Below are 57,671 nucleotides of genomic sequence, written 5' to 3' on the forward strand. Positions count from 1 at the left end.
CGGCCCCTCGCTCGGGGCCGGGTGTCCCTCCGCTTCGCTCCGGGCCACCCGGCCCAAGTTCTGCGGCTCCGCCGCTCTCCGCGCTTCGCGCGTCGATCTCCAGGGTCGGCCCGAGTCGTGGGCGCTGACCCGCCTTGGGGGGGAGCGGCGGTGGGTGGGCCGGGGCGTGGGGGTGGTGGGCCGAAGGCCCGGATGCTTCGGGGAGCGGGGCGCGATCATCTGGGGGCGTGGATGGTGGTGCGGCGGGATCGGTCGTTGTGGGCGCCGGTGAGGACCGCGGTGTGGACGGCTCGGGCCAGGCGGGCGCCCCAGGTGGAGCGGGGGCCGGCGAAGGGCTCGACCGGGGTGTTCGGGTGGGGGATCGCGGCGGCTATGCAGATCGCGTCGGATGGGGTGCCGGTGCATTGGTGGCCCGCTTCGAGGAGGGCTTGGACCTTGGCCTCGGTGGCCGTGGCGATCGCGTTGACCAGGGCCGCGTCGGACAGGGGGACCGGGATCGCGGCGATGATGTTGATCGTGCCGGGGGGCGGGGTGCCCGGCCGGCCCGGGCCGGGGGCGGCGGCCCACGTGGGTATGCCGATTCCGGTGGTGGCCAGGGCCTCGACGCCCTCGTCCGCGCCGCGGGTCCACGCGGTGACGTCGGCGGCGGTCATCAGGCCGACACCGGGGCCGGTCAGGCCGAGCGAGGCGGCTACCGCGGCCAGGTGGGCGGCCGGGTCCATGCGGTCGTAGCCCGGGCGGACCTGGAGGTTGAGCACCCACGCGCGTTCGCCGATCCCGCCGCCGAGCAGGGCGGAGGAGATCATCCGGTGCGGACCGGCGCGCCAGAGCAGGGCCGGGCGACGGGTGCCGTCCTCGTCGCGGACGGGCTGCTCCGGGGTGAGCAGGGCGGACGGGGTCCGGCGCGGGCGCGGCGGTGTGGTCACGGGGCCTCCTCGGCGGTGTCTCGGGCCGGCCGGCGGGGGCGGACCGGGTGGACCCGGGGGCGGCCGTCCGGGCCCCGGTCGACGGTGACGGTCGCCTGGTAGTGCTCGGCGATCGTGTCGGGGGTGAGTACGTCGGCGGCCGGGCCGGAGGAGACCGCCCGACCGCCGACCAGCATCAACAGGCGGTCCGCGTACTGGGCGGCCACACCCAGGTCGTGCAGGGTGGTCAGGACGGTCAGGCCGTCGGTGATCCGCAGCGTGTCGACCAGTTCCAGGACCTGCTGCTGGTGGCCCAGGTCGAGGGCGGTGGTCGGCTCGTCCAGGAGCAGCACCGGCGCCTGCTGGGCCAGCGCGCGGGCCAGCACCACCCGCTGCCGTTCGCCGCCGGAGAGCCGGCCCACGTCGCGGTCGGCGAATCGGCCCAGGTCGAGGCGGTCGATCACCTCGCTCGCGATGGCGCGGTCACGGCGGCCCGGGCGGGCCAGGTAGCCCAGGTGGGGGGTGCGGCCGAGGAGGACGTACTCGTGGACGGGCATCTGGTCGGGCACGACCGGGTTCTGGGCCGTGTAGGCGATGGTTCGGGCCAGCTCGCGGGCGGAGAGGCCGCGGACCGGGCGGCCCGCCACGGTGATCTCGCCCATGTGGGGGAGCAGGCCGGCGACCGCTTTCAGGAGGGTGGACTTGCCGGCGCCGTTGGGGCCGATCACCGCCACCCATTCGCCGGGCTCGACGTCGGCGCGCACGTCGCGCAACACCGGGACCCCGTCCCGGTCGACCCCGGCCTCGCGCAGCGACAGGCGCGCGCTCACACGTCCACCTTCCGGGTGCCGCGCAGCACGAGGACGAAGAACGGCGCGCCGACGAACGCGGTGACCACGCCGATCGGCAGTTCGCCGGGCGCGGTCAGGGTGCGGGCGAGCACGTCGGTCAGGACCAGGAACGTGGCCCCGCACAGCAGCGACATCGGCAACACCCGCCGGTAGCTGCCACCGACGAAGCGGCGCACGAGGTGCGGCACGACGATGCCGACGAAGCCGATCAGGCCGCTGATCGCGACGGCCGACGCGGTGGCCAGCGACGCAGCGAGCAGCACCACGAGCCGGACCCGGCCGGCCCGCACGCCCAGGCCCGCGGCCTCCTCGTCGCCCACCGACATCACGTCCAAAAGGCGGCCGTGCAGGATCAGCACCACCGTGCTGAGCAGCGCGTACGGCAGGACCATACGCAGATCGGCCCAGCCGATCCCGGACAACCGGCCGAAGATCCACGAGTAGATCCGGCGCAGCTCGTCGGTGTTGGCGGACTGCACGTAGGTCTGCGCGGCGGCCAGGAACTGGGCGACCGCCACCCCCGCCAGGACCAGGTTCGCGGTGCCGCCGGAGCGGTTCGCAGTGGCGCCGATGGCATACGCGAGCAGCACCCCGCCCATCGCCCCGACGAAGGAGGCCAGCGGCACCACCGGCACGCCGCCCACGCTGTCCCCGTGCGCGTACACGATCACCAGCGTCGCGCCCAGCCCCGCGCCGGAGGCGGCGCCGAGCAGGTACGGGTCGGCCAGCGGATTGCGGAAGACGCCCTGATACCCGGCCCCGGCCAGGGCGAGCAGCCCGCCCACGGTCACCGCGGCCAGCACGCGCGGCAGGCGCAGGTCCATCAGCACGGCGTGCTGCACCGGGGACAGCCCGTGGTCGACGTGCACGAGCGGCAACTCGTCGAGCAGCGCGAGCACCACCCCGCGCGCGGGCAGGTCGGCCGCGCCCACGATCAGACCGAGGACGACCGCGCCGACCAGCGCGGCGCCCGCGCAGAGCAGGGGCAGCAGTGCCGGCCGGCGTCGGGTCGCCGCAAGGTCCCGCATGGGCGGGCCGTCAGCCCTTCGCCGCACCGGCCTTGGTGACCGCGTCCGCCACGGCCCGGACCAGGTCCACCACACGCGGACCCCAGCGCGAGGCGATGTCGTCGTCGAGCGCGACCACACCGCCGTTGCGCACGGCCCCCAGCCGGTCCCAGCCCGGGCGCTTGGCCACCGTCTCGGCGCTTTGGCCGCCGCCCTTGCTGTCGGCGAGGAAGATCAGGTCGGGGTCCGACTGCACCAGGGCCTCGGCGGACAGCTGCGGGTAGCCCGAACCGCTCCTGTCCGCCTCGTCGGCGATGTTCTTCAGACCGAACTGCGCGTACACCTGACCGATGAAGGTCTTGGAGGTCGAGGTGAACAGCGTGTTGTCCAGCTCGTGGAAGTAGGTCAGCGGCTTCGCCGGCTTGGGCGTCGCGGCGACGACGGCCGCGATGTCGGCCTTCATCTTCGTCGCCACCTCGCCCGCCTCGCGGCTGTGGCCGGTGGCCACGCCCAGCGTGTTCAGCTGCGCGTAGGAGTCCTCGAAGGTCTTCGCGGCGGGCGTCAGCACCACCGGGATCTTCAACTTGTTCAGTGCCGCGACCACGCCGTCGGTGTCGTCGGTGGTCACCACCAGGTCGGGCGTGTAGTTGCTGATCGCCTCGACGTTCGGCTTGAAGCCGGACAGCTTGGTCTTGGGCGCGTTCGCCGGGAAGTTCGACTGGTCGTCGACCGCGGTGACCTGGCCGCCCGCGCCGATCGCGTACAACATCTCGGTCGCGGTGGGCGCGAGCGAGACGATCTTCTTCGGCGCGGCGGGGATGGTGACCTTGGCGCCCCCCGAGTCCACCGTCGCGGGGAACGCCTTGGCGTCGGGGCCCGACCCGGTGCCGGCGCCGGACGCCGCGGGCGTGCCCTTGGACTTGTCGTCCTTCGAGTCGTCCGAGTCACCGCACCCGGTGAGGACGAGCGTGCCGAACAACAGCACGGCGGCGGAACGCAGCAGGGGTACGGATCTCAACGGAAACTCCAGGTCCACGGGACGCGGCAGGCGTCGGGACCCGTGGGGACGGATCGCCCCTCCTGCGAGGCCGATGTCGTCGGCGCGGACGAGGCGACCCGGCTCGGCCGCCACCCCGGGAGCGGGATGGGCCATCACGGTTGCGGGACAGCGCCGGGATCACACCGGACTTCGCTGCGTTCGACGCCGTCGGCGACAAACCGGTCGCCGACGCGCGAACGATATCAACGCCCTCGTTCACCCTCGGTGATTGGGGGTGGTTTGCCGCCCTCGCCCACGCGGTCCGGCGCCGCTTCCGACTTGACCGACCCGTGAGACCGGGTGCTTGCTTGGAGTGCGCTCGAACTCCGTAGCGTTCCCGTCATGCCCGTCCCACCGGGGCGGGCCTCCCACCGGAGGCTTCTCGATGTCGGTACAGCAGACCCGGCCGTCCGCGGACTACGAGGTCGGCAAGTACTCGATCGGCGAGGTGGCCGAACGCACCGGTCTGACCGCGCACACGCTGCGCTGGTACGAGCGGATCGGCCTGATGCGGCATGTCAGCCGCCAGCGCCCCCGGACGGGAGGGGACGGTAACGGGCAGGGGAGTCGTCGTCGCTACAGCGACCACGATCTCGACTGGCTGGAGTTCGTCGGCAAGATGCGCCTGACCGGGATGCCGGTGGCGGACATGCTCCGGTACGCGGAGCTGGTCCGCCAGGGCGATCACACCCGGCGCGCGCGCCGAGAGCTGTTGGCGGAGCACCGCGAGGAGGTCCGCAACCGCATCAGCGATCTCCAGAGTTGCCTGCTCGTCATCGACCACAAGATCGAGATGTACGCGGACGCGGAGGCGAGCAACGACGATGAGCACTCTCAAGCTGGGTGAGCACGGACCGGAGATCTTCCCCCAGGGCCTGGGCTGCATGGGCATGAGCGCCTTCTACGCGGGCGCCGAGCACGACGAGTCGGTGGCCACCCTGGAGCGGGCCCTCGACCTGGGAGTCGACCTGTTCGACACCTCCGACGTCTACGGCCCGCACACCAACGAGGAACTGCTCGGGGCCTTCCTGGCGGAGGGCGACCGGCGTGCCCGGGTCACCCTGGCCACCAAGTTCGCGATCAGCTACACCGCCGACGGCGCGCGGGAGATCCGCGGCGACGCGGCCTACGTCAAGCAGGCCGCCGAGGCCAGCCTGCGCCGGCTGCGCACCGATGTGATCGACCTGTACTACATGCACCGCCGCGACGTCCGGGTGCCGATCGAGGAGACGGTCGGCGCGATGGCGGAACTGGTGCGCGAGGGCAAGGTCCGGCACCTGGGCCTGTCCGAGGTGACCGCGAAGGAACTGCACGCGGCGGCGGCCGTGCACCCGATCGCCGCCGTGCAGTCGGAGTGGAGCCTGTTCACCCGCGACATCGAGGAGAGCGTGGTGCCCGCCGTGCGTGAGGTCGGCGCCGCCCTGGTGGCCTACTCGCCGCTCGGCCGGGGCTTCCTCACCGGCGCCTGGGCCAGCGCCGAGACGCTGCCCGAGGGCGACTTCCGCCGGTTCCAGCCGCGCTTCACCGGCGACAACGCCGCGGCGAACGCGGCGATCCTGGCGCCGCTGCGGACCATCGCCGAGGCACACGGAGTCACCCCCGCGCAGGTAGCGCTTGCCTGGGTGCAGTCGCGCACCCGGGCCTGGGGTCTGTCGGTGGTGCCGATCCCCGGGACCACCAAGCGGCACCGCCTGGAGGAGAACGTGGCGGCGGTCGACCTGGTTTTGACCGACGCCGAACTGGCCGCGCTCGAACCGATCGCCGGACAGGTCACCGGTGGGCGCTACCCGGACATGACGGGCACCTTCAACGACCGCGACTGAGCCGTCCCCGAGGCCGCCCCGCACGGGGCGGCCTCAGCGGCGGCCCTCACGCTCCAGGCGCTCCACCACGTGCTGCCGCAGCAGGCCCTCGAATCCGGACTCGCGGATTCGCCGGGCCAGCGCCGACGGCGTGGTGTGCAGGGCGGTCGCCGCCGCGTCCAGGGCCCAGTCGTGCGCGTGCAGCGTGGAGAGCAGGTGGCCCCGACGGACCTGCGCCGCGGACAGCCGAAACGTCTTGCAGTAGGCGAGCCGCCCGTCCCGGTGCACGATCCGCTCGCCGATGTGGTTCTCCTCGTCGAGCCGAAACGAGGGCAGGAAGCGGGACAGCTCGAACGGCCCCAGCCGGTACACCGACTCGCTCGTGTAGGCGCCCTCGCCGGTGAGGCCGGACAACATCAGCTGGTGGAACCGCTCCCAGGCCCCGGCCTGCCCCGCCGCCGCCCGGCGCAGGTCGGCGAGCGAGGACACCCGCGCGGCCTCGATCTCCACCACGAAGTCCGGCACCGCTTCGACGTAGTTCGCGTAGTGGAACAGCACCTCGCCGTACAGGTCTTCGAGCAGCGTCGCGTGCAGGGCCCGGTAGTCGGACGGATGCGGCACCACGAACACGCTCGCGAGCGTGTCCGCGACGTAGAGCGCGACCCCGCACTGGTCCCGATGGATCTCGAACACCTTGAGCGCGTCGGCCAGACCGCGCACCGCGTATCCGCAATACGCCTCCTCCATCCGCGGCGACAAACCCTCGCGGACGGCCCGATCGGTCCACTCCTCCCACACGATCGAGGGCCCGCCGAAGTGCAGCGCGAGATACCCCTCCATGGCCAGGTGCATCGGCAGGAAACGCAGCCGATCGTTGTTCACGCCGCGGGCCATCCGGCGCAGCGCGCGCCGGCCCGGCATCTTCATCCGCGCGTTGCGCGGCGTGATTGGGCGCTCCTGGAGCTGAGTACCGAACGCCGCCGTTCGATCCCCGTCGGGATCCCACGACGCGACGAAGGCGTGCGGAATGAAGGAGTGGTAGTAGGTGCCGTCGCCGACCTCCACGATCGAGGGATCACCGACCTCGTAGACCCGCCGGTCCAGCCGCAGGCCGACCAGCGGCTCCTCGCGCACCAGCGGCACCAGTCGCACCGCGCCCCACACCTGCGCGGGCCGGGCGATCAGCCCGGTGGCCGCGAAACCGCCGTTCACGCCGCCGCCTTCCGGGACCGGAACCGGTCCTGACGATCCGCCAGGTAGCGGCGCAGCTCGGCGAACCCGGCCCGCCCCTCGGCGAACCGGGCCAACTCCACCAGCGCCGGCACGTCCTCGGCGTCGCGCACCCCCACCGTCGGCACACTCGCCGACAACCGCTTCACGTCGAAGCCCTCCGCGTCGTACACCGGGTTCAGATGCACCACCGCGGTCGCCCCCGTCGGATCCAACCGCTCGCGCCACACCCGCAACACCTCGGCGGCCAGCCCCGGCGGGCTGTTGTCCCAGCCGTCCGAGACCACGATCAGCCGGTCCGGGGCCAGTTCCAGTGCGTCGATCAAGCGCTCGCCCAGCGGCGTCGGCCCGCTCGGCCGTACCAGCAGCGGATCGTGCGTGCCCGAGGTCCACAACCCGGTGAACTCCCCGGCCAGCGCCTTGAGCAGGAACCGACACGCGAGCGCCACGGCCAGCGGACGCTGCCGCTTCGCGGTCGAACCGAACGACGAGAAACTGTCGTCGAGCACCGCGACCACCCGCCCCCAGGTGCCCGCCGCGGGGCCCGCCACGCGGCGTGCGGAGACGGTCATTGCGTGCCGCAACTCGTCGTGCCGGGCCGCCCGTTCGGCCTGCGACAAGGACAGTACGTACGACGCGAGCCGGGTCAGCGGCATCGTGGTGAGATCGGCCCGGACCGCCGCCACCCCGGTCCGCTCGGCCGCGTCCTGCAGGCGCAGGCGCTCCAGGCGGGTCAACTGCGGGGCGATCTTCTCCAGGAAGGTGGCCCGCTTGATGCCGTGCATCGAGGCCAGCCCCTCGGCCACGCTGTACGGCAGGTCGTAGAGCGCGCGCTGCGCGTAGTGCGCCTGTCGCCACGTCTCGAACAGCGGCGTGCCGAACACCGACACCTTCCGGGGCGAGCTGAACAGGAACGTCCCGGTCTCGGCGGGCACTTCCAGATGCGCGTGCCGCATCGTCGCCTTCACCCCGGTGCGGTACTTCACCGCGTCGAAGACCGGATCGCGGCGCTGCGCGGTCCAGTCGCGCATGATCGCCCGGGTGCGCCGGTTGTTGACGCCGCGTCGGGCCAGCTCGCGAAACAGCCGCCAGACCCGCTGAGGGGCCATCAGTTCCAGCCGGCGGGCGATCAGTTCGCCCTCGCGGCGGCGCACCTCGGGGGTCAGGTCGCGGCTGCTCACCAGCAGGTTGCGGACGATCAGCGCGGCGTTGAAGTCGTTGATGTCCAAGGCCAGGGACGCGGCGTAGAGCTCGCGATAGTTGCCCAGGATGTATTCGTGCAGGAACTCCACCGACAACCGCTGTGCGGTCGCGTCGTCACGGAACTCGCGCTGCCCGGTGGAGGTCACCGCCGCGTTGACGAACATCACCACGTCCTCGCACGCGACCAGGTCCCGGCGGTCCACCACGCATCCCCTCGGCCCGACGAAAAGTGGATGCCGGCCGGGGAATGGAGGAGCGAACAGCGAAGTGACGCTTAAGAGGCGATTCCGAAAGTCGCAAACCGAAGTCCCGCGGCCGGCCCGGAAAGTCTAGACCGGGGTGATCCCGAAGGAGCGGGAAATAACGGCCGAGGCCCCGATCCGCGCACGGATCGGGGCCTCGGCCGGACTATCGGCAGGTCACCGGCGGGTCAGGCGTCGCCGCCGACCGTGCCCACTCCGGCCGCCTTGACGTCCAGGAGCTGGTACTGCGCGATGGCCTTGGCCACCACGCCCGGGTCGATCTCGCCCCGGCGGGACAGCTCCGACAGCACGCCCACCACGACGGACTCGGTGTCCACGTGGAAGAAGCGCCGGGCCGCGCCGCGGGTGTCGGCGAAGCCGAAACCGTCGGTGCCCAGCGACGCGAAGTCGGCCGGGACCCAGCGCGAGATCTGGTCCGGGACGGCCCGCATCCAGTCGCTGACCGCCACCACCGGGCCGGGCCGGCCGTCGAGTACGCGGGTCACGTACGGGATGTGCGGCTCGGCCTCGGGGTGGAGCAGGTTGTGCTCCTCCGCCGCGACCGCGTCGCGCCGCAGCTCGTTCCAGGACGTGACCGACCAGACGTCGGCGACCACGTTCCAGTCCTGGGCGAGCAGCTTCTGCGCCTCCAGCGCCCACGGCATGCCGACACCGGAGGCGAGGATCTGGGCACGCAGCGCGCCCTCCTTGGCGGGGCCGTCCTGGTAGAGGTACAGGCCCTTGAGGATGCCGTCCACGTCGACGTTCGCGGGCTCCGCCGGCTGCGCGATGGGCTCGTTGTAGACCGTCATGTAGTAGAAGACGTCCTCGGCGTTCTCGCCGTACATCCGCCGCAGACCGTCCTTGACGATGTGCGCGATCTCGTACGAGAAGGCCGGGTCGTACGCCACACAGGCCGGGTTGGTCGAGGCCAGCAGCTGCGAGTGCCCGTCCGCGTGCTGGGTGCCCTCGCCGGTCAGCGTGGTGCGACCGGCGGTGGCGCCGAGCACGAAGCCGCGGCTGAGCTGGTCGGCCATCTGCCAGAACTGGTCGCCGGTGCGCTGGAACCCGAACATCGAGTAGAAGACGTACACGGGGATCATCTGCTCGCCGTGCGTCGAGTACGTCGAGCCCGCGGCGATCAGCGACGCCACACAACCGGCCTCGGAGATGCCGTCGTGCAACATCTGGCCCTGCGCCGACTCCTTGTACGACAGCAGCAGTTCCCGGTCGACCGAGTCGTAGGTCTGCCCGTGCGGGTTGTACACCTTCGCGGTCGGGAACATCGCGTCCATGCCGAAGGTGCGGTACTCGTCCGGCGCGATCGGCACGAAGCGCTTGCCGATCTCCGGGTCGCGCATCAGGTCCTTGAGCAGGCGTACGAACGCCTGCGTCGTGGCGACCGGCTGCTTCGAGCCCTTCTTCAGCACGCTGTAGACCGGGTCGCCGGGCAGCTTGAGCGCCTTGGACCGGTCGAGCCGCTGCGGCAGCGAGCCACCGAGCGCGGCGCGCCGCTCGCGCATGTACTCCATCTCCTCGGACTTCTCACCGGGGTGGAAGTACGGGGGGAGGTCGGCTTCGAGCTGCTCGTCCGAGATCGGCAGGTAGAGCCGGTCGCGGAACGCCTTCAGGTCCGACTTGGTGAGCTTCTTCATCTGGTGCGTGGCGTTGCGCGACTCGAAGTTCGGGCCGAGCGTCCACCCCTTCACCGTCTGCGCCAGGATCACGGTCGGCTGGCCGACGTGCTCACGTGCCGACTTGAAGGCCGCGTAGACCTTGCGGTAGTCGTGCCCGCCGCGGCCGAGCTTTTGGATGTCCTCGTCGCTCAGGTCCTGCACCATGCGGCGCAGCCGCGCGTCGTCGCCGAAGAAGTGCTCGCGCACGTAGGCGCCGGACTCCACCGCGTAGGTCTGGAACTGGCCGTCGGGCGTCGTGTTCATCTTGTTCACGAGCGCGCCGTCGGTGTCCTGGGCCAGCAGCGGGTCCCAGTCGCGGCCCCAGACGACCTTGATCACGTTCCAGCCGGCGCCGCGGAAGTACGACTCCAGCTCCTGGATGATCTTGCCGTTGCCGCGTACCGGACCGTCGAGTCGCTGCAGGTTGCAGTTGATCACGAAGGTGAGGTTGTCCAGCTCCTCGCGCGCGGCCAGGCCGATGTTGCCGAGCGACTCCGGCTCGTCCATCTCGCCGTCGCCGAGGAAGGCCCAGACGTGGCTGCGCGAGGTGTCCTTGATGTTGCGGTTGTGCAGGTAGCGGTTGAACCGGGCCTGGTAGATCGCGCCGAGCGGGCCGAGGCCCATCGAGACGGTCGGGAACTCCCAGAACTCCGGCATCATCCGCGGGTGCGGGTAGCTGGGCAGCCCGTTCGGCGCGGCCGACTTCTCCTGCCGGAAGCCGTCGAGCTGGGCCTCGCTCAGACGTCCTTCCAGGAAGGCACGTGCGTAGATGCCCGGCGACGCGTGTCCCTGGAAGTAGATCTGGTCGCCCGACTCCCCGTGGTCCTTGCCGCGGAAGAAGTGGTTGAAGCCCACCTCGTACAGGCTCGCCGAGGACGCGTAGGTGGCGATGTGACCACCGACGCCCAGGCCGGGGCGGTTGGCCCGCGACACCATGATCGCGGCGTTCCACCGGACGAACGCACGGATGCGCCGTTCGATGTTCTCGTCGCCGGGGAACCAGGGCTCGCTCTCCGGGGCAATCGTGTTGATGTAGTCCGTGCTCCGCAGGCCCGGCACGCCGACCTGACGTTCACGGGCCCGTTCGAGCAGCTTGAGCATGATGTATCGGGCTCGCTGGCGGCCCTGCTCGTTGATGACTGCGTCCAGCGACTCCAGCCATTCCCCGGTCTCGTTCGGATCGATGTCGGGGAGCTGGCTCGGGAGGCCGTCGCTGATGATCGAGAAGCGCTCTCGTCCGGAAGCCACGCTGTTCCTTCGCCTTATCGGTAGATGGGGACCCTCCCCGCGAGAGCGGGGTCGACCACCCTGAGCGGTGTCGCGCCGTCCCCATCGTGGTACCCGGACGTCGGATCCGTCATCTCTACCGACCGGTAATGGACCGGCGGGGTGCCCGCCTGCGTCTCATCCACCGATCATGTACCGAGCCCGATCCGTGTTCGGTTACCGCGACAGGAGCGGAGCTGCCCTGATCGTCCGGCTGTCACCGGACGCTCCACGCGGCGGTTCGCGATTGCGGGGTGATGCAACCGTGAACCTCCAAGACCTTACGCCGACTGTCTTACGCACAGCGCACTGGCGTAGTTCCCTGGGAGGGTGTGAGTGGTTTCGCACCCGTTCGACAGGGAGGTCAGGGCTGATGCAGGCACGAATTGGCGACCGGCTCCACGTGCACGGGAAGACGGTCGGCCGCGGCGATCGGTTCGGGGAGATCATCGAGGTCAGGGGCCCGGACGGCGGGCCGCCGTACGTGGTGCGGTTCGAGGACGGGCACACCGGTCTGGTGATCCCCGGCGCCGACGCGGTGATCGAGCGGGTCGGGGGCGCGGATCCGGCCGCGGGACGGCCCCGGCGCACCTGGTGAGCTTTCGTCTGTCAGGCTGGACCCTCGAATACGTTGCGTGATCCATGCCCGGCGGGGGTAGCTTCCGCACTACATGGGTGTGGCGTTTGCGCGAGTACGTGACCTGGGTACTTGCGCGAACAGCCTGGCGCGTGTGGACTTACGCGCGTGAGCCCCGAAGCGTTGTGGGGCCGGACAAGGGAGGTTGATTCGTGAGCGCGACCGCGGACCACGCGGAAGAGCGGGCCAACTCGGCCGTTCGACTTGGGTTCCAGCCCGGACAGGTGGTCCAGGAGCTCGGTTACGACGACGACGTGGACGAGGAGCTGCGCGAGGAGATCGCGGAACTCACCGGAAACGAACTCGTCGATGAGGACTACGAGGATGACGTTGCCGACGTCGTCCTGCTGTGGTTCCGGGAGGACGACGGCGATCTCGTCGACACCCTCGTGGATGCCCTCGCCACGCTCACGGATGGCGGCCATATCTGGCTGCTGACTCCGAAGACCGGCCGGGACGGATATGTAGAACCCTCGGACATCGGTGAAGCCGCGCCGACGGCGGGATTGGCCCGCACGACGAGCTTCGGCGCCGTCAAGGACTGGTCGGCGACCCGTCTGGTGTCGCCCAAGGCGGTGCGCAGCGGCAAGAAGTGACTCGACGCCACTGCGGTAAGCAGACGAAGAGACCCCGGTGCGGTGACAAAGGTCACCGCACCGGGGTCTCGGCTGTTCGGGGTCGTCCCGGCGCTTTCGGGTCAGGGGCGGGTTCGGGTGAGGGTGGGGAGCAGGGCCGTCATGCGGCCGACGCCGCCGAGCGCGGCGGCGGTCAGGCGCAGGGCCGGGCCGCCGGGCAGGCCCGGGACGTGGTCGAGCAGGGGGGCCAGAGACAGCAGGCCCGGGAGGTTGTGCGGTTTCAGGTCCCGGCGGGCCAGGAGGGTGGGGACCGCGCGGCGGCCGGCGGAGGCGTCCAGGAGCAGGGCGGCGGCGCGGGCCTCGACGGCGGGCAGGTTCGGCCGGCCGGGCGGGAGCGGGAAGACCTCCCATCCGGTGCTGGCCGCGCCGGGGGCGGCGAAGCCCCAGCCGCCTCCGGGCACGGCCAGGCCGGCGCGGGCCCGGACGCCGTGCCGGGCGGCGAGCGCGCCGGTGATGTCGGCCAGGGCCAGAACGCCGGCGTCCAGCAGTTCCGGGGGCGGTTCGCCCGCGCCGCAGGGGGCCAGGTCGAGCGCGTGTACGGCCAGCTCGTAGGCGATCGCGCCGAGCTGGGTGAGCAGCGGGACCGGGCCGACCTGCGAGCCGGTGCGGGCCAGGGCCAGGGACGGGTCCTCGGTGGTGGCGTCGAACGCGGCGACCAGTCGGGCCCGGCCGTCGTCGAGCGCGGCGAGCAGTTCCTCCCGATCGGCGTCGCGGTGGGCCTGGACCAGCCGCGCGTTGACCTCGTCCTGGTGCATCGGCGCCGCGTCCGGGGCCCGTCGGCCGCTCGCCTCGGCCAGCAGGCGGGCGAGCAGCGGGGCCTCGGGCCAGGACGCGAGGTGGGTGATCACGGCGCGCCCGTCCCAGCCCGGCAGGCGGGACGGCGCGTCGAGGTCGACCCGGCCGGCCAGGTCGCGGAAGGCGTCCCAAGCGGCCAGGGCCCGCGTGCGCTGCGCCTCGGCGGGCATGGAGGCGGTGCCCCACGGGCCGCTGACGATCTCGATCGAGGACATGCCCGCATACTGCCCGCTCCCCCGACCGCCGAACGCCGACCCCCCACCCGCGCATGCCGGCTCCCGTGCGCCATCCGGCTAGGCTCGCCGGCGCGAAGCGGACGTTGCCCGGGACGAGGAGATGCGCACGATGGCCGTGGAGATCGGTAGCGAGGCCCCCGACTTCGAGCTGCGGAACCAGCACGGTGAGGGCGTGCGGCTCGCGGACTTCCGGGGGGAGAAGAACGTGCTCCTCGTTTTTTATCCGTTCGCGTTCACCGGCGTGTGCACGGCCGAGCTGGGTGCGCTGCGCGACGAGCTGTCCGCCTTCCAGAACGACGATGTGCAGGTGCTCGCGCTCTCCTGTGACGCGCCGTTCTCGCTGCGGGTGTTCGCCGAGGCGGAGGGCTACGGGTTTCCGCTGCTCTCGGACTTCTGGCCGCATGGCGCCGCGGCTCGGGCGTACGGGGTCTTCGCCGAGGACAAGGGGTGCGCGTTGCGGGCGAGCTTCGTGATCGACCGGGGCGGCGTGATCCGCTGGAGCGTGGTCAACGCGATGCCCGACGCGCGGGACCGGACGGAGTACCACAGGGCGCTCGCGGCGCTGTGAGGAGAGGTTCGCCGGCCGGTTCGCGCGTAGCTCGGGCCGGGGCGGGTACCCATGCCGCGGCGAGACCTCCCGCCGGTCAGGAACTCATGACTAGGATCGGCGCGTTGTCACGTCGTAGGCGAAAACCCCGGGGCACCCGTTGCTCCATGAACTTTTTGGAGGACTCGTGGGCGTCAGCCTGAGCAAGGGCGGCAACGTCTCGCTCTCGAAGGAGGCTCCCGGCCTGACCGCCGTTCTCGTCGGCCTGGGTTGGGACGTGCGTACGACCACCGGCACGGACTTCGACCTCGACGCGAGCGCGATCCTGCTCAACGGAAGCGGCCAGGCGCCGTCGGACGGGCACTTCGTCTTCTTCAACAACCTGAAGAGCCCGGACGGCTCCGTCGAGCACACCGGCGACAACCTCACCGGTGAGGGCGAGGGCGACGACGAGGCGATCAAGGTCAACCTCGCGGGTGTCCCCGCCGATGTCGAGCGGATCGTCTTCCCGGTCTCGATCTACGACGCCGAGACGCGGCAGCAGAGCTTCGGCCAGGTCCGCAACGCGTTCATTCGCATCGTGAACCAGGCCGACAACAAGGAACTCGCCCGGTACGACCTCACCGAGGACGCGTCGACCGAGACCGCGATGGTGTTCGGCGAGCTGTACCGCAACGGCGCGGAGTGGAAGTTCCGCGCGGTGGGCCAGGGCTACGCCTCGGGCCTGCGCGGCATCGCCAAGGACTTCGGGGTCAACGTCTGACCCGGGCACACATGATCGACGCCCGCCGACCGCTCACCGCGGTCGGCGGGCGTTCGTCGTCCCGGACCGGTCGGGCCCGCGCCGAGGGTTGTCGAAATGTGCCCCTGTGCACGTCCAGAGCTGTGCAAAAAGGGGGCCCCGGGGGGTCGGGGGCATGGCAAGGTTGAACGCGAATGTACGACGATCAGGAGGATTCGATGGGGGTCACCCTCGCCAAGGGCGGAAACGTCTCGCTGAGCAAGGCCGCACCCAATCTCACCAATGTGCTGGTGGGTCTGGGCTGGGACGCGCGCGCCACCACGGGCGCCTCGTTCGACCTGGACGCGAGTGCGCTGCTGTGCGGTGGGGCGGGCAAGGTGCTCGGCGACGACTATTTCGTTTTCTACAACAACCTGAAGAGCCCCGAGGGGTCGATCGAGCACACCGGTGACAACCTCACCGGCGACGGCGACGGTGACGACGAGGTGATCCTGGTCGACCTGACGGCCGTTCCGGAGCAGGTCGAGAAGGTGGTTTTCCCGGTCTCCATCTACGACGCGGAGATGCGCGGACAGACCTTCGGCCAGGTCCGCAACGCCTACATTCGGATCGTGAATCAGGCGGACAACAACGAGCTGGCGCGTTACGACCTGACCGAGGATGCGTCAAGCGAGACTGCCATGATCTTTGGAGAACTTTACCGTTACCAGGGGGAGTGGAAGTTCCGCGCAGTAGGGCAGGGGTACGCTTCGGGCCTGCGGGGGATCGCACTCGACTTCGGCGTCAGCGTGCAATGAGTATGCGCTGACGGTGTGTCAGGGTCGGTCACCCGGTGGGGCCGGCCCTGACGCCTTTTCCGAGGACTCTCGGATGGGGGACGAGGACCGGTCTTCCTGATGACCCACCCGGAGATTGCAATCCCAGGTAGATAAGGACCTCATCCGTGGTAATCCGTACGTTCGGCTGGTCGTTCGCGGTGACGGCGGTCGGTCTCGCCGTCGCCGCCTATTTCTGGGGAGCGACCGGATTCGGCATCGTGCTGATCCTGTCGATCCTCGAGATCTCGTTGTCTTTCGACAACGCTGTAGTAAATGCCACGATCCTCAAGAAGATGAATGCCTTCTGGCAGAAGATGTTCCTGACGGTCGGCATTCTCATCGCCGTCTTCGGCATGCGTCTCGTCTTCCCGCTGCTCATCGTGAGTCTCACCGCGGGGATGAGCCCGACGGATGTGGTCGACCTCGCGTTCCACGAGAACAAGATGATCGACGGCATGACCTACGCCGATCACCTGGACGAGGCGCACCCGGCGATCGCCGCCTTCGGTGGGCTGTTCCTGCTGATGATCTTCCTCGACTTCATGTTCGACGAGGAGCGCGAGCACCACTGGGTCGGCCCGCTGGAACGGTTCACCGGCAAGCTCGGCAACTTCGACGTGCTGTCCACCCTGATCGCGCTGGTCACCCTGGTGGTCGTGGCGCAGTCGCTCGCACCCGCGCACAAGGAGGGCACGGTCATGGTGGCGGGCGTGCTCGGCCTGATCGCGTACCTGGCCGTCGGCGGGCTCTCCGACTACTTCGAATCGCACGGCACGCTCGGCGAGATCAACGCCGAGGAGGACGAGGACGAGGACGCGGAAGAGGGCGCCGGGGCGGTCCAGGCCGCACGCAGCGGCCCGAACACCGCGCAGCTGGCCGCCGGCAAGGCCGCGTTCTTCATGTTCCTCTACCTCGAGGTGTTGGACGCGTCGTTCTCCTTCGACGGTGTGGTCGGCGCGTTCGCCATCACCCAGGACCTGCTGATGATCACGCTGGGTCTGGGCATCGGCGCGATGTACATCCGGTCGCTCACCGTCTACCTGGTGCGCCAGGGCACGCTGGACGACTACGTGTACCTGGAGCACGGCGCGATGTACGCGATCGGCGCGCTCGCCGGCATCCTCCTGGCGTCGATCAAGTGGGAGATCCACGAGGTGATCACCGGTGTGGTCGGGGTGGGCTTCATCGGCGTCGCGCTGATCTCCTCGATCGTCCGCAACAAGCGCATCGGGCACGTCCCCGGGCAGAACGGCGAGGCCAAGACCAAGGCCGGGGTCGTCTAACCACCCGGCGGCACGTCCCGCGAGCACGACCGGTACCGCGTCCGAGCATCCGTCGGGCGCGGTACCGGTTTTTTCCGGCCCGGTTATGTTGTGTACTGAAGCCGCCACCACGCGTACGCGGGCTCGGGATCAGGGGAGGGCTTGATGCCGCTTTTCGACTGGCGTCGGGGATTGATCGAACGCGAGCCGGACCACGGCGGGCACAAGGTCGCGCTGACCCGCTCGACGCCCGAGGTCTCGCTGACCCAGGCGGGCTCGGCGACCGGCACGCTGCGGGTCAACCTGCACTGGAACCCCCAGGTCGAGCAGGCGCCGCCGCGGCAGCGCAGCGGCGGGCTGTTCCGGCCGCTGGCCGTGCAGTCGCCGCCGCTGCCGCAGAAGATCGACCTCGACCTGGGCTGCATGTGGGAGATGTCCGACGGCTCCAAGGGCGTGGTCCAGGCGCTCGGCAACCTGTACGGGCAGTTCAGCCAGCCGCCGTACGTGCGCCTGGACACCGACGACCGCTCCGGGTCGGCGTCGGGCGAGACGCTGTTCATCAACATCGACCAGGCGCGCAACGTGCGCCGACTGCTCATCTTCGTCTACATCTACGAGGGCATTCCGGCGTTCGACCAGGTCAACGGCGTGGTCACGCTGTTCCCGAACGCGGGTCTGCCGATCGAGGTGCGATTGGACGAGCACGCGCGCGAGGCGCACACCTGCGCGGTGGCGGTGGTGGAGAACCACGGCGACGACATCGTGGTCCGCCGCGAGGTCCGCTACGTGCACGGCTATCAGGCCGAGTTGGACCGCGAGTACGGGTGGGGTCTGCTGTGGGCGCGCGGCTACAAGTGAGCCGCGGGCACCGGTGATCCGGTGCGGCGGGTGACCCGGTCCGCCGAAGGACCGGGTCACCCGTGCGTGGGGCGGGTCAGCCCTGGAATTGCGGGCCCTGCGGCGGCGAGTCCAGGCGGCGCAGCTGCGGCGGGCCGCCGTGGCCCTGGGGCGGGGTGCCCTGGTGCGGCTGCGGGGGCATGCCCATGCCCTGCGGCGGGGTCATGCCCGGTTGGTACTGCCCGGGCGGCTGCGGAGCGCCGTGGGAGGGCGTGTACGGGCCCGGGGGCTGCGGGGCGCCGTGTGCGGGCGTGTAATGACCGGGAGCCGGGAGCTGCGGGCCGCCCGGGGGCATGTGCATCACGCCCGGCGGGGTCTGGAACGCGACGCCGTGCGAGGGCGTGCCGGGAGGCTGCGCGAAGCCCTGCGGCGGGGTGCCGCCCGGGCCGGGCGGGGGCGGTACGGGCGCGCCGGCGGAGGGCGTCTGCGGGTAGCCCGGGGGCGGGCCGCCGAACGTGTGCGGGGCCGGCGGCGGCGGGATCGTCGGGCCGTCGTGGCGCGGCGGGGGCGGCACCGAGGGGCCGCCGTACGGCGCGTTGCCCGACACGGGCAGCACGCCCTGTGGCGGCGCGGGCTGCTGTCGCGCGGGCGGGGCGGGCACGGGGCCGCGGTCGTACTGCGGCAGCACGGCGGTGGGCGCAGCGTCCTGGTAGGTCGGCTGCGGCTGCGGCGCCGGGGGGTTGCCGAAGACCGGCGCCGGCGGCGGCGCCGGTGCGGTGGGCGGCGACTGGTGCACCGGCGGCAGCGGCGCGGGAGCCGGGGCGGGCGGGGCGCTCGCGGGGGCCGGTTCGTCGTCGACGCTGATCCCGTAGTCGGTGGCCAGACCGGCGAGACCGCTCGCGTAGCCCTGGCCGACCGCGCGGAACTTCCACTGGTCGCCGCGCCGGTAGATCTCGCCGAACACGAACGCGGTCTCGGTGGTCGCGCCGGTGATCGGGAAGTTGAGCAGCTCGCCTCCGCCGTCGACGTCGTACAGTCGAAGGACCAGACCGGGCACCGCGCCGATCGTGCCGCCGTCGGCGGACGCGGCCACGATCACGTGTCGGACATCCGGGGTGAGCGCGGCGACGTCCACGCGGACGCCGTCGGTGCAGCGTTCGGGGGCGGTGTGCTTGCCCTCGTGGACGACCGTGCCGGAAGGGTGTCTGGGCTGGTTGTAGAAGACGAAATCGTGGTCGTCGCGCACCTTGTCGTCCGCGCCGAGCAGCAGGGCCGAGGCGTCCATGTCCGGGACACCGGCTCCCGGCCGCCATTCGAGGACCACGCGCACGGACCGGGCGGGGAGGGCCGTATTCGCTCCCTTGGACATCACCTGGGTCATGTCCCCATCCTGCCGTCCCGACGGAGTCGGGCTCAACGTGGGTCGGGGCCGTGACGATTGTGTGAACACATGGTCCTATAACCGGATCGTACGTCTTCGATTTTGCTTTTCGGTTACCGTAGGCAGCACCTGCCGGCGGCTCACCGGCTCGGCGCGTAATGCGCCTTTCGATACATCCGGGGCGGGTACGGGTTCCCTTCCCGACGCGCCTGTTTCACCACCACCGACGGTCGAGGGGGATCAGATCACGATGCGGCATTTCGGCTACCTGGACGATGCGGTCCGCGACCACCTGTTCCACCGCGAGCCGCAGACGTTCGACCGGGACAGCGATGCCGGCGTGCTCGCCTCGGCTCTCGGCGCGACCCTGTACAGTCCCGCCACGCGCGCGACGCTCGCGACGGACATCGCCAAGCAGGCCGCCCGCGGGGTGACCTCGATGGTGTTGTGCCTGGAGGACTCGATCGACGACCGCGAGGTGGTCGGCGCCGAGCAGAACCTGGTCGAGCAGTTGGCCGCGTTCGCCGGCTCCGGGGCCGAGGGGCCGCTGCTGTTCATCCGGGTCCGCCACCCCGAGCAGATCACCGACCTCGCCGAGCGGCTCGGCGACACGCTCGGCGTGCTGACCGGATTCGTACTGCCCAAGTTCGAGCCGGACAGCGGCGCGCGCTATCTCAAGGCGCTGGACGAGGCGATCACGATGAGTGGTCGCCGACTGTTCGCGATGCCCGTCCTGGAATCGCCGTCGATCGCCTACATCGAGCACCGGCGGGCCGTGCTCGCCGAACTCGCCGAGCTGATTGCCGTGCACCGCGAGCGCATCCTGGCGGTACGGATCGGGGCCACCGACTTCCAGTCGGCCTACGCGCTGCGCCGCTCGCGCGATCTGACCGCCTACGACGTGCACCTGGTGGCCCAGCTGATCGGCGACATCGTCAACGTCTTCGGCCGGGCCGACGGCACCGGACACGTGATCAGTGGGCCGGTGTGGGAGTACTTCCCGCAGGGCGAGCGGCTGTTCAAGCCGCAACTGCGGCGCACGCCGTTCGCCGAGGCGGAGGATCCGGAGGCGGTCGAGCTGCGCACCCGACTGATCTCCGCCGACCTGGACGGGCTGATCCGCGAACTCGAACTGGACAAGGCCAACGGCCTGCTCGGCAAGACCGCGATCCACCCCAGCCACGTGGCGGTGATCCACGCGATGTCGGTGGTCACGCACGAGGAGTACTGCGACGCAGGCGACATCCTCGCGGAGAGCGCGGCCGGCGGCGGGGTGCTGCGGTCGGCCTACACCAACAAGATGAACGAGGTGAAGCCGCACCGCGCGTGGGCGCAGGCGGTGATGCGTCGGGCGCACGCGTTCGGCGTGGCCCGCGAGGACGTCACGTTCGTGGACCTGCTCGCGGCGGGGGTCATGGAGTGAGCCGGCGGCCGGGGCGGGACGTCCCGGCGGGATCGGTCGATACGGGGCAACGAGGGAAGCGGGTTCGTGCGTGACGCAACATCGGATGGAAACCTGGCCGGGAGGGCCGGCGGAGTCGGGCGGGTCGACGGATACGACTACCTGGTCGGGGAGTTGGGTCGCCGAGCGGCTCGACGTGGCGCTCGCCGGGGACGGGCTCGACGCGCTGGTCGGGCTCGCGCTGCGGCGCAACCCGCGCCGGGCCCACCTGCTGGTGTCCACCGTGTTGGGCAAGCACGTCCCGCAACTGCCCGAGGTGGTGCACGACGCGGGCCGCGACCTGGGCCTGCGGGTGGCGCGCGTGCTGGCCGACGAGCCGACGCCGGTGGTGCTCGGCTACGCGGAGACCGCCACGGGCCTGGGGCACTGCGTGGCCGAGGCGCTGCCGGGGGCGGCCTACCTGCACTCCACCCGACGTCCGGTGGCCGGGGTGGACCGGTTCGGTACCTTCGAGGAGGAGCACTCGCACGCCACCTCGCACCTGATCCTGCCGCGTGATCGCGAACTGCTCTCCGGGAGCGGGCCGTTGGTTCTGGTGGACGACGAACTGTCCACCGGGCGCACGGTGTCCAACACGATCCGGGCACTGCACGCGGTCGCGCCTCGGGCGCACTACGTGATCGCCGCGCTGATCGACGTGCGCGGTCCCGCCGACCGGGCCGAGTTCGAGGTCTTCGCGGCCGAACTCGGCGCCCGGGTGGACGTGGTGGCGCTCGCGGCCGGCACCGTCGACCTGCCCGAGGACGTGCTCGCGCGCGGCACCGCGCTGGTCGCCGCGCACGAGGCGGGCGGGCCGGCGGACGAGCCGCCCGGCACGGTGCGCACCCTCGACCTGGACTGGCCGGCCGACCTGCCCGACGGCGGGCGGCACGGGTTCACCCAGGCCGACCAGGACACCCTGGAGCGGGTCCTGCCCGCCCTCGGCGCGGCGCTGGCCGGGCAGGTGGTGGGCCGGCGGATCCTGGTCCTCGGCTTCGAGGAACTGATGTACACGCCGCTGCGGTTGGCCCGCGCGCTGGCCGAGCACGTGCCGGCCGGGGTCGAGGTGCGCTACTCGACCACGACCCGCTCGCCGGTGCTGGCCGTGGACGATCCGGGCTATGCGATCCGTACCCGGCTGCAATTCCCCGCCCACGACGATCCGGCGGACGGGCCCGGCGAGCGCTACGCGTACAACGTCGCGGCCGGCGCCGACCCCGAGCGGCGCTTCGACGAGGTGCTGATCGTCGTCGACTCGGTCGCCGACACCCCCGAACTGCGCGCGCCCGGTGGGCTGTTGGACGCGCTGTCCCGGGTCACCGACCACGTCGGTCTGCTCGTCGTCCCCTCCTTCACCCCCGAGGTGCGCAGGTCATGAACCACCAGTCCGTGAACGATCGGCCCGGTGCGGCCGGACCCGACACCGGGAAGCTGCCGGAGCCGCTGTACGGTCCCGCGTTCTCCTCCTACGCCGCCGACGAGGTCGCCTGGCTGCTCAAGGACCTGTCCGCGGTCGAGTTGGAAGCGCCGCTGGAGGAGCGCGAGGAGGCGATCCAGCACGCGGGCGCGCACTATGCCGAGTCGTTGCCCATCGAGTACCAGCCCTCGCCCGAGTACCAGGCGCTGTTCCACGCCGCGCTGGACGCCTCGGCGGAGCGGATCGCGCACGCGGTCGGCGTGGTCACCGAGACCATCCTCACCGAGCGCGGCCGGGACGCGGTGCTGGTCTCGCTGGCCCGCGCCGGCACCCCGGTGGGCGTGCTGATGCGCCGCTGGGCCCGGCGCGCGCACGGCCTGACGCTGCCGCACTTCGCCGTGTCGATCGTGCGCGGACGCGGCATCGACACCACCGCGCTGCGCTGGCTGGGCCGTGAGTTCGACCCGTCGCGGATCGTCTTCGTGGACGGCTGGACCGGCAAGGGCGCGATCACCCGCGAGTTGTCCGACGCGCTGGACGTGACCGCGGCGACCACCGGCATGCGGTTCGACCCGGAGTTGGCCGTGCTCGCCGACCCGGGCTCGTGCGTGCGTACCTACGGCACCCGGGACGACTTCCTGATCCCGTCGGCGTGCCTGAACTCGACGGTGTCCGGACTGGTCTCGCGCACCGTGCTGCGCGACGACCTGATCGGGCCGGACGAGTTCCACGGCGCGAAGTTCTACGCCGAGTTGGCCGGCGCGGACGTGTCCGGGCTGTTCCTGGACGCCGTCGCCGAACGGTTCGACGCGGTGGCCGAGGACGTGGCGCGCGACCAACGCGTGCTCGCCGCGAGCGACCGCACGCCGACCTGGGCCGGATGGCGCGCGGTCGAGCGGATCGGCGCCGAGTACGGGATCGACAACATCAACCTGATCAAGCCCGGGGTCGGCGAGACCACGCGGGTGCTGCTGCGCCGGGTGCCGTGGCAGATCCTGGCCCGCGAGGGGGTCGGCGCGGAGCTGGACCACGTGCGGATGCTCGCCGCCCAGCGCGGGGTGCCGGTGATCGACGTGGACGACCTGCCGTACTCGTGCGTGGGTCTGGTCAAACCGGGCTTTCGCCGGGACGGGAGCGCCGCGTGAACGTGCTGGTGGCCAGTGACCTGGACCGGACCCTGATCTACTCGAAGGCCGCCGCGCGGCTGGGGTTGGCCCCCGAGGAGCCGACGCCCGAGCTGGTGTGCGTGGAGGAGTACGAGGGCGCGCCGATGTCCTTCGTCACCCGCCGGGCCGGCGCACTGTTGGCCGAGCTCGCCGAGCACAGCACGTTCGTGCCCACCACCACGCGCACCCGGGAGCAGTACGGGCGGATCGTACTGCCCGGCCGGGCCCCGGAGTTCGCGATCTGCGCCAATGGCGGCCACCTGCTCGTGCACGGCGAGAGCGACCCGGACTGGCACGCGGGGGTGCGCAAGACGCTCGCCGCGAAGGCCGCGCCGCTGCCGGAGGTGATCGCCCACCTCGAAGTGGTCGCCCGACCCGAGTGGACGCTCAAACTCCGGGTGGCCGAGGACCTGTTCGGCTACCTGGTGGTGGAACGCGCGGCGCTGCCGCCGGAGTTCGTGCCGGAGCTGACCGAGTGGGCGAACGCGCGCGGCTACGGCGTCTCGCTCCAGGGACGCAAGCTCTACCTCGTCCCGGACGCGCTGACCAAGGGCGACGCGGTGCGCGAAGTGGCTCGACGGGCCTCCGCCGATGCGGTGTTCGCGGCCGGTGACTCGCTCTTGGACATCGAACTGTTGCGGGCCGCGGTCGCCGGGGTGCGGCCGGGGCATGGCGAACTGGCCGACAGCAACTGGTCGGCGCCGCATGTGGAGGCGTTGGCCGCGATGGGACTGTCCGCGGGGGAGCGGATCGCGGAGTGGCTGTTGGAGCACAGTCGGGGTCGGGCTCGGCCGGTGGTCGGGGCGTAGGGGGCCGGGCCGGCGCTCTGGCGCCGAGTGTGTCGTGTGGTGGGCCGGGCCGGATCCGGACGCGGCCGTGCGGGCCTGGTTCGGTGCGCTTCGACACGACCTGTCGGCTGTGCGGGTGTGACCGGGGCAAGCCGAGGGTGGTGCACGGCCCGGCCGGGGCTCGACTTCGCCATCTCGCACGCCGGGGAGTGGGTTGTGCTCGCGGTGGTCGAGGGCGCCGAGGTGGGCGTGGACGTGGAGCGGATCGCCACCGTCGACGGCACGCTGTCCAGTGCCGAGCCGGCCGCGCGGGACCGGCTCCCGGCGCGCCTGCGGGCGGCCGACGCGATCACCCGGTGGACCCGCAAGGAGGCGCTGCTCAAGGTGTGCGGGCTCGGTCTGACCGTCGGTCCGCTGCCGGTTGACGGTGTCGGGCGTGGGCGAGCCGCCCCGATTGTTGGACTGGCCGGATCCGCCGGAGGCGGCGGGGGGTGCCCGGCGACCTTGCGGCGATCGACCACCCGGACGGCGGACATCCGCACCGCGGGCAGGATGCGGTGCGGATGTACGACCTGGCGCCGGGCGTCGGCTACGCGGCGACGGTGGCGCTGCGCGGACCCGGGCCGGACACGGTGCGCGAGTGCTGGGTGGACGCGGTTTCGGCGCCGGGCGGGGCGATGCCGGGCCGGGTGGCGCCCGGTGAGGTGGCGCCGGATCGGTCAGACGCAGGCGCCGCGGACGGTCAGTAGTTCGGCGCGGGCGTGCAGCTGTCGGCCGCACTCCATGTCGAAGGTCAGCTCGAAGCCGTCGCGCGCGGCGCGCACCCGGGTCAGCGCGACCTCGGTGAACCGGTCGAGCGCGCCGCACAACTCGTGCATGACCACCCCGGTCGAGGACAGGCCGAGCACCGTACCGTCGCCGAGGGTGACCAGGTCGCAGCCGCGGTTGCCGGCCGCCGCCTGGGCGTCGGTCACCCGCAGCGGACCGCGTCCGAGCGAGTGCAGCCAGCTGACCGCCCGGCGATGCAGCACCGCGCGCTCCTCCTCGTAGGCGACGGCCATCATGCGGTGCATGTCGGTCATGTCGTCGGTGTGCAGGGGCAACACCGGGGCCGTCCGCGGAGCCCGGCGCAGCGCGCGCAGGCAGGGCGGTGCCAGGACGAGGAGAAACACGAACAGGAGCATCAAGAGCACGGGCATGTGCGACTTCCCGGTGTCAGCATCGTGGTCGCCGGCGCGGCGCGCGGGATCCGTCCCCGTGAATCGGGACCAAGGTCCCGAAGTCGGCCGGTCCGTCGACTTTAAACCTTGAATTTCGGGAAAGTGGCCACCGGTGCCGATTCTTTACCCGACCGGTCGAACGTGGCGACGAAATCGCTACGTGGAGTTGCCGATTGTGCGCCGACTGCGGAAAATGTCGGATTTCGGGGAGCGGATGATCGCTGTGCGTAGTGTCCGGGTTTGGCGTCAGTGCGGGCCGGGGCCGGCCCGGTCCTCGCGGATCACCTGCACGGTGGCCGCGACCTCGGCGCGGATGTCCCGGGTCTCGCTGAGAAAGCGCCACCAGTCGGGGCGGGGCTGCTCCGGCTCCGCGGCGATCGCCTCCAGGCGGTACACCAGCGCGTCCAGCCGGCGGGCGTAGCGCTCCTCGGCGTTGGCCCGGCCGCCGAGGGCGAGCCGCTGGGCGTCGCGCAGCGCGAATCGGGTCCGCTCCAGCTCGGCCTCCGGGTCGCGGGCCACCTCCTCCAGCGCGCGCAGCCGGTCGTTGACCGAGGCCATCGCCTCGTCGGCGTCCTTGAGGGTGGCCCGGGCGGTGGCCAGCCGGCTGACCGCGTCGGCGTACTCGCCGCGCCCGGCCGCGGCGCCGGCCTCCTCCAGGCGGCTGCGGGCCACGCCCAGGGACTGTCGAGTGCGCGCCGGGACCTGCTCCAAGTCGACCCAGCAGGACTGTACGTAGTCGCGGCGCAGGCGGTGCAGGGCCGGCTCGATCGTGGCCAGGCGGGATTCCAGCGCCTGGGCGCGAGTGCGCAGCGAGGACAGCCGGTTGGTGACCTCCTCGCGCTGCCTGGGCAGCCGCTCGGCCTCCGCGCGCAGCTCACCGGCCGCGGTCTCGATCCGCCGGGCCACCTCCAGCGTGCCCGGGATGCCGAGCGCGGCCGGGCCCCGGTCCAGCTCGGTCAGATCGGCGCGTACGGCGGCCAGTCGGGTGGTGAGCGTGGTCGAGCCGAGGCCGGCCCGCTCGGTCGCGGCGACCGCCTGTTCGGCCTCGGCGGCGGCGCGGCGGGCCCGGTCCACGGCGGGGGGCAGTTGGCCGAGCGCCTGTTCGGCGTCGGCGAGCAGCGGGCCGAGCGAGGTGCCGAAGCGGTCCAACTCCTGGCGCACGGCGTCGAGCCGGCTCGCCACCTCCGCCAACTCCCGCCGGGCGGACTCGTATTCGTCGGTCTCCAGCTCCACGTCGAGCGGATGCCGGTCCATCAGCGCGATGTAGGCCGCGCTCGCCTCGTCGATCCGCAGGCTCACCGCGGCGAAGCCGCGCAGCGCGTCCTCGGAGCCGCGCGCGCCGCGTACGGCTCGGACCGTCTCCAGCGAGAGCATCATGTCCCGCTGTGCGGTGTCCAGCTGGAGGAACGCCTCGCCCGCCGCCTCGCGCGCGGCCAGCGCGGCCGAGCGGGCGGCGTCCTTGCGCCGGCGCCACGGGCGGGTCTCGCCGCCGGCGAACGCGCCCGGGAGCAGCGCCAGGAGCAGCGGCGCGAGCGTGATCGACAGGGGAAGGCCACCCCCGAGGGACCGTCGTGCGGATCCGACCACCACGCCTGCTCCCGTCACCGTGTGAACTGTGCGCACTCCATCCTGCCCATCCTTCCAGGTGCTGTCCGATGGAGGTCCACCAACCGTCCCTTCGGCGCGTGTCCGGGGTCGGACGGGGCGCATGGGGGGCGGTGTGGGGGTGGGCCGTCGGGCCTGGTGGGTGGGCGGGTGCGTTGGGGTGTGGGGCGTGGCGCGCCCGGCGGTCGTTGTGGGTGACCGCCGGGCGGGGTGTGACGGGGTGGTACCGGTGGGTGTGCTTCGGTCAGAAGGTCACGTCGGAGCAGGAGTAGAACGCGTTGTCGGTGTCGTCGATGTCCCAGACGGCGAAGATCAGCGCGCGGCCGGTGCGGCCGGCCGGGAGGGTGCCGGTGTGCACCTGGTGCGCGGCGGGCTGGGCACCGTGGTACGGGACGGTCAGGAACGGGGTGCTCTCGATCTGGGCGCGGCTGATCGGCGTCGCGGGATTCCAGGTCGGCTTGGTGATGTAGTAGCGGAACGACGTGGTCGAGTGTCGGGCCTCGATCTCCCAGGTGAAGCTGAACGAGGCGCCGGAGGTGAGCGGGGTGGCCGGCCAGGTGCCGTTGCGGGGGTTGTCGAGCGGGGCCCAGCGGCCGTCCGCGCCGGCGCACAGCTGCCCGTCGGGCGGTCCGCCCGCGGGGTAGCCCTTGGGGCCCTCGACGCTCTGCGGCTCCCACTGGATGTCGCCGCAGCGCTTGACCTTGCCCTCGCCGCACAACGCGGAGCGGCTGGCCGGGCTGGAGATGTACCCGTGGGCGGAGGCGGAGGACGCCGGCAGTAGGAACGGCAGGGCGAGCACCGAAGCGCTCAGCGTGGCCAGGAGGGTGCTCTTGCGCATCGAACTTCTCCTCGTGAACGAAGTCGTGCCGGGACGGGCAGACTCGTTCGGACGCGGCCTCGAAACGGTCCGCGCGCGTGCGCACGTGCGCCGGAGCGCGGATGTCGCGAGTCGATGGGACGTCGACATCCGCATCCGAACGTGGAACCACACGATCCGGGTGCGGATCGTGTCGGGTGCGACCTGCGCGAGTCGCGTGCCTTCGTTACCGGGGGCGCTCTTTCACGCTAGAAGCGGTGATTCCGGTCGGTCAATGGTCTGGACCACGTGCGGCACAAATTGGCTAACCCGGATCGGGGTCGTCGACGGCGCGGGTGGGCGGCGTCGGGCACGGGTTCAGCCGGCCGGGTCGGGGATCGGGACGGCCGGGCCGGAGACGCGGATGCGGGGGTCGTGTTCGTCGAGGTCGACGGTGAGTACGCCGGGGCGGCCGAGGTCGTCGCCCTGGTGCAGGGTGAGGGTGGCCCGCGCGGGGACCAGGGACAGGGCGCGCAGGTAGTGGCCGAGGGCCGCCGCGGCGGCGCCGGTGGCCGGGTCCTCGATCACGCCGCCGACCGGGAACGGGTCGCGGACGTGGAAGGTGTCCGCCGAGGTGCGTCGGACCAGTTGCAGCGTGGTCAGGTCGCGGGCCCGCATGAAGGCGGCGAGGCCGTCGAAGTCGTAGTCCAGGTCGGCCAGGCGGGACCGGGTCGCGGCGGCCAGGATCAGGTGGTGGGCGCCGGCGTAGGCGTAGCCGGGCGGCAGCTCGGGGTCGAGGTCGTCGGCACTCCAGCCGAGCAGGGCCAGCGCCTCGGCGACGTCGGCGGCCGGGGCGGGGGTGTGGTGCGGCTCGACGCTGGTGAGCGTGGCGCGGAGCCGGCCGTCGGGGCCGGGGGCGACGTCGACCGGGACGAGGCCGGCCGGGGTGGTGAAGGCGAGCGGGCCGGGGCCGATGCGTTCGGCGAGGGCGATCGCGGCGGCGATGGTGGCGTGGCCGCAGAAGGAGACCTCGGCGAGGGGGCTGAAGTAGCGGACGGTGTAGGTGCGGGGGGTGGGGGCTGTGGCTGTGGGTGTGGCCGTGGGTGCGGCTTCGGTTCGGGTGAGGAAGGCTGTTTCGGAGTAGCCGAGTTCGGCGGCGATCGTGAGCATGTCCCGGTCGGTCAGGGCGCCGGCGTCCAAGACCACGCCGGCGGGGTTGCCGCCGTTCGGGTCGGTGGAGAAGGCGGTGTAGCGAAGCGGGGCGGCGGCGGTGGGTGCCGGGTCCGATGTCGTCATGTCGCAGGGCAACGTTGCCGGGTGGCGGGACGATTCCCGGGACCGCGGGCGGGTTGTGGGGTCAGGCGTGGGCGGCGAGTTGCCAGAACGTGCGCATCACGGCGGGCGGAGTGGGGCCCGCGAGTTGCACCTGGGTGAAGAGGATGGCGGTGCTGCCGGTCGCCGGGACGATGTGGGCCGTGGTGCCGGTGCCGCCGACCCATCCGTAGCGGCCGGGGACGTTCCACGCGTTGACGGCCTCGATGTCGACGGAGCCGCCGAAGCCCCACCCCTGGCCCTCCAGGAACAGGCCGGTGGTCTTGCGCTGCGCCGGGGTCAGGTGGTTGGTGGTCATCCGACGGATCGACTCCGGGGAGAGCAGACGCCGCCCGGCGACGGTGCCCTCGGCGAGGAGCAGGCGGGCGAAGGTGTGGTAGTCGTCCACGGTGGAGACCAGGCCGCCTCCGCCGGACGGGAAGGCGGGTGGGGTGCTCCACTGGCCGGTGGGACCGTCGACGGTGCGGAGGGTGCCGTCCGGATCGGCGAGGTGGCAGGTGGTGAACCGCTCCAGGTCGGCGGGCGGTACCGCGAAGCCGGTGTCGACCATGGCGAGCGGTTCGAATAGTCGTTCGCTGAGGAATTCGGGCAGCGGACGACCGGCCGCCCGGGCGATCAGTACGCCGAGGATGTCCGAACAGGTGTTGTAGAGCCAGGCCTCGCCCGGCTGGTGGAGCAGCGGGATGTCGGACAGCCGCGCCATCCACTCGTCGGGTGCGGGGACCTGTTGCGGCTGCGGCGGACCCTGGCCCAGCTTTTCCATCAGCGGGGCGAGCGCGGGCAGCGAGAAGTCGCTCGGGAAGCCGTAGCCGGCTCGGAAGGTGAGCAGGTCGAACACGGTGATCGGGCGATCGGCGGGGACCACGTCGTCGATCGCGGCGGTGGGCGTGCGGACCACGCTTCGGTCGGCCAGTTCCGGGAGGAGGTCGTCGACCGGGTCGTCCGGGGAGATCCGGCCGTCCTCGATCAGCATCATGGCCGCGGCGGCGACGACGGGCTTGGTGAGGGACGCGATGCGGAAAATCGAGTCCCGGGCCATCGGGGCGGTACCGGCGGCGTCGAGGGAGCCGGCGGCCCGTACCTCGACGCGGTCGCCGCGGGCGATCAGGGCGACGGCGCCCGGGAGTGTTCCCTCGGCGATGTGGGTTTCGAGCAGCGTTCGCAGGTCGTCGGGGGTGTTCGGGTTCATCGGGTCGGCTCCTCGGGGGCGACGTGCGGGTCGGCTGCGCGTGCGCGGCGGTCTCCGTACCGCCGAAAGGCAGACTCCGCGGGGGGTGCGGAATCATCGCTCCGGTACGGGCGAATCATGGGCGGATGGCCGGCGGCGGGTCGGGGGACACGGTGGGCGGATCGGTACGGACCGTGTGCCTCAGGAGGACGTGGGTGCGGTTCAATACCGTGGCTTCGGAATTCAACTGCCTTGGCGTGGAACGTACTTCATGTTCCGGGCGAATTTCCGTGACGCGCCGGGGGGTCCACTGCGTTCTATCTAGTGGGTGAGCGGGCGGCATGCGGCGCGGTCCGGCGGGTTGCCGGTCGCGCTCCGTGGTCGCGCCCGTATCCGGTACGGAACGGAACGGAACGGAACGGCCGCCCGATCCGAGCGGGGAGCGGGCGACCTGCCGACACCGCCTCGGGGCGGGGCACGACACGTGGTGGAACGGATGTCTAGGAGACAGCAGGCCGATGGGATCCCCGGGTTCTGAGGAGCAGCAGTTGGCCGCCGCGATGCGCGGGGCGGCGACCGAATTGATTCCGCCCGCGGGGTTGGTCGCGGGCGGGATCACCCGGGGGCGCCGGATGCGCCGGACGCGTCGGATGCGGATCGGCGCGTCGGCGCTGGCGGTGGTGGCGCTGGGCGGGGCCGCCGCGGTGGTGCTCCCGGGGATGGACGACGGTCGGTCGGCGGTCCGGGCGACGTCGGGGCCGGCGGGCGTACAGAGCGGTGCGCCCGGGCCGAGTACGAGCCCTCCTCCCGACCCGGCGGCCGTTCCGCCGCCGGGAAAGGAAGCCGTCTCCCCGCAGGAGATCGCGCGGATCCTTCGGCAGACGCCGCTGGGCGGCAGCATGCGGGACCCCACCGGGGGCGAGATCGTGCCGAAGACGGGGGACCCGAGTTCGGTGGGTGCGTTCGCCGTGACGCTGGTGGTGACCAACAAGGGAGCGGCGACGCTCACGGTGACGGTGCAGGCGAGCGGTCAGGATCCCGCGGGTGACGACTGCGCGGCGGTACGGAAGCTGTACCGCCTCTGCGATGTCTTCGTGGAATCCGACGGTACGCACGGCTACCTCGCGCAGACTCGGCCCGAGGGGCAGACCGTGGACCCCGGCGGCAAGGAACCCTCGGCATGGGCCGCGCAGGTGATCCGCCGCGACGGTGTGCGGGTTTCGGCGACGTCGACGTCGAGGGTCGACGCCGGAAGCGTGGGGATAGGGATGCCGGGGTACGCGATCGTGCCGATCAAGCAGCTTCGGGACATCGTGATGTCGCCGAGTTGGGCGCTCTGGGTCGATCCGGAGGTCAATCTGGCCGCGCGGGCGAAGATGCTCGATTTCCGGGCGCAGGCCCCGACCGGCACTCCTCAGACACCGCGGAATCGGGACCTGCCGGGCAGCACCGCGCCCCCGGCCGTGCCGACGGGTGAGCCCTCGCAGTTGCCGGACGCGGGTGGCGGGGGCGGGGGCGGGGGCGGGGGCGGGGGCGCGGGGCGGTAGGTGCCTGGTGCCTGGGGCGTTCAGCTCAGGCGGGTGCAGAGGAGGGCGTCCGGGGTGCCGGACGAGCCGACTCGGCGGGTGAAGGCGACGCCGGCCGCGTACTCGTCGGCGTTGCACTGGCCCTTGTACGCACCGGGGGCGAACTCGCCGCCTGTGCCGTTGGTGCCGTTCGCCGGGCGGTTGTCGCCTCGGTCGAACCACAGGGTGCGGGCCCGGGTGCCGAGCGGGGCGCCGGCGGGTCGGGTGCACAGGGCCGCGGAGACGGTCGCGCCGCGCACGCTGTACCCGGTGATCGCCATGCCGGTGGGGCACTGGAGCTTGGTGTAGCCCGTCGCCCAGTCGTCGCGCACGTACGATTCGTCGCGCACCACCGTGGTGTCGGCGCCCGGCGCGCCGAGGTCGGGGCCGCCGATCGTGGTGCACAGGCCCCGGTTGCCGGTGTGGGCCAGGCCGATGATCCGCTCGCCGTCGGGGCATACGCCCTTGCGGGCGCCGGAGTCCCAGTCCGGTCGGGCGCGCATGCGCAGGGACGGTTGGGCGTCGGTGCTGCCCAGGTCGAGCATGTTCCATCGGGCGGACGGGGCGATCGGGCCGGTGCGGCCGGCGGCGCCGATCAGCCTGGTCCAGGCGGCGGCGCGCCAGTCGTTCGGGTCGTCGAGGATGCCGCTGCGTACGCCGTTGGGGTCGTAGCGCAGGAGGGCCCAGGAGTCTCCCCGGCCGTTGCCCTTCCAGCCGAGCAACGGCCAGTAGGCGAAGTCGAGATCGCGCGCGACGAGGTAGTCGGTGAAGTTGGTGAACCAGGCCCGCGCGGCCGGGTCGGTTTCCTCCGCGCCGGTGCCGAACTCGCTGATCCAGACGGGGGCGGTGTGGTGTTGCCCGTCGGTGGTCACGTATTGCGCCGATCGGTCTATCTCCGCGAACAGTTGATCACGCGTCAGGTCCTGGTAGCGGGCGTCGTGGGTCTCGCCGGTGCCGTACGCGCCGCTGTGGTTGGGGCCGGTGTACCCGTAGAAGTGCGCCGAGTAGACCAGCTTGTTCGGGTCGACGAGGGTGTGCGACAGGGTGCGGACCGGGGTCAGGGTCGGGCGGCCGTGCGGCAGGCCGTCGAGCGGGATGCCGGTCCAGTTGATGCCCTCGACGATGATCAGCAGATCCGGGTTGGCCTCGGTGAGGATGCGGTTGCCCGCCAGGAGGGAGGCGGCCTGCCAGTCCTTGTCGTTGCCCCAGCCCCAGTTCGGGTCGTCGGTGATGTTGCGGCGGACCTCGTTGTACAGATCGGCGCCGACCACCCGCTTGTTGGTTCGGTAGCGGTTTGCCATGGTGACCCAGTCGTTCGCCCAGTCGGTGGTGCTGCGCGAGGTGTTCCAGCGTTCGTTGCCGTCCAGGCCGCAGCACCAACGGGTGGTGCCGGTGTGGTTGTTCAGCACGACCGCGAAGCCGTCGGCGGTCAGTGCGGCGACCACGGCGTCGAAGACTTGGAGCGGGGTCTTGCCGCGCAGTTCCGGGTTGGCGGCGACCGCGGCGTCGGGCACGGGGGTGCTCGCGTGCACCATTTCGTTGGAGAAGGGCAGCCGGATGCTGTTGACGCCGACCGCGTGGAAGCCGGCCAGGATCGACGGCAGGCTCGCCCGGTCGAGCCCGAGCGGCATGCCGTTCGCGTTCTCGCCGCTGTGGTGGTTGGCGGGGTCGGCGATGTCGCCGGAGCCGTTCCAGGTGCCTTGGGCGCCCGCCCAGTTGGCGGAACGCAGCTTGAACCGTTGTCCGTTGGCGTCGACGATCCAGCGACCACTGGCCGAGAGGGGCGCGGCCCATGAGGCGGCGGCGGGCGCGGCGGCTGGGGTAGCGGCGCGGGCTTCGGTGGCGGCGTCGGCTTGGGTGGTGCTCAGGAGGCTGCCGGTGAGCGCGGCGACGGCGGCGCACGCGGCGAGGCCGACGCGGATGAGCGGTCGATGCCGGTTGCGATGCATGAGTACCTGCCTCAATCAGGGGTTTCGGGACCGGCCCGTGCAATCGCCCTACAACGAAAGCACCGGCAGCCCCGCCTCAACACCCGCATGCACGCGGCCCCGGCCGACCAGCCCGGCCCGCGAGACAGCGGACGAGCCGCGCCCATACCCGCGCACGGCCACAGCCGCTAGACCCTCCCACCCCAACCCAACGAACTCCAGCCCCACCCAGCCACCCCGAGCCCCAGCCGGCGCCCCACCCCCCTCGGCCCCGCCACCCCCGACGTGACCACCTCCACCCCGTGACCAGCCCCACCCCAACCCGGCACGACGCACCCCCACAGATTCGGTAGGCTGTCCTCTCACATCCGGGCGCATAGCTCAGTTGGTTAGAGCACTGCTCTTACAAAGCAGGGGTCGACAGTTCGAGTCTGTCTGTGCCCACCCTGTTTGACCTGCATGTTTACCTAGTTCGGGCATCCATCTCGCCAGATGGATGCCCGTTTTGGCTTTGTGGGCTATGCCGCTGCGAATGTGGTCATGAGGATCAGGGTTGCGCTGCTGCGGTGTGCGCGGCGTAGTGATGGGGGATGCGTACTCGGGTCGTGGTGGCTGTTGGTCGGGCTCGGGCCGGCCGGGGGTGGTGGGGGGGCTTCGAGGTCGGTCCAGATGGTTTTGCCGGTTCGGTGTGTGCGGATGCCCCAGCGGGTGGTGATTGTGTCGAGGATGTGTAGGCCGAAGCCGCCCTCGTGTTGGGGGCCCGTGTCGCGGCGGATCGGGGGGCGGGGGTTGGTGTCGGTGACCGGCAGGCGCACTCCGTGCATCGTGCGGCGTATGGCCAGGCCGATGGGGCCGTCGGTGTGCAAACGCGCGTTGGTCAGTAGCTCCGATACGACCAGGACGGCCGTTGCGATGTGGTCCTCGTCCCAGCCCCAGCCGGCGAGCGCCGCCCGCACCTCGTCCCGGGCCCGCCCGGCCGCGCCGGTCTGCCGTGGCACCCGCCACCGGAAAAGGGAACGGCGAAGTCGCGTCATGACCAGACCTTCCTCCGGGGCAAGGGACATGCGCGGACGGTGGACGGCACTTCGGCTCGGCGCCGGCGCGACGACCGCTCGTTTGGGCCGCGCCCGCACGCCTGCCCCCTGATCGGCGACTCAAGCCTCGGCCGGCCGCGAGGATCGGCGCGAGTTCGGCCCGGCGGATCGGGGGCAGGGATAGGTGGCTCCCCAAGGTGTGGACGACCTCGCCCACCACCGGAACCTGCACCACCGGTCGACGACGAGGGACGAACCGCGACCGCCCCCGTGCGGGCCACGTCCGCCGCCTCGGGGATGGGCGTACGGGCTCCCGCCGTCCTGGTGGGTGACTTCACGGGGGGCAGACGAGACGAGGCACATGTCCGAACGAACAGCCGTACCCCAAGCCCGGCCGACGAACGGGTCGTCGGCGGTGGAGGCGGACCGGATCGCGGCGGTGCGTCGCTACGACACCCTCGACACTTTGCCCGACGGCGCCTACGACCGGGTGGCGGCCCTCGCGGCACGGTTGTTCGACGTCCCCGTCGCGACCGTGACGATAGTCGACACCGATCGCATCCGATTCAAGGCCGTACACGGCCTGCCCGGCGTCACCGAGATCGGCCGTGACCCGGGCCTGTGCGACTCGGCGGTGCTGAGCGACGAGACCCTGATCATCCCGGACACGCTGGTCGATCCCGTTGCGTGCTCGAACCCGATGGTGGCCGGACCCATGGGGGTGCGGTTCTACGCCGGTGCCCCGATCGTTACCGCCGACGGCCACCGGCTCGGCACCGTCAACATCCTCGACACCCGCCCGCGCCGAGTCGAGGCCGCGGACGCGGCCACCCTCGCGGACCTGGCCGCGATAGTGCGCGACCAACTGGAGTTGCGGCTGTCCGCGCTGAACGCCGTCCGGGCCGAGCAGGAACGGAACCGGATCGCGCAGGACCGGCGCCGCGCGGAGGAGCAGGCGCGGCGCCGCGCGGAGCGGGACCGGGCCGCCATCGCCGCGTTCGCCTCCACGCTGCAACGGACCCTGATACCGCCGCTGTTGCCGGCCGTACCCGGCCTGGAACTGGCCTGCCACTACCAGACGGCCTCGCCGCAGGAGGTGGGCGGCGACTTCTACGACGTCTTCCCGCTCGGCGCCCGGCGGTGGGCGTTCTTCCTCGGCGACGTGTGCGGCAAGGGCGCCGAGGCCGCCACGGTCACCTCGTTGACCCGCTACACCCTGCGCGCCGCCGCCCTGATCGACGCCGACCCCACCGCCGCGCTCAGCGCGCTCAACACCGCCCTGCTGCTCGACGCCTCGGTGGGCACCCGATTCTGCACCGCGATCTTCGGCATGCTCGACCCGCACACCGACGGCGGATTCACCGTCACATTGGCCACCGGCGGCCATCCCCCCGCCTACCACCTCAGCCCCGACCCGGACGCGGGCGTGCGGGTGGAGACCGTACGGGCCGAGGGCGGCATGCTCGTCGGCGCCTTCGCCGACGCCACGTTCGCCTCCCGCACCCTGCATCTGGCCCACGGCCAGGGCCTGCTCCTGTACACCGACGGACTCACCGAGGCCCGTACCGCCGAAGGCGCCAGACTCGACCAGGAGGGCCTGACCGCCTTCCTGGCCCTGCGTCCCGGCCCCCTCACCGCCGGGTCCCTCGTCGAGGACACCGTCGCCCTCCTGGGCACGCTGCCCGACTCCGACCGCGACGACGTCGCCCTGCTCGCCCTGTCCGTCCCGGCGCGCGACACCGCGACGGCCCCGGGCATCACCGCGACGGCCCACAGCACGACCCCCACCGCCGCCACCCTCATCGGGCCGCAGCGCCGACACCGATGAACCGCCGGGATGGTGCCGGTCACCTCTTTGTTTCCCGAGTCGTCACAGGTGTAGGTGGGCGTGGTCAGGGGGTGTGGGAGGTGGTTGTGCTTGGACGTGTACGAGGCCGTGGCGACTCGGCGTGCGGTGCGCGGTTTCACCGGTGACGCGGTTCCGCGGGAGGTGCTGGAACGAGTGCTGTCGGCCGCGTCCCGAGCGCCTTCCGGAGCCAATCTTCAGCCCTGGAACACCTACGTGCTCGCCGGTTCCGCACTGGATCGGCTCAAGAAGCGCACCGCCGAGCGGGTGGCCGCGGGTGATCCCGGAGACGCGCGGGAGTACGAGATGTACCCGCCCGAACTGGGCGCGCCCTACCGCGAGCGGCGGTCCGCGGCTGCCGAGCAGCGCTATGGCGCGCTCGGCATTTCGCGTCGGGACACGCGGGCGCGCGCACAGGCCGTGACCGCGAACTGGGACTGCTTCGGGGCACCCGCCGCGCTCTTCTGCTTCATCGACCGCGAGATGGGATCCGCCCAGTGGGCCGATCTCGGCATGTATCTCCAGACGGTCATGCTGCTGCTGCGCGCGGAGGGCCTGCACAGTTGCCCGCAGATGGCATGGTCGGTGTATCGGGCGACCGTCGCGGAGGTCGTGTCACCCCCGGAGGGGCTGATTCTGTACTGCGGCATGTCGATCGGCTTCGAGGACCCGACCACGCGTCCCTTCTGCACGGACCGGGCCCCGATCACCGAGACGACGACCTTCATGACGGACTGATCCCCTTTATCGCGGTGGTCAGGGATTCGATGTGGGTTGTGCCGCTGTCGGTGAGGACCTCGGTGAGGGTCTGGGCCGGGCGGATCGGGGCGAAGGTGGTTTCGCCGGTCGAGGTGGTGCGGTAGCCGTGGATGGCCGGGCGGGGGAGCGAGTTGTAGGAGAAGTGGGTGGACAGGGAGTAGGCGCCCGTGTCGTGGAGGGCGAGGATGTCGCCCGGTTCGAGTACGGGCAGGTCGCGGGCGATCGCCGAGAGGTCGCCGGCGAAGCACAGCGGGCCCGCGATGTCGTGGGGTTCGGTCGGGCCGGACTTCGGCCGGCCCTTCGCGTCGAACGCGTCGATGCGGATCGGCCACGCCTGGGGCATCGACATGGCGCGGGTGAGGATCTGGCCGCCCGCGTGGGTGACGGCGATGCGTCGGCCGCCGGTGGTCTTGGTGTATTCGACGATCGACGCGACGGTGCCGTTCTTGGCGAAGATCGAGCGGCCGAACTCGGTGATCAGGTCATAGCGGCCGTCGAACAGGGTCGGTACGGCCCGGCGCAACTCGGCGACGTAGTCGGCGAAGGTCGGCGTGTCGGTGTCGTCGGCGAAGTTCACCGGCAGGCCGCCGCCGATGTCCAGGCCGGTGACCCGGCGCTGCCCGACCTCGGCGTTCACCCGCTCGGCCAGCGCGTGGGCCGCCGCCACGCCCTCGGCCATCAGCGGCAACGGGCAGCCCAGCGAGCCGACATGGGTATGGATCCGGGTCAGCCACGGGTGGCGGACGAACGCCTGGACGACCGCCTCGGTCGCGCCCTCGTCGCGCAGCGCCACGCCGAACTTCGACGTCGCCGTGGCCGTACTCGTGGAGTCCACCGAACCGCGGCCCACCTGGGGATTGACCCGGATCCCGAGCGGCGCCGGCGCGGGCCCACCGGCGAGCAGGGCGTCGACGCGGGCCAGTTCCTGGAGGTTGTCCACGTTGAGCGCGATGCCGTGGGCGAGGGCGAACTCCAGCTCCGCGACGGTCTTGATCGGGCTGTCGTACACGATGCGCTCGGGCGGGAAGCCGGCCGCCAGCGCCAGCCGCAGCTCGCCGGGTGAGGCGACCTCGCAGTCCATCCCCGCGTCCGCCATCAGCCGCATCACCGGCGCGAGGGCGCACGCCTTGGCCGCGAAGGCGTGCCGGACCGGGGCCGGGGCGAAGGCCGCGTGCAACTCGGCGACCGTGCCGAGCAGCCCGTCCACGTCCAGCAGCCCGACCAGCGGTTCGGCCGCGCCCAGCAGCCCCTGCCGCACGGCCGCCGCCACCGCCGCGTCCCGAGCCGTGCGCCGCCGCCGAGCCGCATCGGAAGTCGTCTCCACCGGATCTCCTCGTCGCTGGTCGCTCGTCACTCGCCGCGCGCCCACGCCCACCTCGGGGGCACCTCCGTCGCGCGGGAGGGCATTGCCGGCGCCGCCCTGCCGGACGCCCGCAAGCCCAGCATCCCCACCCCGGTCGCGCCGAACATCGTCGAGCGCGACGAACCGTCGGCTCGACGTTGTGGCGGGCGACGACCGCGCCTTGCGTCTTCGCCGCGGTCGTTTCGGCGGCGCGGCTCCGCCGGTGGTCCGGACCGGCCCGCCCCGCGCGACGAACCCGAGCCGGACCGATCCGGTGCGCTGTTCGCGTCATCATTCGGTTGCGTCGTGTGGTTGCCCGGCGTGACCCTCGTTACTACCGTGTTTGTTGAGTCTTCAAGGGATTAGACGTCACGCCGCGATTCTCGGCCGCGGCCGGACCGTTCAGCGCCGCCCTGCCCCATCGGCCCCCGACCACGCCCGCCCGGTCGGCACCCGCGCCCGCGCCCGCGCAGCCCCTGTACCCCGCCGCGCCCGCACGCCCCCGTGCACTTCCCGCGACACCGTCCCCATCCGTCTCCGTCCGTTCCTATCCGTCCCCACCGGTCTCCGGGCCCGTCCTCGCCCGGAGCGGAAGGAGAGTTCGATGACCTCCGTATCGAGCACGCCCACCGTCTCCGCCACGCAACCCGACCTCCTCGACTACCTGGTGATCGGCGCCGGCCCCGCCGGGCTCCAGATCGCGCAGTTACTCCAGGCCGCCGGGCACGGCTACCGGGTCCTGGAGAGTGGCCGCACCCCGGGCACTTTCTTCCGGACCTTCCCGCGGCACCGCAAACTGATCTCCATCAACAAGGTGTACAACGGCACCGACGATCCCGAGCTGAACATGCGGATGGACTGGAACTCGCTCCTGTCCCCGGATCCCGAGCTGTTGTTCACCCGGTACAGCAAGCGCTACTTCCCGCACGCCGACGACCTCGTGCGCTATCTGGCCGACTTCGCCGCCGCATTCGACCTGGACATCGCCTACGACACCCGGGTCGGGCGGATCGGGCGCCGTGCCGACGGCGGATTCACCGTGACCGACCAGCGCGGGACGCGACACCACGCCCGGCGGCTGATCGTGGCCACCGGACTGACCCGGCCCAACACCCCCGATATCCCGGGCATCGAGACCGCCGACGACTACTCGACGGTGTCCGTGAACCCGGAGGACTTCGTCGATCAGCGGGTCCTGATTCTCGGCAAGGGCAACTCCGCGCTGGAGACCGCGGACAACCTCCTGGAGACCGCGGCGGTGATCCACGTGGCCGGGCCGCACTCCATCCGGCTCGCCTGGAACACCCACTTCGTCGGACACCTGCGCGCGATCAACGCCAACTTCCTCGACACCTACCAACTCAAGCTGCGCAACGCGGTGTTGGACGGCCGCGTGTTGTCCGTGGACAAGGGCGGCGACGCGGGGCGCTACCGGGTGCGGTTCGCGTTCTCGCGCGCCGACGAGGTGGTCAAGGAACTCCACTACGACCGGGTCCTGGTCTGTACGGGCTTCCGCTTCGACGCCTCGATCTTCGCTCCGGACTGCCGCCCCGAACTCGCCATCGACGACCGGTTCGCCGCGCTGTCCCCGGCCTACGAGTCGGTGAACGTGCCCGGACTGTACTTCGCCGGCACCCTGATGCAGCAGCGCGACTTCAAGAAGTCCACCGGAGGCTTCATCCACGGCTTCCGCTACGCCGTCCGCGCGCTGAGCCACATCCTCGACGAGCGATACCACCAACGACCCTGGCCGCAGCGCACGTTGGCGGCCACGCCCGTCGCGCTCGCGGATGCCGTGGTGGCCCGGGTCAATCGCAGCTCGGCGCTGTGGCAGCAGTTCGGCGTGATCGGGGACCTGATCGTGGTCGACCACGACGGAAACGCGCACTACCGCGAGGAGGTGCCGGTCGACTACGCGCACGAGAGCCGATCGCCCGACGGCGGCGACTACTTCACCATCACCCTCGAATACGGGCCCGACCACGACAAGGTCGACCCGTTCGACATCACCGTGCGCCGCACCGCGCAGAACTCGGTGGACGGTTCCATCGACGCCGCCTATCTGCACCCGGTGATCCGGCACTTCCGGGACGGTGAGTTGTCGGCCACGCACAACATGACGGAGAACCTGGAGAACGAGTGGGACCACCCGCAGGTCCACCACGCCCCACTCGTGGCCTTCCTCGCCCGCGAACTGGACCGGCGGCCGAGCCCGGCCGGGCGGTGAGCGGGGTGCGGTTCACCGTGTACGACTTCGAGGAGGCCGCGCGCGCCCGACTGGATCCCGTATACGCCGACTTCATCGCGGGTGGAGCGCGCGACGAGATCACCGTACGGGCCAACGAGGCGGCGTTCGCCCGACTGCGACTGCTGCCCCGGGTGTTGCGCGGCAGCGCCGAACGTGACCTGGGCGTAGGCCTGTTCGGCGGTCGCGCACGTCTGCCGATCCTGCTCTCGCCGACGGCCTTCCACAAGCTGGTCGATCCGGGGGGAGAGGCGGCCACCGCCCGGGCCGCGGCCGCCGCCGGGGCGATCATGATCGTCTCCATGGCGTCCACGGTGGCGGTGGGCGAGGTCGCCGACGCGGCCCGCGCCGCCGCCGAGCCCGGCCAGGCACCGCCGCTGTGGTTCCAGCTCTACCTCCAACCCGACCCGGGGATCACCGAGGCGCTGGTGCGCCGGGCCGAGGAGGCCGGCTGTACCGCCCTCGTGGTCACCGTGGACTCCCCGGTGCTCGGCGCGGGCGAGCGCAACCGGCGCAACGCGTTCCACGACCTGCCGCCGGGGATGCGCTGCGAGAACCTGGTGGATCTGCGGGACGGCGAGCGCGGGCACGTACGGCAGATCGCGATGTCCCCGGACCTCTCCTGGGAACACGTGGATCGATTGAGGCGGTTCACCGATCTGCCGGTCCTGCTCAAGGGTGTGCTGCATCCCGAGGACGCCCGGCTCGCGGTTCGGCACGGTGTCGACGGACTGCTGCTGTCCAACCACGGTGGTCGCCAACTCGACACCGTGCCACCGACGTTGGAGCTGCTGCCCGAGCTGGTCGCCGCGGTGGCGGGGCGCATCCCGATCGTGCTGGACGGCGGGATCCGCAGGGGCACCGACGTGGTCAAGGCGCTGGCGCTCGGCGCGGTCGCCGTGGGCATCGGCCGACCGGTGATGTGGGCGCTGGCCGAGGGCGGCGAGAAGGGCGTACGACGGCTGCTGCACCTGCTGCGGGACGAACTCGACGACGCGCTGGCCCTGTGCGGCGCCTCCGGACTCGCCGATCTGACGCCCGACCTGGTCCGGGTGCCGGGGTGGGGATCCGCGCCCGGTCCCACCGTGACGCCGGGGGCGGACACCCGATTCGGCGGGGTGGTCGCATGAGCGCCGTCGGCTGGTCGATCGTCGGCGCGGTCGTGCTCCCGATGGTGGTGCTGCCCTACTGGCTGCCGGGGATCGTGGTCGCGCTGCGCGTTCGCATCTTCGCCCGGGCAGGCGGTGCGGACGGTGTGCGCGCGCCCGGACCCGAGGTGCCCGCCGAGGAGTTCAAGCGGGTGTACGGGCACCCGGCAGCGGACGGCCGCAGTCGCGGCGCCGCCCTGTCCGACCTGTTCTGGTACTGGCTGGCCCCGGGTCCGGAGGTGCACCAGGAACACCTGGAGCCCGGGCCCCGCTACGACGACGTGGCCAGGACCACCCGACGGATCCTGGCGGGCATCTCCCGGGAGCAGTGGACCGAACTGGTCGGCCGCTGCACGCGCAATGTCCTCGACGAACTGACCGGCGGCGAACCGGCGCCCGGTGAACCGCGCGAACACCCGTGCGCAGCAAGGACCTTGCACGTGCGTCTGCGCGACCTGACGATGCCCGTCTGGGCCGAGGTCTACTACGAGGTGGTCTTCCGCGAGCCCTGCCCGCGCCACGTCCGAAACCTGATCACCGATCACGCGAACGACGTGGTCGACTCGATCAAGTGCCTGGGCCTTCGGCACATGGACCGGCGGGCCCGGCTCACCGACCACCTGCGGGCCCGGCTCGCCGACGACCCGCCGCCCGGGCCGCTGCCGGAGTCGCTGGACCGGCGGGAGCAGGCGTACTACCTCCAGGGCACGTTCTTCAACACCGCCGTGGTGCAGATGTCGGAGGCGTCGGCCCACCTGCTGCTGGCCCTGGCCACACACCGCGACGTGCAGGCCCGCCTCCAGGCGCCCGGCTCGGATCCGGATCAGCTGGATCGGATCATCGACGAAACGCTGCTGCACTTCCCGCTCTTCGGCGTGGCGCACCGGATCACCTCGGGAGAGATTCCCCGGGAGGGACGCGAGCCCATCCCGGCCGGCTCGGTACTGCTGTTCAACTACCCCGAGTATCAGGGTTCCCAGGGCCTCGCCTTCGACCCCGATCGGTGGTTGCGCCCGGACACCCGGCCCGCCGAATACATCCCGTTCGGCGTCACCGCCAATCGCCCGTGCCCGGCCCGCGGCTTGGCCCTGCTCACGCTGCGGGTCGCGGCCGAGGAGACGTTGCGCCGCTTTCGGCTCGACTCCTCGGCGCAGCACACCCGTTCCCTGCCCAACCGAGGACCCTGCCTGCTCATCCCGCGCACCGATCCGGTCGCCGCGACCCCGCGCCGGCCCCGGGTCCGGCTCGCGGTGATGCGCCTCACGGACCGATGGGCTGCCGTCCCACGCAGCCTCACCCAACTCGTGCTCGGCGCCTACATGGTTCATGACGCCCGCCGACGAGGGTTGTGCCGCGCCTACTTCGGTGCCGCGTCCGCCGGTCCCGCCTCCGCCGGTCCCGCGCCCTCCGTTCCCGCCGGCCGATGAGAGGGGCGAGGCGATGACTCCGTCGGAACTCGCGCCCGTGTTCTTCCTGGCCGTCGTGGTGATCCTGCTGACGTGTCGGCTGGTCGTCCTCGTGGTGGGCCGCTTCGGACAGCCGCCCGTGGTCGGCGAGATGATCGCCGGAGTGCTGCTCGGCCCCTCCCTGTTCGGGCTGGTCGCCCCCGGCACCTCCGCCGAGGTGTTCCCGCCGGAGCTGAAACCGGTGTTGTACGTGGCCGGCCAAATCGGCCTGGTGGCCCTGATGTTCGCCGCCGGTTACGAATTCCGGGCGCACGCCGGGCGCGGACTGGCCGGCACCGCGGTCGCGGTCTCCGCCGCCGGGGTGGTGATCCCGCTGATCCTGGGCATGGGGCTGACCCTGGCGGCGTACGGGCACGTGGGCATCTTCGTCGACGGGGTGTCGGTCTGGGTCACGGCGGCCTTCGTCGGCGTCGCCCTGGCGATCACCGCGTTTCCGATGCTGGCCCGGATCATCACCGAACGCGGCCTGTCCGGGACCCGGTTCGGCTCCCTCGCGCTTGCCTCCGGCGCCACCGACGACGCCCTCGCCTGGATCATGCTGGCGGGGGTGCTGGGCGGGGCGTCCGGCGAGGTGCGACCGGTCGTCAAGACGATCGGCGGCTCCCTGCTGTTCGTCGTGGTGCTGCTCCTGCTGGGGCGCCTGCTGCTCCGGTGGATCGTGGAGCGTCCGGGGCTCGGCGACGACACCCGACTCCTGCTCGTCGTCGTGGTGTTGTTCTGCGCCGCGTGGTTCACCGACAAGATCGACCTCTACGCGGTGTTCGGCGCGTTCTGTGTCGGGATGGCCATGCCGCGCGGAGAGAACTCGGAGCGGCTGGTGCGGTCCACCCAGTCCGTGACCCAGGTGGTGTTCGTGCCGATGTTCTTCACCTACTCCGGACTGAACACCCGGTTCGACGTGTTCGCCGACCCGTCGGTGATGGTGTTCGGGGCGACGGCGGTGATCGTCGCGGTGGCCGGCAAGTTCGGTGGCTGCTGGGCCGCCGCACGACTGCGCGGGGAGCCCCGGCCGGTGGCCGTGCGGGTCGGCGTACTGATGAACGCCCGGGGGCTGATGCAGCTGATCGCGCTCAACATCGGGCTTGCGGCGGGCATCGTCGGCGACGAACTGTTCGCGGCGCTGGTCCTGGTCGCCCTGATCACCACGATCATGACGGTTCCGCTGTTGAGCCTGTTCGATCGGCGCGAGGCGGGCGCGCGGGCGCACGCGGGGGCGAGTCGGGAAGAGGAGGCGGTGGCGTCGGGTTGAGCGGCCGGTGTGCGCGGCTCGGGTGAAGGGCAACGCCGCGCGATGGTAGGGGGTTCGAGGCGGGGGCCCGGCCCGGCGGGGGTGCCGGGCCGTGCCCTGTACGGGTGGTGTCTGTGTCGTTGTGTGGGGACGGCCTCGCCGGGGCGGAGGGCGGGGACCCTTGTGGTGCGTGCGCGCGGTGTGCGTGAGTGGTGATTGCAGGGCTCAGCGTTTTGCGATGCTTCGGGTGCCGGATCCGGCGTCGGTACGGCGGCCGAGGAGATGTGCGACGGCCGCGCCCAGGCCGGCGAGGCCGCCGGTGGCTTTGGGTCTGCGGGCGAATCCGGTGAGGCGGCTCTTCCGGTCGAGCGGGGCCGGGGGTTCGGCTCGTTTGCTCTGGTTGACGCGCGTAACCTCCCGGTCGGGCTTGCCGGTCGGCTCGGTGCCTGGGGGACCGGGTGCTGCGGCGGGGGGTGCCGGGGAGCGGGCCGAGGTGTCGAGTGTGGGTGTCGGTGTGCCGAGGGTCTCCGTGCTGCCCAGGACGGTGCTTTCCCGGATCGCGGTCAACCGGGCCGCGCGTTCGGCCAACGCCCGTGCGTGTAGTTCGAGCAGGAGTCCCCGCGGAAGCTCGAACAGGCGCTCGTAGGCGAGCAGGAGCGGTTCGCCGGGCATGCGTCGGGCCTTCTCGAAGTCGGCGAACGCACTGTGCGAGCTGTATCCGAGAGATCGGGCGAGGGCTCGGAGGGAGAGTCCGCGCTCCAGGCGCAGGCGGTACAGGGTCAATCCCAACTCCCGGTGGCACGAGCCGATCGGCCGGGGCGCCGGGAGTTCGGCGCCCGTCGGCTCCTCGGGTCGCCGCGCGGCCGTCATCTCGCGGTTCCTTCGCAACGGGGTAAGTGCGACATCTGGTGGTTCCTCCTTGGGGTGAAGGTGGTGCCTCCGGTGCGCTTGACGCCCTGTCCTGTCCCGTCGAGCCGTGGTGGTGGTCGAACGGGGCCGGCGGAGATCGTAGGGGGTGGATCTCCGTACACGACGTGCCGAACCTCGACGTGGGAAAACGTGGTGCTCGGGAAGGGGTTCGGGTCGCCACTGAGCATAGCCGGCACCGATCGCAGGCATTCCGGCTCGCACATAACGGCGAATCCGGCCGCGATGGCTGATTGTTGCCGGTGCCCGACGGGCCGGATGGCCGATGCGGGCGCGTATCGGGGCTGTACTCGATCTGTACCCAATATGTTCGCGGACGCGAAAATCGCGGCCGGAGAGGCCGCATGACGGTCCGTCGGGTGCGCCGAGGAGGCGGAGGCGGGTGCCGTCGCGCCCCCTCGGCGACGGGTCGGTCAGGCCGTGATCGGCTCGGGTGCAGGGGAGTTGGGGGCGGCGTGCAGCCGGTCGGCGATGGCGCGGGCGTGGCGGATCGTGTCGGCTCGGGCGTCGACGAGGCACTGGTGGGCGAGCGGACGCAGGTCCGCGAGGGCGGGATTGACGTCGGCGGCGGTGAGTTCGGCCGTGGCGGCGGCCACGTCCAGGCCCCAGACGTCGCCGAGGATGCGGTGCAGGTACGGCGTGGCGTGGTCCCAGCCGGCGCGGGGGGTGCCGGGAGCGTAGCCGCCGCCCCGGGCCTGGACGAGCAGGGCCGGGCGGCCGGGCACGATCGGGCGGCTGACGTCGGCGGCGCGGTGGTCGGTGATGATCAGGTCGATCCAGGTCTTGACCTGCTGGGGGACGCCGAAGTTGTACATCGGCACGGCGAGGAGGAAGGCGTCGGCGGACAGGAACTCGTCGGCCAGTTCCGTGCCGAGCGCGGTCGCCGCGCGTTGTTCCCGGGTACGGGCGTGCTCCGGCGTCGTCCGGCTCGCCTCGGCGATCGGCCAGACCGGGGGCAGGGGATGACGACCCAGGTCGCGCCGGACGAACTCGGCGTCCGGGAACGCGCGGGCCCACTCGGCCTCGGCGAGGTCGGCGAGGGATCGGCTGATCGAGCCTTCGACGCGGATGGCGGCGTCGAGACGGAAGAACTTCACGGGGGGCTCCTGGGGCGTCGGGGTGGGGCGTCGGGCCGGTGTCGGGGCGGTGTCGGGGCGTGCGGGAGCGCGCCGGGGCGGCCCGGCGTAGGGGGGCGGGATCTCGGGTTTTCGGGCTCGGGCCACGCCTGCCGCGCGCGGCACGGGTGCCGCGAGAGGCCGATGGGTCGGCGGTAAAGTCGGCTGTCGTCTCCTCCATCGATCGGCATCGTGCTCGGTAGCGGCTCTTCTCCCCTCTGACTGATGCCTGATCGGAAAGGTGACCATGAACGGAACCGAGGCCCTGGCCGAGCGCTTCGAGGCACATCGTGAGCACCTGCGCACGGTCGCCTATCGCATGCTCGGCTCGCTGGACGACGCCGACGACGCCGTGCAGGCGGCCTGGTTGCGGGTCGACCGGGCGGGGATCGACGGCGTCGAGAACCTGGGCGGGTGGCTGACCACGGTCACCGCGCGGGTGTGTCTCGACATGTTGCGGATCCGTCGGACCCGAGGCGAGGAACCGCTGACGGCGGCGCCGGAGGCGGTCCTGGAGCGGCCGGGCGGGCCCGAACCCGAACACGAGGCGGTGCTGGCCGAGTCCGTGGGCCTGGCCATGCTGGTCGTACTCGGCCGGCTGACCCCCGCCGAGCGGGTTGCCTTCGTCCTGCACGACATGTTCGCCGTGCCGTTCGCCGAGATCGCGCCGGTGGTGGGACGTACGCCGGTGGCGAGCAAGAAGCTGGCCAGCCGGGCGCGCGAGCGGGTACGGGGGCGGGCCGCGCTCGACGAGGTCGACCTGGCCCGCCACTACACCGTGGTTGACGCGTTCCTGGCCGCCTCGCGCGGCGGCGATCTGGACACACTGGTCGAACTGCTCGCGCCGGACGTGGTGCGCCGCGTCGACCGGTTCGCGGTACCGACCGGGGTGGCCGGCGAGGTCCGGGGTGCGTGGGAGGTGGCCGAGGAGACCCGGATGTTCGCCCACCGGGCCCGGCTGGGCGCGGTCGCCCTCGTCGACGGGCGGCCCGGCATCGTGATCGCGCCGGGTGGGCGACTGTTCGCGGTACTGCGGCTGAGCTTCGCGGACGGGCGGATCACCGACATCGAGGTGATCGCGGAGCCGGCGCGGTTGGCCGGGGTGTCGCTGGGCGCGGGGCGGCCGGGCGACTGAGCCGACCGCCCGGGTCCGGTGTCAGCGGGTGCGGGGCGGGGCGATGGCGCGGTGGGCGGTCAGGGCGGCGGCGGGGACGGCCACCGTCGCGGATGCCGCCGCCGTCAGGGCGATCGCGGTCCACGGCATCGCGATCGGGCCCACGCCGACCAGCAGTGCGAGCGCGGTCCACAGGGGTAGCAGGGTCAGGGCGGTGGCCGCCAGGCCCAGGAGGACGCCCAGTGCCACGGTCAGCCCCGCCTCGGTGGCCGCCGTGCGTCGCACCTGGGCGGGCGTCGCGCCGGCCGACCGCAAGGCCCGCCAGGCGGGGGCCTGGTCGGCGGCCGACATCGCCGCCGTGTTCGCGATGGCCGCGCACCCGTAGAGCACGGCGATACCCAGCACGAACACCACCGCGAGTCGTTTGCGGTCCTCGCCCGGCCCGCCGACCTGCGCCGCGGCCCACTCGCGGCCGGTGCGCACCCGCGCGTCGTGCCGGGCCGCCGCGGCGCGGACCGCCCGTTCGGCCCCCTCCCGGTCGGTCCCCGGGCGCACCCGAACGAACGTGTCCGGCCGCGCTTCCGCCGGCGCGTACGACCGGCTCAGCAGCACCGGCGCGCCGCTCGCTCCCGGGGCGACCGTGGCGACGATCCGCAACAGGTGTTCGCTTCCGTCGGCCGAGCGCACCGGAATCCGCGCCCCGACGGCGTGCTGCTCCCAGTCGTCCGGGACGACGACCCCGTCCTCGTCCAGATCGGCGATCGCACCGGACGCGACCCGCAGGCGCAGCGCGTCGCCCAGGGCCCGCGGGTCGACCGCGTACGCCTCCACGGCGATCCACTTCGACGCGGCGGGGGTCATCTTCACCGTCATCGGCACCGGCGTGGTGGCGGCCACCCCGGGTATCGCGCGCAGCTCGTCGGCCGGCACGCGGGCGTCGACGACGAAGTCCGCGGCGATTCGAGCCCGGTTCTCCCGGACCTTCGCCGCCTGCACGGTATCCGCCCCCGCCATCAGCGTGGCCGCGAGCGCGACCGTCATCAGCACCGGCGCGACCGTGGCGGCCGTACGCCTCGGTGCCGCCGCCGCGCCCGAGCGGGCGAGTTCGAAGACGAGCGGGGCACGGCGCGCGGTCATCCGCCGCAGGGCGTGCAGCAGCCCCCGAATCGCCGGCGGTGCCAAAAGCGCGACCCCGGGGATCATCAGCATCGGGGCGACCGAGCGGTGCTTGCGGTGGATCGCCTCCTCCGGCATGAGCAGCGCGGTCGTCAGCAGGTAGCCGAACACCGAGACCAGCAGGATCGCGCCGACGATCAGCCGCCCTCGCGCCGCCTCGGGCTCGTCGAGTTCCGCCTGCCGCAGTGCCTCGACGGGACGTACGCGCGCCGCCTGCCGGGCCGCGGTGACCGCGCCGCACAGGGCCACGGCCACGCCGGTGGCGAAGGCGGCGTACAGGGGCCACATCGCCCGGCTCGCCGGCAGCCCGGCGGGCGCCAGGTCGTGCCGCCCGAGCCAGGCCAGGAGCTCGGGCGCCGCCCAGCGCCCCAGCAGGCACCCCAGGACGCCCGCGGGCACGGACAACAGCGCCGCTTCGCGCAGCACCATCCGCCGCACCCGGCGCGGGGTCGCGCCCACGGTGCGCAACAGCGCGAACTCGCGCCGACGCCGGGCGACCGAGAACGCGAACGTCGAGGTCACCACGAACACGGTGGCGAACGTCGCGGTGCCGACCGCGGTACCGGCCAGAGCGTTCGTGGTGACCAGGGCGTCGTGGTCGTCGCCCGTGCCGTGGGCCGTGGCCGACGACGCGAGCACGAGCAGCATCGCGGTGACAGCGGCGACGCCGAGCGCGAGTGTCACGAAGCTTCCGGCGAGATCGGCGAGCCTGCCGCGGACGGCGGAGAGTACGGCGGGGCGCCTGTGGGCGCGGGCAAGGGTCGAAGGCACCCCACAAGTCAATCCACGTCGACCCCCGGTGCCCATGGTGCCGACGCCCGGCGGCTCCTGGGGACAACCCCCGGCCGGCTCCCGGGAGGATGCCCCGCTCCGCCGGGTGCGGCCGTCGTCCGGTGCGCGGCGATCCGGGCCTCCAGGACCGCCGAGCCGGGGTCAGTCGTTCGGGGGAGCTTCGGTCGCCGGGTGGGTGGGGCGGGGATACGGTGTTGCGTGGGTCACATGTGGTTGCGGTCGAGGGTAATCCGGGTTGTGAGCTGACTCGGTGTCAGGAGCCTTGGCGGATAAGGAGTTTAAGATCTGACGCTCCGTCAACTTGTAACTGATGATGCGTCAGTTTCCTTTGTTTCAGCGGTAGTTGATCGCATCACGAGTCGTGGCTTCGAGGTGAACGGGGTTAGTGTCGGTCGGGTTGCCACGCTCGAGAAGCGACCCGGTCGGCCAGGGGCCGGGCCCGCGACACCTCCCCGGGAGCCGATCGCAGGCCTTGACGGGGACCAGGGATGAGGACCTCATGGCCATAGCGCTACCGCTGCGCGCCACCGACGATCCGTTCGGTACCGCGCCCACGTCGACCCCCGCCGTCTACTCCGGACGGCCCGCGTCGACCCCCCGCACGCTCGTGGACATCCTGGACGCCACCGTCCGTGCCCACCCCAACGAACCCGCCCTCGACGACGGCCGCCGTACGCTCACGTATCGTGCCCTGGCCGCCGAGGTGGAGGGCCTGCGCCGACGGCTCGCCGAGGCCGGGATCGGGGTCGGCGACCGGGTCGGCGTCCGGGTGCCCTCCGGCAGCAACGACCTGTACGTCTGCATCCTCGCCGTGCTCGCCGCCGGCGCCGCCTACGTCCCGGTCGACGCCGAGGACCCCGACGAGCGCGCCGACCTGGTGTTCGGCGAGGCCGGCGTGGCCGCCGTACTGGGCGCCGAACGCGACCTCCGCGTCACTCACGTGGGTGACCCGCGCGACGTGAGTCACCCGCGCCCGCCCGCTCGCCCCACCCCCGCCGACGACGCCTGGATCATCTTCACCTCCGGCTCCACCGGCAAGCCCAAGGGCGTCGCGGTCACCCACCGCAACGCCGCCGCCTTCGTCGACGCCGAGGCCGGCCTTTTCCTCCAGGACGAGCCGATCGGCCCCGGCGACCGGGTCATGGCGGGCCTGTCGGTCGCCTTCGACGCGTCCTGCGAGGAGATGTGGCTGGCCTGGCGCTACGGCGCCTGCCTGGTCACCGTGCCCCGCTCGCGCGTGCGCTCCGGCGCGGATCTCGGACCCTGGCTGGCCGAGCAGGAGATCACCGTGGTCTCCACCGTGCCCACCCTCGCCGCGCTGTGGCCGACCGAGGCGCTGCTCGATGTACGCCTGCTGATCTTCGGCGGCGAGGCCTGCCCGCCGGAGCTGGTCGAGCGGGTGGTCGCCGAGGGCCGCGAGGTGTGGAACACGTACGGCCCGACCGAGGCCACCGTGGTCGCCTGCGCCGCGCCGCTCACCGGCGAGGGCCCGGTCCGCATCGGCCTGCCGCTCGACGGCTGGGAGCTGGCCGTGGTCGACGCCGAGGGCCGCCCCGTCGCGATGGGCGAGACCGGCGAGCTCGTGATCGGCGGCGTCGGCCTGGCCCGCTACCTCGACCCGGCCAAGGACGCGGAGAAGTACGCCCCGCTGGAATCGATGGGCTGGGCGCGCGCCTACCGCAGCGGCGACGTGGTCCGCGCCGACGCCGAGGGCCTGGTCTTCGTCGGCCGCGGCGACGAGCAGATCAAGCTCGGCGGCCGACGCATCGAACTGGGCGAGATCGACGCCGCCCTTCAGGCACTGCCCGGCGTGGTCGGCGCCGCCGCGGCCGTTCGCACCGTCAAGGGCGGCAACCAGCTCCTGGTCGGCTACCTGGTCACCGGCGACGGCTGGGACCGCGAGGACGCGGTGGCCCGGCTGCGCGCCGAACTGCCCGCCGCCCTCGTACCCCGCCTCGCCCCGGTCGCCGACCTGCCCACCCGCACCTCCGGCAAGGTGGACCGCGACGCGCTGCCCTGGCCGCTCGCCGACACCGAGGACAGCGGCCCCACCGAACAGCTGTACGGCACCGAAGCCTGGCTCGCCGAGCAGTGGACCGACGTGCTCGGCATCGCCCCCGACACCGCGCAGGACGACTTCTTCGCGATCGGCGGGAACAGCCTGGCCGCCGCCCGGCTCACCACACTGCTGCGCGAGCGATATCCGGCCGCCGCCGTCGCGGACATCTACCAGCAGCCCACGCTGCGCAAACTCGCCCGCCGGCTGGAGCGCTCGGCCCAGGACGCGGGCGCGAGCCGCAAAGTGGCGCCCACGCCGACCCGGGCCCGAGTGGCCCAGCTGCTCCTGCTCGTCCCGCTGTACACGCTGATCGGCCTGCGCTGGACGGTCGGGCTGCTCGCGCTCGGCAACGTGGCCGCCTGGTTCGGCCACTACCCGTGGGCGCCCACCGCGTCCTGGTGGTGGGTCGCGGCCGGCTGGGCCGTGCTGTTCAGCCCGCCCGGCCGGGTGGCCATCTCCGCAGGCGGCGCCCGACTGCTGCTGCGCGGGCTGCGCCCGGGAACGTATCCACGCGGCGGCGGGGTGCACCTGCGCCTGTGGGCGGCCGAACAACTGGCCGACGCGAGCGGGGCGACCTCGCTGTCCGGGGCCTGGCTGCTGCGCTACGCCCGCGCGCTCGGCGCCAAGGTCGGCCGCGACGTCGACCTGCACACGCTGCCGCCGGTCACCGGCCTGCTCAAGCTCGGCCGGGGCTGCGCGGTGGAGGCCGAAGTGGACCTGTCCGGCCACTGGCTGGACGGCGACCGCCTGGAGATCGGCGCGATCAAGGTCGGCGCCGGCGCGATCGTGGGCACCCGCAGCACGCTCTTCCCGGGCGCGCGGATCGGCCGCTCGGCAGAGGTCGCGGCGGGCTCCGCGGTCACCGGCAACGTGCCGCCGAGCCGGCGCTGGGGCGGGGTGCCGGCGATACGGCTGGGCAAGGTGGACCGGGGCCGGTTCGGCGACCGGCCGCCGCGTCGGGCCTTCTGGTCGGTGCTGTACGGGGTGGCCGGGCTGCTGCCGACGCTGCTCCCGGTCCTGGCCGCGCTGCCCGCGCTGGCGGTGCTCGGCGCGTTCGTGCACCCCGGCGACGGGCTCGGCACTGCGCTCGGCGGCGCGCTGCTCGCACTGGTTCCGGCGGTCGCCGCGTTTGCCGCGGTGTACGCGCTGTCGATCGTGCTCCTGGTGCGGCTGCTCAGCGTGGGCCTGCGTCCCGGCTACCACCCGCTGCACGGCCGGATCGGCTGGCAGGCGTGGACCGTCACCCAGTTGATGGACCTGGCCCGGGAGAAGTTGTTCCCGATCTACGCGAGCCTGTTCACGCCGGTGTGGTTGCGGGCGCTGGGGATGAAGGTGGGCAAGGGCGTCGAGGCGTCCACCGTGCTGGCGCTGCCGAGCCTGACCACCGTCGGCGACGGGGCGTTCCTGGCCGACGACACGCTCATCGCCTCCTACGAACTCGGCGGCGGGTGGATCCGGATCGGCGCGGCGACGATCGGCGAGCGCGCCTTCCTGGGCAACTCCGGGATGACCGCCCCCGGCCGCTCGGTGCCCGCGCGCGGCCTGGTCGGCGTGTTGTCGGCGACGCCGAAGAAGACCAAGAAGGGCGGCTCGTACCTGGGCATGCCGCCGATGCGCCTGCCGCGCTCGGCCGACGTCGCCGACCAGGGCCTGACCTACGACCCGCCGGCCCGGCTGCGTTGGGCGCGCGGCCTGGTCGAGCTGTGCCGGGCGATCCCGGTGTTGTGCTCGGCGGCGCTGGCGCTGCTCAGCCTCGCCGCGCTGGCCTGGCTGGGCACGTACTCGCTCGTCCTGGCCGCGCTGCTCTCCGGCCTGGTCCTGCTCGCCTGCGGGGTGGCGGCGTGTGTGGTGTCGATCGCGGCCAAGTGGCTCCTGGTCGGGCGTTTCCGCCCGGTCGAGCACCCGCTGTGGAGCGGCTTCGTGTGGCGCAACGAGCTGGCCGACACCTTCGTCGAGGTGCTGGCCGTGCCGTGGCTGGTCGGCCGGGTCTCCGGGACGTCCGTGCTCAACCTGTGGCTGCGCGGCCTGGGTGCGCACATCGGGCGCGGCGTGTGGTGCGAGAGCTACTGGCTGCCCGAGGCCGACCTGGTAACCCTGGAGGACGCGGTGAGCGTGGGACGCGGCTGCGTACTCCAGACGCATCTCTTCCACGACCGGATCATGCGCATGGATACTGTGATCCTTCGCGAGGGCGCCACGCTCGGCCCGCGCGGGATCGTACTGCCCGGCAGCACGATCGGGGCACGCAGCACGCTGGGCCCCGCCTCGCTGGTGATGCGGGGCGAGACCGTTCCGGAGGACACCGGCTGGCTGGGCAATCCGATCGAGGCCTGGCGACGGTAATGCGTTTCGAGACGGCGTCGCGCGACGCGGCTCGTCCCGCGACGGTGGGCGCGACGGGGACGGAGCACGAATCGGTGAGCGACCAGGGGGCGCGCACGGGTGCCGGCGAGGCGTACTTCGCCACACACGGCGACCCGCGCTATCGCGTCCACCGCTACGAGTTGACCCTGGACTACCGCCCGGGTCCCAACCGCCTGGCCGGCAGCGCCCGGATCGGCGCGGTGGCCGGGGATCGTCCGCTCGGCGACATCGTGCTCGACCTGGCCGAGTTCCGCATCGGTCGGGTGCTCGTGGACGGCCACCAGGCGCGCTACACGCACCGCGCGGGCAAGCTGCGGGTGCGGCCGGGTACGGCGATCCGGGCCCGGGCGGCGTTCACCGTCGAGGTGCACTACGTCGGCAACCCCAAGCCGGTACGCAGCCCCTGGGGCGGGGTCGGCTGGGAGGAGTTGACCGACGGCTCGCTCGTGGCCGGTCAGCCGATCGGCGCGCCGTCCTGGTACCCGTGCAACGACCGGGTCGACGACAAGGCGGCCTACCAGATCTCGGTCACCGCGCCGTCGATGTACGCCGTGGTGGTGGGCGGCCGGCTGCTCACCCGCAGCAGCCGGGGCGGCAACTCCACCTGGGTCTACGAGCAGCCCGCGCCCACCGCGAGCTACCTGGTCACCGTCTCGATCGGGCGCTACGAGACCGTTCCGCTGCCGGGGACGGGCGTACCGCAGGTCGCGCACGTGCCGGCGCGGCTGGTGTCCCGGTTCCGGTCGGACTTCGGCCGGCAGCCGCAGATGATGACGCTGTTCGAGGAGCTGTTCGGGCCGTACCCGTTCGGCGAGTACACCGTGGTGGTCACCGACGACGACCTGGACATCCCGATAGAGGCGCAGGGGATGGCCACCTTCGGGGCCAATCACGTGGACGGGGCGCGCGGGGCCGAACGGCTGGTCGCGCACGAGTTGGCGCACCAGTGGTTCGGCAACAGCGTCGGTCTGGCCGACTGGCGGCACATCTGGCTGAACGAGGGCTTCGCGCGCTACGCGGAGTGGTTGTGGTCCGAGCGCTCGGGCGGGCGCAGCGCCGCCGTGCAGGCCGCGATCGAGCACACCGACCTGAGCGGGCGACCGCAGGACCTGCTGCTCGGGTCGCCGCGCCCGAAGCTGATCTTCGACGACCGCATCTACGGGCGGGGCGCGCTGACCGTGCACGCGGTGCGGTGTGCGCTGGGCGATGTGGCGTTCTTCGCGATGTTGCGGGACTGGGCCACGACACACCGGCACGGGCTGGTGACCACCGACGACTTCACCGCGCACGCGGCGCGGTACGCCTCCCGGCCGCTGGACACGTTGTTCGAGGCGTGGTTGGACCGCGAGGCGCTGCCGCCGTTGCCGGTGGGGCAGGCCCTTTCCGCGCCGCCGTCCGAGCGTGCCGAGTCGGCCGCGCCGCCGCAGCGGCGGGGGCGGTTGGGGTGGCCCTGGACGTCGGGGCAGGGCGGATCCTCCGGCTGAACCGGAGGGCGGCGATGTGGGGGCGGGGCGATCCGGCATACGGTGCGGGGAGGCCGGCGTCGACGAGAGGAATGCCGTGATGAGCCAGGACGAGACCGCGAACCCTGCTTCCGCGCCCCGAGGTTGTGCGGTGGTGACCGGCGCCAGCAGCGGGATCGGCGCCGCGACCGCCGTGCACCTGGCGAGTCTGGGCTACGACGTGGTGCTGGGCGCGCGGCGCAAGGACCGGTTGGAGGAGGTGGTCGCGCGCTGCGCCGGAAGGGGCCGGGCGCTGCCGCTGGATGTCGCCGATCCGGACTCGGTCGCCGCGTTCGCCGCCGAGGTGGAGCGTTGTGATGTGCTGGTCAACAACGCGGGCTTCGCGCGCGGGACGGAGTCGGTGGCGGAGGCCGACGAGGCGGCGTGGACGGCGATGTACGAGACGAATGTGCTCGGGACGTTGCGGGTGACGAAGGCGTTCCTGCCGCTGCTGATCGCCTCCGGCGACGGTCAGGTGATCACGATCGGGTCGGTGGCGGGGCGGGAGCCGTACGAGGGCGGCGCCGGGTACAACGCGGCCAAGCACGCGGTGACGGCGATGACGCGGGTGTTGCGCCTTGAACTGCGCGGGCAGCCGGTGCGGGTGTGCCAGATCGATCCGGGCATGGTCGAGACCGAGTTCACGCTGAACCGGCTCGGCGGGGACGCCGAGGGCGCGTCGGCGGTGTACGCGGGGATGACGCCGCTGGTGGCCCAGGACATCGCGGAGTGCGTGGGGTGGGTGGCGACCCGGCCGCCGCACGTGAACATCGACGCGATGACGGTGCTGGCGCGGGACCAAACGTCGGCGCGCGTGGTGCACCGGCGGGCCTGAACGCGGCCGGCCGGCCTGCGGGTTCACGCCATAACCCCCGCCGCGCGCGCGGCCACGGCCCAGTCGTGGGCGGGCCGCGCGCGGGCGTCGTCCGTGCCCGAGTCGGCGAAGCGTCGTCGCCGCGCGGCGAGTTCGCCCGGCGTCATCAGGTACGGCGGAACGACTGTCGCCGAGTCCTGCACGGGCGGCTCGTCACCGGCCGGCCCCGGCGGCACGAAGTCCCGCCACCCACCGCAGCGGGCGGCCGGCTTCGGTGTGGCGGGCTCGAACGGTCGCGGGCTTCGCTCGGCCCAGCTCCCGCGCCGGACGCGCGGCGCGGGAGCAAGGAGCCGCAGCACCCAAGTGAACGCGCGGGCAAGAGAATTCCTCACGTTGTCGGTGTCCTTCCCGGATGTGGTGACGAGGTCGCGCGCAGCGGCGTGCCGGGACCCGGGTAGCGGCAATCCGGCGAGCACTTGCAGGGCGGGTTGGTGGACATGGATCCGTCGCCGAACGGCCACGTAGAGGGTCCGCCGGTGAACAACTCGGGTGGCTTCACCATGTGGGTTCCGGATTGGTCGACGTGGTAGACCGCAAGCCACATCCGGCCACTGCCGGCGGCACGCTTCGGGCTGCGTTCGTTTGGTTCCAGGTCTCGCATTCGACTGCGCTCCTCACGATGTCCGCGCTTCACTGTGCGTATTGCGATGGTGGCGCGGCGCATCGCCACTTTGGAGTGAGCGCCCGTCCCGACTTTTTGTGGGAAAGGTGGGTGACCCCCGTGCGCTTCGAGGCAGCTCCCGATGGCGAAAAACGTTTGCACCGGTTCGGACTCGCTATGAGGGCGCAGCGCGAACGGATGGGCCTGACGCTGGCCGACATGGCGGCGGCGTACGGCTATTCGACGTCGACATGGTCTCGTTACGAAAACGGCAGCCCCATCCCGCCGGAGCTGCCCGCGAAGTTGGACGAACTCATGGGAACCCACGGCATGTTCGCCGTTCTCTGGGACATGATCAAGGATGAGCGGTGGCCAAACCGGTATCGCGATTACATGCGACTCGAAGACGGAGCAAGGGAGATCGCCGAGTACGCGCCGTACGTGGTTCCAGGTCTCTTGCAGACCCCCGAGTACGCTCGTGCGCTGTTTGAAGCAGTGAACCCGGACGCCACGGCCGACACGATCGAGTCCATGGTGGACCT

General features: G+C 72.1%; 45 protein-coding genes, 1 tRNA gene and 2 pseudogenes (1 of these 48 running past the window's edge). 27 read left to right on the top strand and 21 right to left on the bottom strand.

What is annotated here, in order from left to right:
• Positions 1-215: 215 nt before the first annotated feature.
• Genes ACWGR4_RS23820 through ACWGR4_RS23835 form a run of 4 tightly spaced genes read right to left on the bottom strand, consistent with a single transcriptional unit; the run spans position 216 to position 3,781 of the window.
• Positions 216-926: an adenosylcobinamide amidohydrolase gene (locus ACWGR4_RS23820; RefSeq protein ID WP_452133721.1), complete on the bottom strand. Its 711-nt coding sequence runs from the start codon at positions 924-926 to the stop codon at positions 216-218.
• Positions 923-1,735: an ABC transporter ATP-binding protein gene (locus ACWGR4_RS23825; protein WP_379995337.1), complete on the bottom strand. Its 813-nt coding sequence runs from the start codon at positions 1,733-1,735 to the stop codon at positions 923-925. The genes ACWGR4_RS23820 and ACWGR4_RS23825 overlap by 4 nt, the downstream gene beginning before the upstream one ends.
• Entirely contained in the window at positions 1,732-2,784 is a 1,053-nt protein-coding gene (locus tag ACWGR4_RS23830) for a FecCD family ABC transporter permease (protein ID WP_379995339.1), read from the bottom strand. The genes ACWGR4_RS23825 and ACWGR4_RS23830 overlap by 4 nt, the downstream gene beginning before the upstream one ends.
• Positions 2,785-2,794: 10 nt before the next feature.
• The gene (locus ACWGR4_RS23835; RefSeq protein ID WP_452133722.1) at positions 2,795-3,781 is read right to left on the bottom strand and encodes an ABC transporter substrate-binding protein; all 987 of its coding nucleotides are present in this window, start codon (positions 3,779-3,781) and stop codon (positions 2,795-2,797) included.
• A gap of 406 nt (positions 3,782-4,187) precedes the next feature.
• Between ACWGR4_RS23835 and ACWGR4_RS23840 the strand changes: the two genes are divergently transcribed.
• The gene (locus ACWGR4_RS23840) at positions 4,188-4,649 is read left to right on the top strand and encodes a MerR family transcriptional regulator (protein WP_379995343.1); all 462 of its coding nucleotides are present in this window, start codon (positions 4,188-4,190) and stop codon (positions 4,647-4,649) included.
• The gene (locus ACWGR4_RS23845) at positions 4,627-5,625 is read left to right on the top strand and encodes an aldo/keto reductase (RefSeq protein ID WP_379995345.1); all 999 of its coding nucleotides are present in this window, start codon (positions 4,627-4,629) and stop codon (positions 5,623-5,625) included. The genes ACWGR4_RS23840 and ACWGR4_RS23845 overlap by 23 nt, the downstream gene beginning before the upstream one ends.
• 33 nt (positions 5,626-5,658) lie before the next feature.
• Here ACWGR4_RS23845 and ACWGR4_RS23850 read toward each other — a convergent pair whose 3' ends face one another.
• The 3 genes from ACWGR4_RS23850 to aceE all read right to left on the bottom strand — a co-directional run bounded on the left by ACWGR4_RS23850 (position 5,659) and on the right by aceE (position 11,203).
• Positions 5,659-6,816 (bottom strand): ARPP-2 domain-containing protein, encoded by a 1,158-nt coding sequence (locus ACWGR4_RS23850; RefSeq protein WP_452133723.1) that lies wholly within the window; start codon positions 6,814-6,816, stop codon positions 5,659-5,661.
• Positions 6,813-8,243, bottom strand: coding sequence for a hypothetical protein (locus tag ACWGR4_RS23855; RefSeq protein ID WP_452133724.1), 1,431 nt, complete (start codon positions 8,241-8,243; stop codon positions 6,813-6,815). The genes ACWGR4_RS23850 and ACWGR4_RS23855 overlap by 4 nt, the downstream gene beginning before the upstream one ends.
• 224 nt (positions 8,244-8,467) lie before the next feature.
• Complete coding sequence (gene aceE, locus ACWGR4_RS23860) at positions 8,468-11,203, bottom strand: pyruvate dehydrogenase (acetyl-transferring), homodimeric type (protein ID WP_379995354.1); 2,736 nt, start codon at positions 11,201-11,203, stop codon at positions 8,468-8,470.
• A gap of 391 nt (positions 11,204-11,594) precedes the next feature.
• Here aceE and ACWGR4_RS23865 point away from each other — a divergent pair, with 391 nt between their 5' ends.
• Positions 11,595-11,819, top strand: a complete 225-nt coding sequence (locus ACWGR4_RS23865; protein WP_379995357.1) for a DUF1918 domain-containing protein — start codon at positions 11,595-11,597, stop codon at positions 11,817-11,819.
• Positions 11,820-12,010: 191 nt separating this feature from the next.
• Positions 12,011-12,454 (top strand): DUF3052 domain-containing protein, encoded by a 444-nt coding sequence (locus ACWGR4_RS23870; RefSeq protein ID WP_379995360.1) that lies wholly within the window; start codon positions 12,011-12,013, stop codon positions 12,452-12,454.
• A gap of 101 nt (positions 12,455-12,555) precedes the next feature.
• Here ACWGR4_RS23870 and ACWGR4_RS23875 read toward each other — a convergent pair whose 3' ends face one another.
• Entirely contained in the window at positions 12,556-13,503 is a 948-nt protein-coding gene (locus ACWGR4_RS23875) for a maleylpyruvate isomerase N-terminal domain-containing protein (RefSeq protein ID WP_452134128.1), read from the bottom strand.
• A 130-nt stretch (positions 13,504-13,633) separates the two neighbouring features.
• Between ACWGR4_RS23875 and ACWGR4_RS23880 the strand changes: the two genes are divergently transcribed.
• The 5 genes from ACWGR4_RS23880 (at position 13,634) to ACWGR4_RS23900 (ending at position 17,751) form a co-directional block, all read left to right on the top strand.
• A complete protein-coding gene (locus tag ACWGR4_RS23880) occupies positions 13,634-14,092 on the top strand; it encodes a peroxiredoxin (RefSeq protein WP_395788147.1) in 459 nt (152 codons plus the stop codon).
• A 166-nt stretch (positions 14,093-14,258) separates the two neighbouring features.
• A complete protein-coding gene (locus ACWGR4_RS23885) occupies positions 14,259-14,834 on the top strand; it encodes a TerD family protein (protein WP_126642884.1) in 576 nt (191 codons plus the stop codon).
• 197 nt (positions 14,835-15,031) lie between these two features.
• Positions 15,032-15,610: a TerD family protein gene (locus ACWGR4_RS23890; protein WP_126642955.1), complete on the top strand. Its 579-nt coding sequence runs from the start codon at positions 15,032-15,034 to the stop codon at positions 15,608-15,610.
• Between the two features lie 146 nt (positions 15,611-15,756).
• Positions 15,757-16,914: a DUF475 domain-containing protein gene (locus ACWGR4_RS23895; protein ID WP_379995366.1), complete on the top strand. Its 1,158-nt coding sequence runs from the start codon at positions 15,757-15,759 to the stop codon at positions 16,912-16,914.
• A 144-nt stretch (positions 16,915-17,058) separates the two neighbouring features.
• Positions 17,059-17,751 (top strand): Tellurium resistance, encoded by a 693-nt coding sequence (locus tag ACWGR4_RS23900; RefSeq protein WP_078975205.1) that lies wholly within the window; start codon positions 17,059-17,061, stop codon positions 17,749-17,751.
• A 76-nt stretch (positions 17,752-17,827) separates the two neighbouring features.
• Here ACWGR4_RS23900 and ACWGR4_RS23905 read toward each other — a convergent pair whose 3' ends face one another.
• Positions 17,828-19,111 (bottom strand): TerD family protein, encoded by a 1,284-nt coding sequence (locus ACWGR4_RS23905; protein ID WP_452129034.1) that lies wholly within the window; start codon positions 19,109-19,111, stop codon positions 17,828-17,830.
• A 250-nt stretch (positions 19,112-19,361) separates the two neighbouring features.
• Between ACWGR4_RS23905 and ACWGR4_RS23910 the strand changes: the two genes are divergently transcribed.
• The 5 genes and pseudogenes from ACWGR4_RS23910 (at position 19,362) to ACWGR4_RS23930 (ending at position 24,672) form a co-directional block, all read left to right on the top strand.
• Positions 19,362-20,534, top strand: a complete 1,173-nt coding sequence (locus ACWGR4_RS23910) for an HpcH/HpaI aldolase/citrate lyase family protein (RefSeq protein WP_379995370.1) — start codon at positions 19,362-19,364, stop codon at positions 20,532-20,534.
• Positions 20,535-20,619: 85 nt separating this feature from the next.
• Positions 20,620-23,114: pseudogene (locus tag ACWGR4_RS23915) on the top strand (phosphoribosyltransferase).
• Positions 23,111-23,944 (top strand): HAD family hydrolase, encoded by an 834-nt coding sequence (locus ACWGR4_RS23920; protein ID WP_379995373.1) that lies wholly within the window; start codon positions 23,111-23,113, stop codon positions 23,942-23,944. Before ACWGR4_RS23915 ends, ACWGR4_RS23920 begins: the two are co-directional and overlap by 4 nt.
• A 234-nt stretch (positions 23,945-24,178) precedes the next feature.
• Positions 24,179-24,316: pseudogene (locus ACWGR4_RS23925) on the top strand (hypothetical protein); the annotation flags it as partial.
• Positions 24,317-24,414: 98 nt separating this feature from the next.
• Positions 24,415-24,672 (top strand): hypothetical protein, encoded by a 258-nt coding sequence (locus ACWGR4_RS23930; RefSeq protein WP_452129090.1) that lies wholly within the window; start codon positions 24,415-24,417, stop codon positions 24,670-24,672.
• On the opposite strand, the gene ACWGR4_RS23935 is transcribed toward ACWGR4_RS23930, so the two are convergent.
• From ACWGR4_RS23935 to ACWGR4_RS23955, 5 genes are all read right to left on the bottom strand, one after another.
• Positions 24,643-25,122, bottom strand: coding sequence for a hypothetical protein (locus tag ACWGR4_RS23935; protein WP_379995379.1), 480 nt, complete (start codon positions 25,120-25,122; stop codon positions 24,643-24,645). The two genes, ACWGR4_RS23930 and ACWGR4_RS23935, sit on opposite strands and share 30 nt — an antisense overlap.
• Positions 25,123-25,389: 267 nt before the next feature.
• A complete protein-coding gene (locus ACWGR4_RS23940; protein ID WP_452129035.1) occupies positions 25,390-26,748 on the bottom strand; it encodes a hypothetical protein in 1,359 nt (452 codons plus the stop codon).
• A 244-nt stretch (positions 26,749-26,992) separates the two neighbouring features.
• Entirely contained in the window at positions 26,993-27,586 is a 594-nt protein-coding gene (locus tag ACWGR4_RS23945; protein ID WP_379995384.1) for a lytic polysaccharide monooxygenase auxiliary activity family 9 protein, read from the bottom strand.
• Positions 27,587-27,922: 336 nt separating this feature from the next.
• Positions 27,923-28,840: a PhzF family phenazine biosynthesis protein gene (locus ACWGR4_RS23950; protein ID WP_452129036.1), complete on the bottom strand. Its 918-nt coding sequence runs from the start codon at positions 28,838-28,840 to the stop codon at positions 27,923-27,925.
• A 61-nt stretch (positions 28,841-28,901) separates the two neighbouring features.
• Complete coding sequence (locus ACWGR4_RS23955; protein WP_452129037.1) at positions 28,902-30,065, bottom strand: serine hydrolase domain-containing protein; 1,164 nt, start codon at positions 30,063-30,065, stop codon at positions 28,902-28,904.
• Positions 30,066-30,562: 497 nt separating this feature from the next.
• Here ACWGR4_RS23955 and ACWGR4_RS23960 point away from each other — a divergent pair, with 497 nt between their 5' ends.
• On the top strand, positions 30,563-31,591 hold the full coding sequence (locus ACWGR4_RS23960; RefSeq protein ID WP_452129038.1) for a hypothetical protein: 1,029 nt from the start codon (positions 30,563-30,565) through the stop codon (positions 31,589-31,591).
• 20 nt (positions 31,592-31,611) lie between these two features.
• Here ACWGR4_RS23960 and ACWGR4_RS23965 read toward each other — a convergent pair whose 3' ends face one another.
• Positions 31,612-33,558, bottom strand: coding sequence for a glycoside hydrolase family 5 protein (locus ACWGR4_RS23965; RefSeq protein ID WP_452129039.1), 1,947 nt, complete (start codon positions 33,556-33,558; stop codon positions 31,612-31,614).
• A gap of 349 nt (positions 33,559-33,907) precedes the next feature.
• Here ACWGR4_RS23965 and ACWGR4_RS23970 point away from each other — a divergent pair.
• Positions 33,908-33,981 (top strand) — tRNA-Val (locus tag ACWGR4_RS23970).
• A gap of 74 nt (positions 33,982-34,055) precedes the next feature.
• On the opposite strand, the gene ACWGR4_RS23975 is transcribed toward ACWGR4_RS23970, so the two are convergent.
• The gene (locus tag ACWGR4_RS23975; RefSeq protein WP_452134234.1) at positions 34,056-34,601 is read right to left on the bottom strand and encodes an ATP-binding protein; all 546 of its coding nucleotides are present in this window, start codon (positions 34,599-34,601) and stop codon (positions 34,056-34,058) included.
• A 331-nt stretch (positions 34,602-34,932) separates the two neighbouring features.
• On the opposite strand from ACWGR4_RS23975, the gene ACWGR4_RS23980 reads away from it, so the two are divergent.
• Both ACWGR4_RS23980 and ACWGR4_RS23985 read left to right on the top strand, forming a co-directional pair.
• A complete protein-coding gene (locus ACWGR4_RS23980) occupies positions 34,933-36,399 on the top strand; it encodes a PP2C family protein-serine/threonine phosphatase (protein WP_452129041.1) in 1,467 nt (488 codons plus the stop codon).
• Positions 36,400-36,489: 90 nt separating this feature from the next.
• Positions 36,490-37,155 (top strand): nitroreductase family protein, encoded by a 666-nt coding sequence (locus ACWGR4_RS23985; RefSeq protein WP_452129042.1) that lies wholly within the window; start codon positions 36,490-36,492, stop codon positions 37,153-37,155.
• Here the strand turns inward: ACWGR4_RS23985 and ACWGR4_RS23990 are convergent.
• Positions 37,142-38,500: a diaminopimelate decarboxylase gene (locus tag ACWGR4_RS23990; RefSeq protein ID WP_452129043.1), complete on the bottom strand. Its 1,359-nt coding sequence runs from the start codon at positions 38,498-38,500 to the stop codon at positions 37,142-37,144. The two genes, ACWGR4_RS23985 and ACWGR4_RS23990, sit on opposite strands and share 14 nt — an antisense overlap.
• Positions 38,501-39,122: 622 nt before the next feature.
• On the opposite strand from ACWGR4_RS23990, the gene ACWGR4_RS23995 reads away from it, so the two are divergent.
• From ACWGR4_RS23995 to ACWGR4_RS24010, 4 genes are read left to right on the top strand one after another with little or no spacing between them, the layout of a single operon-like run.
• On the top strand, positions 39,123-40,745 hold the full coding sequence (locus tag ACWGR4_RS23995; protein ID WP_452129044.1) for an NAD(P)-binding domain-containing protein: 1,623 nt from the start codon (positions 39,123-39,125) through the stop codon (positions 40,743-40,745).
• A 5-nt stretch (positions 40,746-40,750) separates the two neighbouring features.
• Entirely contained in the window at positions 40,751-41,893 is a 1,143-nt protein-coding gene (locus tag ACWGR4_RS24000; protein WP_452129045.1) for an alpha-hydroxy acid oxidase, read from the top strand.
• Complete coding sequence (locus ACWGR4_RS24005; protein WP_452129046.1) at positions 41,890-43,338, top strand: cytochrome P450; 1,449 nt, start codon at positions 41,890-41,892, stop codon at positions 43,336-43,338. The genes ACWGR4_RS24000 and ACWGR4_RS24005 overlap by 4 nt, the downstream gene beginning before the upstream one ends.
• 13 nt (positions 43,339-43,351) lie before the next feature.
• A complete protein-coding gene (locus ACWGR4_RS24010) occupies positions 43,352-44,626 on the top strand; it encodes a cation:proton antiporter (protein ID WP_379995673.1) in 1,275 nt (424 codons plus the stop codon).
• 204 nt (positions 44,627-44,830) lie between these two features.
• On the opposite strand, the gene ACWGR4_RS24015 is transcribed toward ACWGR4_RS24010, so the two are convergent.
• Together ACWGR4_RS24015 and ACWGR4_RS24020 are read right to left on the bottom strand one after the other, a co-directional pair.
• On the bottom strand, positions 44,831-45,475 hold the full coding sequence (locus ACWGR4_RS24015; RefSeq protein WP_452129047.1) for a helix-turn-helix domain-containing protein: 645 nt from the start codon (positions 45,473-45,475) through the stop codon (positions 44,831-44,833).
• 470 nt (positions 45,476-45,945) lie between these two features.
• A complete protein-coding gene (locus ACWGR4_RS24020; RefSeq protein WP_452129048.1) occupies positions 45,946-46,629 on the bottom strand; it encodes an FMN-dependent NADH-azoreductase in 684 nt (227 codons plus the stop codon).
• A gap of 265 nt (positions 46,630-46,894) precedes the next feature.
• Here ACWGR4_RS24020 and ACWGR4_RS24025 point away from each other — a divergent pair, with 265 nt between their 5' ends.
• Positions 46,895-47,782 (top strand): sigma-70 family RNA polymerase sigma factor, encoded by an 888-nt coding sequence (locus ACWGR4_RS24025; RefSeq protein WP_452129049.1) that lies wholly within the window; start codon positions 46,895-46,897, stop codon positions 47,780-47,782.
• A 21-nt stretch (positions 47,783-47,803) separates the two neighbouring features.
• Here the strand turns inward: ACWGR4_RS24025 and ACWGR4_RS24030 are convergent, their stop codons facing one another.
• Positions 47,804-49,708, bottom strand: coding sequence for an FtsX-like permease family protein (locus tag ACWGR4_RS24030; RefSeq protein ID WP_452134235.1), 1,905 nt, complete (start codon positions 49,706-49,708; stop codon positions 47,804-47,806).
• A gap of 520 nt (positions 49,709-50,228) precedes the next feature.
• Here ACWGR4_RS24030 and ACWGR4_RS24035 point away from each other — a divergent pair.
• The 3 genes from ACWGR4_RS24035 to ACWGR4_RS24045 all read left to right on the top strand — a co-directional run bounded on the left by ACWGR4_RS24035 (position 50,229) and on the right by ACWGR4_RS24045 (position 56,489).
• Positions 50,229-54,131, top strand: coding sequence for a Pls/PosA family non-ribosomal peptide synthetase (locus ACWGR4_RS24035; RefSeq protein ID WP_452129051.1), 3,903 nt, complete (start codon positions 50,229-50,231; stop codon positions 54,129-54,131).
• On the top strand, positions 54,131-55,636 hold the full coding sequence (locus ACWGR4_RS24040) for a M1 family metallopeptidase (protein WP_452129052.1): 1,506 nt from the start codon (positions 54,131-54,133) through the stop codon (positions 55,634-55,636). Before ACWGR4_RS24035 ends, ACWGR4_RS24040 begins: the two co-directional genes overlap by 1 nt.
• 79 nt (positions 55,637-55,715) lie before the next feature.
• Entirely contained in the window at positions 55,716-56,489 is a 774-nt protein-coding gene (locus ACWGR4_RS24045; RefSeq protein ID WP_379995687.1) for an SDR family NAD(P)-dependent oxidoreductase, read from the top strand.
• 23 nt (positions 56,490-56,512) lie between these two features.
• Here the strand turns inward: ACWGR4_RS24045 and ACWGR4_RS24050 are convergent, their stop codons facing one another.
• Positions 56,513-56,860, bottom strand: a complete 348-nt coding sequence (locus ACWGR4_RS24050) for a hypothetical protein (protein ID WP_452129053.1) — start codon at positions 56,858-56,860, stop codon at positions 56,513-56,515.
• Positions 56,861-57,249: 389 nt separating this feature from the next.
• Here ACWGR4_RS24050 and ACWGR4_RS24055 point away from each other — a divergent pair, with 389 nt between their 5' ends.
• Positions 57,250-57,671 carry the 5' portion of a helix-turn-helix domain-containing protein gene (locus ACWGR4_RS24055; RefSeq protein WP_452129054.1) on the top strand. Its footprint extends 400 nt past the window's final position, so 422 of the gene's 822 nt are visible here — the first part of the coding sequence; it begins with the start codon at positions 57,250-57,252; its stop codon lies beyond the right edge, outside the window.

This window comes from Embleya sp. NPDC055664, assembly GCF_053618075.1.

Excerpts from the sequence above, each read along its gene's own strand:
- ACWGR4_RS23830 (WP_379995339.1), bottom strand. The coding sequence starts at position 2,784 with ATGCGGGACCTTGCGGCGACCCGACGCCGGCCGGCACTGCTGCCCCTG.
- ACWGR4_RS23840 (WP_379995343.1), top strand. The coding sequence starts at position 4,188 with ATGTCGGTACAGCAGACCCGGCCGTCCGCGGACTACGAGGTCGGCAAG.
- ACWGR4_RS23845 (WP_379995345.1), top strand. The coding sequence starts at position 4,627 with ATGAGCACTCTCAAGCTGGGTGAGCACGGACCGGAGATCTTCCCCCAG.
- ACWGR4_RS23865 (WP_379995357.1), top strand. The coding sequence starts at position 11,595 with ATGCAGGCACGAATTGGCGACCGGCTCCACGTGCACGGGAAGACGGTC.
- ACWGR4_RS23875 (WP_452134128.1), bottom strand. The coding sequence starts at position 13,503 with ATGTCCTCGATCGAGATCGTCAGCGGCCCGTGGGGCACCGCCTCCATG.
- ACWGR4_RS23880 (WP_395788147.1), top strand. The coding sequence starts at position 13,634 with ATGGCCGTGGAGATCGGTAGCGAGGCCCCCGACTTCGAGCTGCGGAAC.
- ACWGR4_RS23890 (WP_126642955.1), top strand. The coding sequence starts at position 15,032 with ATGGGGGTCACCCTCGCCAAGGGCGGAAACGTCTCGCTGAGCAAGGCC.
- ACWGR4_RS23900 (WP_078975205.1), top strand. The coding sequence starts at position 17,059 with ATGCCGCTTTTCGACTGGCGTCGGGGATTGATCGAACGCGAGCCGGAC.
- ACWGR4_RS23905 (WP_452129034.1), bottom strand. The coding sequence starts at position 19,111 with ATGACCCAGGTGATGTCCAAGGGAGCGAATACGGCCCTCCCCGCCCGG.
- ACWGR4_RS23910 (WP_379995370.1), top strand. The coding sequence starts at position 19,362 with ATGCGGCATTTCGGCTACCTGGACGATGCGGTCCGCGACCACCTGTTC.
- ACWGR4_RS23935 (WP_379995379.1), bottom strand. The coding sequence starts at position 25,122 with ATGCCCGTGCTCTTGATGCTCCTGTTCGTGTTTCTCCTCGTCCTGGCA.
- ACWGR4_RS23945 (WP_379995384.1), bottom strand. The coding sequence starts at position 27,586 with ATGCGCAAGAGCACCCTCCTGGCCACGCTGAGCGCTTCGGTGCTCGCC.
- ACWGR4_RS23950 (WP_452129036.1), bottom strand. The coding sequence starts at position 28,840 with ATGACGACATCGGACCCGGCACCCACCGCCGCCGCCCCGCTTCGCTAC.
- ACWGR4_RS23955 (WP_452129037.1), bottom strand. The coding sequence starts at position 30,065 with ATGAACCCGAACACCCCCGACGACCTGCGAACGCTGCTCGAAACCCAC.
- ACWGR4_RS23960 (WP_452129038.1), top strand. The coding sequence starts at position 30,563 with ATGGGATCCCCGGGTTCTGAGGAGCAGCAGTTGGCCGCCGCGATGCGC.
- ACWGR4_RS23965 (WP_452129039.1), bottom strand. The coding sequence starts at position 33,558 with ATGCATCGCAACCGGCATCGACCGCTCATCCGCGTCGGCCTCGCCGCG.
- ACWGR4_RS23975 (WP_452134234.1), bottom strand. The coding sequence starts at position 34,601 with ATGTCCCTTGCCCCGGAGGAAGGTCTGGTCATGACGCGACTTCGCCGT.
- ACWGR4_RS23980 (WP_452129041.1), top strand. The coding sequence starts at position 34,933 with ATGTCCGAACGAACAGCCGTACCCCAAGCCCGGCCGACGAACGGGTCG.
- ACWGR4_RS23995 (WP_452129044.1), top strand. The coding sequence starts at position 39,123 with ATGACCTCCGTATCGAGCACGCCCACCGTCTCCGCCACGCAACCCGAC.
- ACWGR4_RS24005 (WP_452129046.1), top strand. The coding sequence starts at position 41,890 with ATGAGCGCCGTCGGCTGGTCGATCGTCGGCGCGGTCGTGCTCCCGATG.
- ACWGR4_RS24010 (WP_379995673.1), top strand. The coding sequence starts at position 43,352 with ATGACTCCGTCGGAACTCGCGCCCGTGTTCTTCCTGGCCGTCGTGGTG.
- ACWGR4_RS24015 (WP_452129047.1), bottom strand. The coding sequence starts at position 45,475 with ATGACGGCCGCGCGGCGACCCGAGGAGCCGACGGGCGCCGAACTCCCG.
- ACWGR4_RS24025 (WP_452129049.1), top strand. The coding sequence starts at position 46,895 with ATGAACGGAACCGAGGCCCTGGCCGAGCGCTTCGAGGCACATCGTGAG.
- ACWGR4_RS24035 (WP_452129051.1), top strand. The coding sequence starts at position 50,229 with ATGGCCATAGCGCTACCGCTGCGCGCCACCGACGATCCGTTCGGTACC.
- ACWGR4_RS24040 (WP_452129052.1), top strand. The coding sequence starts at position 54,131 with ATGCGTTTCGAGACGGCGTCGCGCGACGCGGCTCGTCCCGCGACGGTG.
- ACWGR4_RS24045 (WP_379995687.1), top strand. The coding sequence starts at position 55,716 with ATGAGCCAGGACGAGACCGCGAACCCTGCTTCCGCGCCCCGAGGTTGT.